The organism is Streptomyces sp. NPDC127197 (assembly GCF_042672405.1).
GTDB classification, from domain to species: domain Bacteria; phylum Actinomycetota; class Actinomycetes; order Streptomycetales; family Streptomycetaceae; genus Streptomyces; species Streptomyces flavusporus.
Genome location: NZ_JBHXVG010000014.1, coordinates 168,798 through 213,404, shown reverse-complemented (window position 1 = coordinate 213,404; position 44,607 = coordinate 168,798). Strand labels below are relative to the sequence as shown.

At 71.3% G+C, this 44,607-nt stretch carries 29 protein-coding genes and 1 pseudogene (1 of these 30 cut by a window edge); 14 read left to right on the top strand and 16 right to left on the bottom strand.

Going from position 1 to position 44,607, the window contains the following annotated elements; genetic code table 11:
* Positions 1–138: 138 nt before the first annotated feature.
* Positions 139–1,605 carry a non-reducing end alpha-L-arabinofuranosidase family hydrolase gene (locus ACFVJQ_RS23165; RefSeq protein ID WP_385508753.1) on the bottom strand — a complete coding sequence of 489 codons (1,467 nt, stop codon included), beginning with the start codon at positions 1,603–1,605 and terminating at the stop codon, positions 139–141.
* Between the two features lie 901 nt (positions 1,606–2,506).
* On the opposite strand from ACFVJQ_RS23165, the gene ACFVJQ_RS23160 reads away from it, so the two are divergent.
* Positions 2,507–3,937, top strand: a complete 1,431-nt coding sequence (locus ACFVJQ_RS23160) for an endo-1,4-beta-xylanase (protein WP_385786369.1) — start codon at positions 2,507–2,509, stop codon at positions 3,935–3,937.
* Between the two features lie 31 nt (positions 3,938–3,968).
* The gene (locus ACFVJQ_RS23155; RefSeq protein ID WP_385786366.1) at positions 3,969–5,339 is read left to right on the top strand and encodes an RICIN domain-containing protein; all 1,371 of its coding nucleotides are present in this window, start codon (positions 3,969–3,971) and stop codon (positions 5,337–5,339) included.
* A gap of 381 nt (positions 5,340–5,720) precedes the next feature.
* Here the strand turns inward: ACFVJQ_RS23155 and ACFVJQ_RS23150 are convergent.
* Positions 5,721–6,143 (bottom strand): annotated as a pseudogene (locus ACFVJQ_RS23150) (carbamoyltransferase N-terminal domain-containing protein); the annotation flags it as partial.
* 22 nt (positions 6,144–6,165) lie between these two features.
* On the opposite strand from ACFVJQ_RS23150, the gene ACFVJQ_RS23145 reads away from it, so the two are divergent.
* Positions 6,166–6,300, top strand: coding sequence for a hypothetical protein (locus tag ACFVJQ_RS23145; RefSeq protein ID WP_385508751.1), 135 nt, complete (start codon positions 6,166–6,168; stop codon positions 6,298–6,300).
* A complete protein-coding gene (locus tag ACFVJQ_RS23140) occupies positions 6,297–6,587 on the top strand; it encodes a hypothetical protein (RefSeq protein ID WP_385786363.1) in 291 nt (96 codons plus the stop codon). The genes ACFVJQ_RS23145 and ACFVJQ_RS23140 overlap by 4 nt, the downstream gene beginning before the upstream one ends.
* Before the next feature lie 22 nt (positions 6,588–6,609).
* Here the strand turns inward: ACFVJQ_RS23140 and ACFVJQ_RS23135 are convergent, their stop codons facing one another.
* Positions 6,610–7,800: an NAD(P)/FAD-dependent oxidoreductase gene (locus ACFVJQ_RS23135; RefSeq protein WP_385508749.1), complete on the bottom strand. Its 1,191-nt coding sequence runs from the start codon at positions 7,798–7,800 to the stop codon at positions 6,610–6,612.
* A gap of 152 nt (positions 7,801–7,952) precedes the next feature.
* On the opposite strand from ACFVJQ_RS23135, the gene ACFVJQ_RS23130 reads away from it, so the two are divergent.
* Positions 7,953–10,880 (top strand): DHA2 family efflux MFS transporter permease subunit, encoded by a 2,928-nt coding sequence (locus ACFVJQ_RS23130; RefSeq protein ID WP_385786360.1) that lies wholly within the window; start codon positions 7,953–7,955, stop codon positions 10,878–10,880.
* Positions 10,881–10,971: 91 nt separating this feature from the next.
* Positions 10,972–12,069, top strand: a complete 1,098-nt coding sequence (locus ACFVJQ_RS23125; RefSeq protein ID WP_385786357.1) for a DNA glycosylase AlkZ-like family protein — start codon at positions 10,972–10,974, stop codon at positions 12,067–12,069.
* Between the two features lie 15 nt (positions 12,070–12,084).
* Here the strand turns inward: ACFVJQ_RS23125 and ACFVJQ_RS23120 are convergent, their stop codons facing one another.
* From ACFVJQ_RS23120 to ACFVJQ_RS23110, 3 genes are read right to left on the bottom strand one after another with little or no spacing between them, the layout of a single operon-like run.
* Positions 12,085–14,553: an amino acid adenylation domain-containing protein gene (locus ACFVJQ_RS23120; RefSeq protein WP_385786354.1), complete on the bottom strand. Its 2,469-nt coding sequence runs from the start codon at positions 14,551–14,553 to the stop codon at positions 12,085–12,087.
* Positions 14,550–15,956 (bottom strand): serine hydroxymethyltransferase, encoded by a 1,407-nt coding sequence (gene glyA, locus ACFVJQ_RS23115; RefSeq protein WP_385786351.1) that lies wholly within the window; start codon positions 15,954–15,956, stop codon positions 14,550–14,552. The genes ACFVJQ_RS23120 and glyA overlap by 4 nt, the downstream gene beginning before the upstream one ends.
* Positions 15,953–17,455 carry a class I adenylate-forming enzyme family protein gene (locus ACFVJQ_RS23110; protein ID WP_385786348.1) on the bottom strand — a complete coding sequence of 501 codons (1,503 nt, stop codon included), beginning with the start codon at positions 17,453–17,455 and terminating at the stop codon, positions 15,953–15,955. Before ACFVJQ_RS23110 ends, glyA begins: the two co-directional genes overlap by 4 nt.
* Positions 17,456–17,750: 295 nt before the next feature.
* Here ACFVJQ_RS23110 and ACFVJQ_RS23105 point away from each other — a divergent pair, with 295 nt between their 5' ends.
* Both ACFVJQ_RS23105 and ACFVJQ_RS23100 read left to right on the top strand, forming a co-directional pair.
* Positions 17,751–19,058 (top strand): acyl carrier protein, encoded by a 1,308-nt coding sequence (locus tag ACFVJQ_RS23105; RefSeq protein WP_385508743.1) that lies wholly within the window; start codon positions 17,751–17,753, stop codon positions 19,056–19,058.
* A 23-nt stretch (positions 19,059–19,081) separates the two neighbouring features.
* The gene (locus ACFVJQ_RS23100; RefSeq protein ID WP_385508742.1) at positions 19,082–19,966 is read left to right on the top strand and encodes a DUF6039 family protein; all 885 of its coding nucleotides are present in this window, start codon (positions 19,082–19,084) and stop codon (positions 19,964–19,966) included.
* A gap of 69 nt (positions 19,967–20,035) precedes the next feature.
* On the opposite strand, the gene ACFVJQ_RS23095 is transcribed toward ACFVJQ_RS23100, so the two are convergent.
* The gene (locus ACFVJQ_RS23095; RefSeq protein WP_385508741.1) at positions 20,036–20,746 is read right to left on the bottom strand and encodes a PIG-L deacetylase family protein; all 711 of its coding nucleotides are present in this window, start codon (positions 20,744–20,746) and stop codon (positions 20,036–20,038) included.
* 178 nt (positions 20,747–20,924) lie between these two features.
* Between ACFVJQ_RS23095 and ACFVJQ_RS23090 the strand changes: the two genes are divergently transcribed.
* From ACFVJQ_RS23090 to ACFVJQ_RS23065, 6 genes are all read left to right on the top strand, one after another.
* Positions 20,925–23,405 (top strand): DUF6039 family protein, encoded by a 2,481-nt coding sequence (locus ACFVJQ_RS23090; RefSeq protein ID WP_385786344.1) that lies wholly within the window; start codon positions 20,925–20,927, stop codon positions 23,403–23,405.
* Between the two features lie 44 nt (positions 23,406–23,449).
* Positions 23,450–23,860 carry a DUF3224 domain-containing protein gene (locus tag ACFVJQ_RS23085; RefSeq protein ID WP_385508739.1) on the top strand — a complete coding sequence of 137 codons (411 nt, stop codon included), beginning with the start codon at positions 23,450–23,452 and terminating at the stop codon, positions 23,858–23,860.
* Between the two features lie 462 nt (positions 23,861–24,322).
* Entirely contained in the window at positions 24,323–25,033 is a 711-nt protein-coding gene (locus tag ACFVJQ_RS23080) for a Crp/Fnr family transcriptional regulator (protein WP_385508738.1), read from the top strand.
* Position 25,034: 1 nt separating this feature from the next.
* The gene (locus tag ACFVJQ_RS23075) at positions 25,035–26,384 is read left to right on the top strand and encodes a cation:proton antiporter (RefSeq protein WP_385786339.1); all 1,350 of its coding nucleotides are present in this window, start codon (positions 25,035–25,037) and stop codon (positions 26,382–26,384) included.
* Complete coding sequence (locus ACFVJQ_RS23070) at positions 26,381–27,613, top strand: hydroxymethylglutaryl-CoA synthase family protein (RefSeq protein ID WP_385786336.1); 1,233 nt, start codon at positions 26,381–26,383, stop codon at positions 27,611–27,613. Before ACFVJQ_RS23075 ends, ACFVJQ_RS23070 begins: the two co-directional genes overlap by 4 nt.
* Before the next feature lie 2 nt (positions 27,614–27,615).
* Positions 27,616–28,428 carry an enoyl-CoA hydratase-related protein gene (locus ACFVJQ_RS23065; RefSeq protein WP_385508735.1) on the top strand — a complete coding sequence of 271 codons (813 nt, stop codon included), beginning with the start codon at positions 27,616–27,618 and terminating at the stop codon, positions 28,426–28,428.
* Positions 28,429–28,476: 48 nt separating this feature from the next.
* Here the strand turns inward: ACFVJQ_RS23065 and ACFVJQ_RS23060 are convergent, their stop codons facing one another.
* From ACFVJQ_RS23060 to ACFVJQ_RS23020, 9 genes are all read right to left on the bottom strand, one after another.
* Positions 28,477–28,860 (bottom strand): DUF3224 domain-containing protein, encoded by a 384-nt coding sequence (locus ACFVJQ_RS23060; RefSeq protein WP_385508734.1) that lies wholly within the window; start codon positions 28,858–28,860, stop codon positions 28,477–28,479.
* Positions 28,861–28,936: 76 nt separating this feature from the next.
* Positions 28,937–29,590, bottom strand: a complete 654-nt coding sequence (locus ACFVJQ_RS23055) for a YbhB/YbcL family Raf kinase inhibitor-like protein (RefSeq protein WP_385508733.1) — start codon at positions 29,588–29,590, stop codon at positions 28,937–28,939.
* Between the two features lie 39 nt (positions 29,591–29,629).
* The gene (locus ACFVJQ_RS23050) at positions 29,630–30,436 is read right to left on the bottom strand and encodes a thioesterase II family protein (RefSeq protein WP_385508732.1); all 807 of its coding nucleotides are present in this window, start codon (positions 30,434–30,436) and stop codon (positions 29,630–29,632) included.
* Positions 30,437–30,449: 13 nt separating this feature from the next.
* Positions 30,450–31,709, bottom strand: coding sequence for a beta-ketoacyl synthase N-terminal-like domain-containing protein (locus ACFVJQ_RS23045; protein WP_385508731.1), 1,260 nt, complete (start codon positions 31,707–31,709; stop codon positions 30,450–30,452).
* Positions 31,706–31,945, bottom strand: coding sequence for a phosphopantetheine-binding protein (locus ACFVJQ_RS23040; RefSeq protein WP_385508730.1), 240 nt, complete (start codon positions 31,943–31,945; stop codon positions 31,706–31,708). Before ACFVJQ_RS23040 ends, ACFVJQ_RS23045 begins: the two co-directional genes overlap by 4 nt.
* A 21-nt stretch (positions 31,946–31,966) precedes the next feature.
* Complete coding sequence (locus ACFVJQ_RS23035; RefSeq protein ID WP_385786331.1) at positions 31,967–33,187, bottom strand: hydroxymethylglutaryl-CoA synthase family protein; 1,221 nt, start codon at positions 33,185–33,187, stop codon at positions 31,967–31,969.
* 1 nt (position 33,188) lies between these two features.
* A complete protein-coding gene (locus ACFVJQ_RS23030; protein ID WP_385786328.1) occupies positions 33,189–33,449 on the bottom strand; it encodes an acyl carrier protein in 261 nt (86 codons plus the stop codon).
* Complete coding sequence (locus ACFVJQ_RS23025; RefSeq protein ID WP_385786326.1) at positions 33,446–34,345, bottom strand: LnmK family bifunctional acyltransferase/decarboxylase; 900 nt, start codon at positions 34,343–34,345, stop codon at positions 33,446–33,448. The genes ACFVJQ_RS23030 and ACFVJQ_RS23025 overlap by 4 nt, the downstream gene beginning before the upstream one ends.
* Positions 34,342–44,607: the 3' end of an SDR family NAD(P)-dependent oxidoreductase gene (locus tag ACFVJQ_RS23020; RefSeq protein ID WP_385786323.1), read on the bottom strand. Its footprint extends 10,815 nt past the window's final position; the window shows 10,266 of its 21,081 coding nt (coding positions 10,816–21,081); its start codon lies beyond the right edge, outside the window; it ends in the stop codon at positions 34,342–34,344. The genes ACFVJQ_RS23025 and ACFVJQ_RS23020 overlap by 4 nt, the downstream gene beginning before the upstream one ends.

Genomic DNA, 44,607 nt, shown 5'->3' with positions numbered 1-44,607 from the left:
GGGGTGTGGTTTGGTGGCCCCCCCCCCCCCCCCGGCGGCCGTTGGGGGGGGGGGGGGGCGCGCCCCCGGGGGGGGGGGGGCCCCCCCCCCCCCCCCCCCACGCCGGCTCCATACCGGAGCCGGACTCGTGTCACGCCGTCAGCGCTGCAGTGTCAGCAGACCCGGACGGTAGGGCAGGAGGCCGTAGTCGCCGCCGGAGTTGGGGCTGCGTCCCTGGTAGAGCAACTGCAGATTGCAGGGGTCGACGGTCATGGTCTGATCGGGGCTGGTGCGGATCAGTTCGCCATGGCTGATGTCGTTGGTCCAGGTGGCGCCACTGTTGGCCTTGCCGGCGAAGGGGTTGCTCTCGGTCGCGGCCTGGGGTGTCCATGAGCCGTTCAGACTGGTGGCCGTGAACGAGCGGAAGTAGCGGCCCTGCGAGCCGATCGCCTCGACGATCATGAGGTAGCGGTTCTGGCCCTGGAGCTTGTAGACCTGCGGGGCTTCGAACAGGTTGTTCGTCGTATCGCTCATGATCACTGTTGAGGTCGTGCCGAAGCTGCCCGGGAAGTTCCCGATCGGCATGCTGGCCCGGTAGATCTTGCCGTTGTCACCGGCGAAGAACAGGTACATGTTCGTCCCGTCAGCGATGAGCGTCTGGTCGATGGGTCCTGTTCCGGAGCCGGTGATGCTTCCGGAGAAGAGCTCCTTCGGTGATGACCAGCCATTCGGGTTGGTGGGGTCGCTCGACGTCCGGTAGGAGAAGGCGGTCCCGCCCCACTGGTAGGCGAGCACCCAGATGTTCTTCGGCGCGAAGTAGAAGAGCGTGGGCGCGACGGTGGAAGCTGACATCGTGTTCTGGCTGGCCGAGGCCATCTCCGACCAATTGGTGAACAGGCCGAAGTTCATCGAACCCCAACTCGTCCCCGTGTCGTGCGTCGTCGCGTAGACGAGCTGCTTGCCGTTGTAGGGGACGACGGTGAAGTCCTTGAGCGAGACCCACCCCGACTTGGGCTGCGCCAGCGCGCCCGTCGATGACCAGCGGTATGTCGACGGAAGATTGCACGTGCCGGGGTTGCCGGCGCCGACCTGGACGAGCTGCCACTGCTGGTTGGTGCCGCCCCAGTCGTCGTACTGGACGATGTTCGCGTTGTCGGCGGTGGAGCCGCCCTGTACTTCGAGGGCCTTGTTGCTGTGGCGGGCGATCAGCCTCACGTAGCCACCCGAGCTGTCGGCCAGCCGCCACTGCTGGTTGGTGGCGTTCAGGTCGGTCCACTGGACGATCGGGCCGCCGTTGGCGGTGGACGCGTTCTGGACGTCCAGCACCTTGCCGGAGTGGCGGGACTTGATGCGGTAGTAACCGCCGCCGGCGTCGACGAACTGCCACTGCTGCTGGTTCTGATCGTTCCTGGTCCACTGGGTGATGCGCGCGCCGTCGTTGGTCGCCAGGTTGTAGACGTCCAGGGCCTTGCCGCTGTTGCGGTTGACCAGCACATACGAGGCGTTGGGGTCTACGGTCGCCGCGCCGGCGGGCTGGGCGCCGAGGAAGGTAGCCACGAGCAGCAAGGGCGCAAGGACGGCGAGTAAGCGTCTTGGACGGATCGGGGACGGGTGGCGAAACCACATCAGAGGGCCTCCTTTGGTGGCGGGGGTGAGGTGACCCCGATGAACCGGCGAGCGGACGTGCCGGGGGACAGGGACAATCTCGAAAGTTTCGAAGAATTCCCGGATGCTTCGACGCCACAAGCTAGGAATGTGGGGCCCTCTGGTCAAGGCCTGTCACCGATCTGTCCACAATCGGCGCCTCCCCCTTTGGGCTTGACAAGCTGTCGCGCCGACCGGAACCACTCCGGAGTTTGCGGATACAGCTCGCCAGTCCAAGGCGTCCGCGGAGGTGAGAAGCCGAGCAAGCAGCGTCCGCACACTCGTCCCGGCCCCGGCCCTACGGCATCCGCCGACGGCGGCGCCGGGGGTTCGCCTTCCGGCTCGCCGGGGTTCCGGAAAGTCTCGGGCGAGGAACCGAAACTTCTTCTGCGGGGAGTATTGACGATGCATCGTCAATACCTCAATCATCCCTGTCTGGGGAACCGGCCATGGTTCGAGATGTCGAACCATGTCGGCCCTGAGCAATCTGTGCTGCACGGCAGATCCACGCACAGCTGCACGACGGATCCGCGCACCAAAGCACCTGCGCCACCCCGTTTCGTTCCGGTGAGGTTCGCACCAGCGCATCCTGGCTCTTCGCGCAGTTGGAGAGGTACGCGACGCCGCGTGGCGGTCCCCCGGCTGAGCCGCGATGGAGTACCCCCATGCCTGTGTCGAAACACCGCCGCCGCCCGCCGTACGTCACCCGACGGCCGACCGGGTGCCGTCCGTGCCGGTTGGGATCGTCCCGGTCCCATGACCGCGGTGTCCGGTGATTCCGTGCTGCCCGGGTTCCGGCCCGCCCCGTCCGTCTACCGAGTGGGAGCGGACGCATTCCCCTGCACTTCAGTCCTTCCGTGATTTCTACCTTGGAGGCACAGTCATGGGCTCGTATGCCTTTCCCAGACCCGTTGTCCGCCGGAAGATCCGCGGCCTGCTGTTGGCGCTGGTCGTCGGCGTCCTCGGTACGGTCGCCGCACTGGTCGCGCCGCCGACCGCACACGCCGCCGAGAACACGCTCGGCGCCGCGGCGGCGCAGAGCGGCCGCTACTTCGGCACCGCCATCGCCTCGGGCAGGCTGGGCGACTCGGCGTACACGACGATCGCGGGCCGTGAGTTCAACTCGGTGACAGCCGAGAACGAGATGAAGATCGACGCCACCGAACCGCAGCGGGGCCAGTTCAACTTCATCGCCGGTGACCGCGTCTACAACTGGGCGGTGCAGAACGGCAAGCAGGTGCGCGGCCACACCCTGGCCTGGCACTCCCAGCAGCCCGGCTGGATGCAGAGCCTCAGCGGCAGCACGCTGCGCCAGGCGATGATCGACCACATCAACGGCGTGATGGCCCACTACAAGGGCAAGATCGCCCAGTGGGACGTCGTGAACGAGGCCTTCGCCGACGGCAGTTCGGGAGCCCGGCGCGACTCCAACCTGCAACGCACCGGCAACGACTGGATCGAGGTCGCCTTCCGCACCGCGCGCGCCGCCGACCCGGCCGCCAAGCTCTGCTACAACGACTACAACGTCGAGAACTGGACCTCGGCCAAAACCCAGGCCATGTACGCCATGGTCCGAGATTTCAAGCAGCGCGGCGTGCCGATCGACTGTGTCGGCTTCCAGTCGCACTTCAACAGCGGCAGCCCCTACAACAGCAACTTCCGCACCACCCTGCAGAACTTCGCCGCCCTCGGCGTCGACGTGGCCATCACCGAACTCGACATCCAGGGTGCCCCGGCCACGACCTACGCCAACGTGATCAACGACTGCCTGGCCGTCCCGCGCTGCCTCGGCATCACCGTCTGGGGTGTGCGCGACACCGACTCCTGGCGACCGGAGCACACGCCGCTGCTGTTCAACGGCGACGGCAGCAAGAAGCCCGCCTACACCGCCGTCCTCAACGCACTCAACGGCGGCTCCCCTACGCCCCCTTCGGATTCCGGACCGATCAAGGGCGTCGGGTCGGGCCGCTGCCTGGACGTGCCCGGCACCAGTACCACCGACGGCACCCAGCTCCACCTGTGGGACTGCCACAACGGCACCAACCAGCAGTGGACGTACACCGCCGCCGGCGAGCTCAGGGTCTACGGCAACAAGTGCCTGGACGCCGCCGGCACCGGCAACGGCACCAAAGTCCAGATCTACAGCTGCTGGGGCGGCGACAACCAGAAATGGCGCCTCAACTCCGACGGATCCATCGTCGGCGTCCAGTCCGGCCTCTGCCTCGACGCCGTCGCAGGCGGCACCGCCAACGGCACCCTGATCCAGCTCTACTCCTGCTCGAACGGCAGCAACCAACGCTGGACCCGCACCTGATGGGACCTGCCACAGACGAAAGGGTGAATCGATGAAGACCTACGGTGCGGCTTCCCCCGCCCCTCCACGAAGGCATCGCTGGTGGTCCCGGGTCGCCGCCGTGGTGGCGGCGACCCTCGCGATCGGCATGCTCGCCGCGGTGAATCCGGCGCCCGCCGAGGCGGCGACGGTGGACACGAATGCCTGGTATGTCCTGGTCAATCGCAACAGCGGCAAGGCGCTGGACGTCTCTGGCGCGTCCACCGCCGACGGCGCGCGGGTCAGCCAGTGGACGCGCAACGACGGAGCCCATCAGCAGTGGCAGTTCGTGGACTCCGGCGGCGGCTTCTACCGCCTCAAGGCCCGGCATTCGGGCAAGGTTCTCGACGTGGCCGGTGCCTCGACCGCAGACGGTGCCGCGATCCAGCAGTGGGCCGACCACAACGGGGCCAACCAGCAGTTCCGCCTGGCCGACTCCGACGCGGGCCACGTCCGGCTGATCAACCGCACCAGCAGCAAGGCGGTGGAGGTGCAGGGCGCCTCCACCGCCGACGGCGGCAACGTCGTCCAGTACACCGACTGGGGCGGCGCCAACCAGCAATGGCAGATGATCAAGCTGTCGTCCGGTGGCGGCGGCGGATGCGGCAGCGCCCCGACTCTGGCGAGCGGTACGCACACGATTCAGAGCGGCGGTAAGAGCCGCAGCTTCATCCTCAGGGTTCCCGCCAACTACGACAACAGCCACCCCTACCGGCTGATCTTCGCGTTCCACTGGCGGGGCGGAACCGCCGGCGACGTCGCCTCGGGCGGCACGAGCGGGAACGCCTGGTCCTACTACGGCCAACAGGAACAGTCGAACAACGGCGCGATCCTCGTCGCCCCCCAGGGCCTCGGCAACGGCTGGGCCAATTCGGGCGGTGAGGACATCACCTTCGTCGACGACATGATCCGGCGAATCGAGGGCGGCCTCTGTGTCAACCCGGCACAGCGTTTCGCCACGGGATTCAGCTGGGGCGGCGGTATGAGCTACGCACTCGCATGCAGCCGGGCGAACGTCTTCAGGGCCGTCGCGGTCATCTCCGGCGCCCAGATCAGCGGGTGCAGCGGCGGCACCCAGCCCATCGCCTACTTCGGAATCCACGGCGTCAGCGACTCCGTCCTCAACATCGCGCAAGGACGGTCCCTGCGCGACAGATTCGTCAGCAACAACGGCTGCACCCCCCAGAGCCCGCGCGAGCCCGCGCCGGGCAGCCGAACGCACATCACCACCACCTACTCGGGCTGCCGTGCCGGATACCCGGTCCAATGGGCCGCGTTCGACGGAGGCCACATACCCGGTCCGGTCGACGGCTCCCCCGGCGAAAGCGGCGTCGCCACCTGGACCAAAGCAGAGATCTGGAGGTTCTTCGCACAGTTCCAGTGACACGCCCGCACCACGGAGTGGAGCCAGGACAATCCCGGCTCCACTCCGTCGACGGCTATCCCAGATTGAAGGACGGAGAGGCCTTTTCGGGAGAGCTCCCACGCCTTCGGACTGGTCACGGCCGGCGAACAGGCCGTGGGAGAGGTGGCGTTCGAAGAACACGCCCTCGCGGAGGGAGGTCTCGCCCGCCCGGCTCACGGCCTCGCAGGCCGCCACGGCCGCGGGTTTGCTGAACGAGGGCGACGGTGGCGGTGATCTCGGCGGCCTCCTCCAGGAGATGGTCGGCGGGCCACGCCGGCTGCGGCTGGCGGTGTGCAGGGCGATGGCGGCCCCGAGCGCGGTGCCGGCGTCGCCGGGGGCCGGCGGGACGAAGACCTCGTCGAAGATGCCGTCGTCGATGATCCGGCCGATGCTCACGCAGTTCGTGGCGACTCCGCCGCCGACGCACAGACGGCGCGATCCAGTGATCATCCGTGCCCGGCGGGCCAGGTGCAGCATCACCTGTTCGGTGCGCTCCTGGAGCGCGGCGGCCAGATCCCGGTGGACGTGCAAAAGCGGCTCGCTCGGGTGGCGCTCGGGGCACGTCTCGGCAATGAAGCGGCGGGAGGTCCTCGGGTAGCCCGAGGTCAGCACCCGTGGCGGGAAGTAGGCGGGGTCGACCACGAAGCCCGTGGGTGTGGTGCGCACGGCCCGGGCGAAGAGGTGCCGGAACCGCTCCGGGTCGCCGAGGGCGGCGAGCGCCATCACGGTGCCTTCCTCGTCACCGCGTCGCCACCCGAGGTGCTCGGTGACCGCGCCGTACACGTAGCCCAGGGAGGCGGGGTCGTTGATTGCCTCCAGGGTGCGGGTGGAGGGGTGGAGCGCGTCGTGCCCGCGGGCGATGGCCGTGGTCGCCTCGACGGTCGTGGCGGGATCGGCCGTGCTGGCGCTCGCGGGAACCGACCGGGACGCCGACGATTGATCCGGGCGTATGCAACCGGCAACGGGACACTGCGCGGCCTCGGCAAGGTGCTGGCCGCCAACGTCTACGGCTGGTGGCTGCGTGTCAACGTCATCCACGACGTCACCGCCGACACGATCGCGATCTACATCGACGGGAACCTGGTGGCCACCGGCAACGGCCCGAACGGCGACCACTGCTTCAAGTACGGGGTGTACGGCACACTCAGGGCGGCGAGCGCCTACACGCAGTGGCGGAACGTGAAGTTCTTCCGGATGCAGCCCCGTGACCGCCCGAAGTGGAACTGATCCTTCTCAGACGCCCCCGCCCTCAGCCGGCCCCGAGCAGCGCCAGTAGTTCGGGGGTGTAGAGCTCGGACACCGGGCTGAGGCCGGCCACCGTGTTGAAGTACCGGCGTACATGGTCCGGGCTGGAGGACACCGCCTTCAGGAGCATCCGGCGCTTGTCCCGTGCCGAGGCCTCCGCCACCAGCAGGGTCGCCTGGTAGTTCTCCATGAACATCTGGTCCCGCTCCTCGGCGAACCGCTTCAGCGCCAGGTCGAGGCCCGCCTCCGAACCCAGCGTGTCACCCACGCGGTCGACCAGGAGCTGAGCCTGGGCGAAGGCGTCGCCGATGCCGCGGGCGGTGAGCGAGTCCTTGTGGTGCCCGGCGTCACCGATCAGCGCCCAGCCTGGACCGCACGGCTGACGGAAGAAGTTCTGCTGGTCCCCCGTGCCATAGAGGCGATCCACCTGCTCGGCGCCCTCCAGCTTGGCGTACAGCTCGGGCGCGTTGTCGCGGATGTTCTCCAGATACGCCTCCTGGGCGCGGACCTTCACCTCGGCGAACCGCTGCTGCGGGTAGTAGGCGGAGATCAGCACCGCATCGTTCGTGGGGACCGCGGAGACCCATCCGCTGGGGCCCTCGTACAGCTCGAAGTGGGTCTTCGGGCCCTTCCAGAACGTGTAGTAGGCGCAGGTCAGCCGCGGGTGCTCGGTCGTCTTCGAGGCGCCCACCAGGCCGGCCACGGTGGAGCGCATTCCGTCGGCGCCCACCACCAGCCGCGCCCGCTCCACGATCTGCGGTCCCCCGCCCGTCGACAGGCTGACCCCGCGTACCCTGCCGCCCTCCTCGACGAGGCCGACCACCCCGCAGTTGTCGCGGAACTCCACACCCGCGGCGACCGCGGCCTCGACCAGGATCGGGTCGAGCACATTGCGGCGCGGCGCGTACGCCGCGGTGATCCCGTCCACCGCGTCGGCGCACCCCTCCACCCGTATGTCGTCGCCCAGTTGATAGACGACGTGGTCGAGCGGCGGGCACCCCGATGCCTTGACGGCGTCGAGCAGACCCCAGTTCTGCAGCAGGCGCAGACCGGGCTGCTGGATGTACAGGGTGGACAGCTTGTCGGCGGGGAACTTCGCCTGTTCGACCAGGAGCACCCGGTACCCGGCGCGCGCGAACAGCATCGCCGCCGGCGCACCCGCGCAGCGCCCACCCACCACGATCACGTCAAACATGCCGTCACCCCAACGTCTTGGCGCCACAGAGTCGGAAAGGGACGGTAGAGGCAATCGACGTCGTGTTCTGCTCACGAGTGAGCGGCTCCGCGATTCCACAGCCGGGAAGGTGGAGCCGCACGTACTCGACCCCACCCGAAGGGTGACAGCACATGGCAGTGAACCAAACGGCCCGAGCGGCGCAGGCCAAACGGGCCGGACGGCGCACGGGACTTGCACTGACCGTGATCGCCGTCTCACAGTTGATGGTCGTCCTTGACGCCACCATCGTCGACGTCGCGCTGCCGAGCATGCAGCGCGGTCTCGACATATCGACCGGCGCGCTTTCCTGGGTGGTCAACGCCTACGTGCTGGCCTTCGGCGGATTCCTGCTGCTGGGCGGTCGCGCCGGCGACCTCCTCGGGCGGCGCAGGGTCTTCCTCGCGGGCGTCGGCCTGTTCACCGCCGCCTCGCTGCTCGGCGCCCTGGCCCAGTCGGCGGCGATGCTGCTCGCGGCCCGGGCGTTGCAGGGTGTCGGCGCCGCCGTCGTCGCCCCGACGGTGCTCGCCCTGATCACCACCAACTTCCGTCAGGGCAGTCAACGCAACCGCGCCTTCGGCGTGTTCAGCGGCATGTCGTCGGCCGGAGCCATCGTCGGACTGCTCGCCGGCGGCGTGCTCACCGAGTGGCTGTCCTGGCGCTGGGTGCTGGCGGTCAACGTGCCGGTCGGGATCGCGCTGGCCGTCCTCGCGCTGCTGTCCCTCGAGGAGACCCCGCGCCGCCGCGGCCGCTTCGACCTGGCCGGCGCCGTCCTGTCCTCGGCGGGCATGGCCGCCCTGGTGCACGGCCTCAGCAACGGCCACCAGGACGGCTGGAGCGCCCCGCAGACCCTGGCCGGCTTCGCCGCCGCCCTCGTCCTGCTCTCCGTGTTCGTCCTCGTCGAGGCCCGGGCAGAGCAACCCATCGTCCCCCTGCGCATGTTCGCCGACCGCAACCGCTCCGGCGTCTACGTCGTCGCGTTCGCGCTCACCGGCGCGTTCATGGGCATGTTCTTCTTCCTGACCCTGTTCATGCAGGTCGTCCTCGGCTACAGCCCGCTGCGCGCGGGCCTGGCCTTCCTGCCGGTGATGATCTGCATCCTGGTCAGCGCGAGGGTCACCGCACAGAACCTGGTGGCCCGTTACGGCAAGAAGAAGCCGCTGGTCGCCGGTGTCGCGCTGAACACGGCGGCACTCCTGTGGCTCGCGCAGCTCTCCGCCGACAGCAGCTACGCGGGCGGACTGCTCGGCCCCCTGATCGTCTTCGGCATCGGCAACGGACTGATGTTCGTCCCCATGACCATGATCGCCGTCTCCGGGGTCGAGGATCACGAGGCGGGCTCCGCCTCCAGCCTGTTCGACGCCATGACCCAGATCGGCGGTTCGGCCGGACTCGCCGTCCTCGTCGCCGTGTTCGGCTCCGCCGCCGGCCACGACGGGCCCGGCTCCGCGGCCGCACTGACCGAGGGGATCGGTACCGCCTTCACGGGCGGAGCCGTGCTCGGCCTGGGAGCGCTGCTGGTCGCCGTACTGCTGGTCCGGCCCGTCACGCCCAAGCAGCGGTTCGCCCCCGAGATCCTCGGCATCCTCGCCGAGCGGCAGCCCGAGCGGGTCCCGATCACCATGGAGGGCGGTACCTTCGTCGACTACGCCGAGTGGGACCGGCGGTCCAACGCCGTCGCCCACGGCCTGATCGGCAGGGGCGTGCGCAAGGGCGACCGGGTCGCGCTCTACTTCGACGGCGTCGACTGGTCGGGCTACGCCATCGCTTACTTCGGCGTCCTCAAGGCGGGCGCCACAGCCACCCACCTCAACGGCAGCCTGGACCAGGGCGAGTTGGCGCGCAGGCTCGGCCACGCCGAGGCGGTCGGGCTGATCCACAGCGCCGACCAGGCCGCTCCCGCGCTCCCGGCGGGCGCCACGCCCGGCTGGCTGGCGACGGTCCCCGAGCTGGACCAGGGTGACCACACGCCGGTGGACGTGACGCTCGCCGCCGACGACATCGCCGACATCCTCTACACCTCGGGCACCACCGGCCCGGCCAAGCCGCTCACCAATCCGCACGGCAACCTCAGCTTCGGGCGCGGGCCCGGCGCGGTACTGCAGGAGACCTTCACCAGCTCGGCGCCGATCCTCACGCCCATGCCGCTCGGCACCGTGTTCAGCGCCGGAACCGTCGGCATCTTCGCGCTGACCACGACGGCCCCGATCCTCGTCTGCCCGGCCGACGACGTCGAGCTGATGGGGGAGTTGATCGAGCGCCACCGGGTGGGTTCGGTGATGCTGACCCCGTGGAACGCCATGCGCATCGTGGACACCGGCGTCGGTGAACGCCACGACCTCAGCAGCGTGATCACCATCGGCATCGCCTCGGCGCAGCTGCCCGCCAGGTACGCCAGGCAACTGCTGGAACTGATGCCCGAGGCGGAGATCATGACCGCGTACGGCGGCGGCTCCGAGGCGGTGCCCGCGAGCATCGGCACCGACTACGACCCCGACCGCCCCACACGCGTCGGCCGGCCGAGGCCGGGAACCAGGCTGCGGCTGCTCGACGAGGACGGCGCACCCGTGCGCAGGGGCCAGGTCGGCGAGGTGTGGCTGCACACCCGGGCTCCCAAGCGGCTCCACCTGGATCCGGCGCTCAACGCGCGTACGCATGTGGATGGTTGGACCCGCACCGGCGACCTGGCCTACCTCGGCCCCAGGAAGGAGGTCTACTTCTTCGACCGCGGCAACGACGCCATCAGGGTGGCGGGCAGGCTGGTCTCCTCGATCGAGGTCGAGAACGCGCTCTACGAGCATCCGGCGGTGCACGAGGCCGCCGCGATCGCGGTGGCGGACGCCGAGCACGGCCAGGCGGTCGTCGCCGTGGTGTGCGTCCCGGATCCGGTGGTCGACGGCGAGCAACTGCGCTCCTTCGCTGCCGGCCGTCTCGCCCCGCACCAGGTGCCGCGGACCGTCCACGTGGTCGACGAGCTCCCCCGGGGCCCGATGGGCAAGGTCCTCAAACGGCAGCTCAGGGCCCGCTTCGCGGCGGACGTGCCGGACGTCCGCACGGCATAGGGCCGGCACGCCACGCCCGCGTCCCGATCACCCGGCGGGCGGCGGGCGCCGTGGGTAGGGTGCTCGGGACGTGTGAGAACAGGGGGCCGTTGTGAGCAGCACACACCGCAACGACGTGAGCCGGGAGCAGGTACTGGCCTACCGGGTCGCGGCGCATGGATTCGGCCGCTCGTCCACCACGCCCGAGGTGCTGGTCCTCGGGGCGCAGGACACGCCGCACGGCGCGGCCCGCACTGCGCTTGCCGCGCGCGGCGCCTCCGCTGACGGGATGGAGTCCGTGTGGTCGTTCCGGGGCGCTCCCCATCTGCACCGTCGGGAGGAGCTCGCCGCTCTCGCCGCGGCCCTCTGGCCGGTCGACGACACTGACGCCACCGCCCGGATCAACACGTCCGCCATCAAGGACGGGGCGAAGCTCGGTCTCGAAGCGTTCCGCGCCACTGCGGAGGCGTTCCGTACGGCGGTGACCGCGCCGATGGCCAAGGGCGAGGTCAGCACCGCGGTCAGCGCGTCCGTGCCGGAGTCGTTGACGTACTGGTGCGCACCGTGCGGAGCGCAGCACATCTCGGGGCTGCTCTTCCAGCAGGCCGGGCTGCCCGGGGCCGTGCGGGTCGGCACGGCCGGGTCCGGGACGGTGCTGGAACCGCTGGAGCCGCGTTTGCCGATGCCGTCCGAGGCGTCCGGGACCGCCGGGCTGATCCGCGCGTATCTGCGTTTCCTGGGACCCGCCACCCCCGCCGAGGTGGCGAAACACCTCGGCACCAAGCCGACCGTCGTCAAGTCGGTGTGGCCGGATGAGCTGGAGGAGGTGCGGATCGAGGGGCGGAAGGCCTGGCTGCCCGCCGCCGACCTCGACGCGCTGCTCGCGGCGCGGAAGCAGGACCTCGTCCGGCTGCTCCCGCCGGGCGATCCCTTCCTCCAGGCACGCGATCGTGCCCTGCTCGTCCCCGACAAGAGCCGCGAGAAGGAGATCTGGCGTCCTCTCGGTGCCCCCGGCGCCCTGTTGGTCGGTGCGGAACTCGCCGGGACCTGGCGGGCCAAGGCCGCCGGCCGCAGGCTTGATGTGACCGTCACCCCCTTCGCGCTGCTCGCCCCCGCCGTCCGCAAGACCCTGGAGGCCGAGGCCGAGGCCGTGGCTTCGGCCCGGGGTGCCGCCGACGTCCGGCTGCTGTTCGCAGACGACGCGTCGTAGGGCCGGTCGCCCGGATCATTCCGGTAGGCCCTGGGTCCCGTCGCCTTCGGCGGCCAGGGTGCGCAGCCGTGCCGCGAGCTTGCGCACGGTGGGGTGGCCGAAGAACTCGGCCACCGGCAGGTGCGGGTCGATCAGCTGCACGATGCGCATCGCGGCGAGGGAGTCCCCGCCAACGGCGAAGAAGTCGTCGTCCGGGCCGGGCGGTCCGGCCTCGAGGATCCGCTGCCAGGCGTCCGCGACCCGCCGCTCCCACACGTCACCGGCCTGTCCGCCGTCCGCGTCCGCCGCCCGGGGCGCCGGCAGGGAGGCGCGGTCCACCTTGCCGTTGGGCGTCAGGGGAAGGGCGTCGAGCAGGACGAACGCCGCGGGGACCATCGCCGCCGGCAACAGGGAGGCGGTGTGGTGCCGCAACTCCCCTGCCGTCACCCGGTGTCCGGGACGGCGGACCGCGTGGGCGACGAGGCGCCTGTCGTCCCCGGTGGCGCCCTGCGCGGCCACCACACATGCCTTGACCGCGGGATGCCGCGCCACGGCGGCTTCCACCTCGCCCGTCTCGATGCGCACCCCGCGGATCTTCACCTGGAAGTCGACGCGCCCGAGGAGTTCCAGCCGCCCGCCCGCGTCGTACCGGGCCAAGTCGCCCGTGCGATAAAGGCGTTCCCTGACGACGGGGCCGTACGACCACGTGAAGAACCGGTCCGCGGTCAGCTGCTCGTCACCGATGTAGCCGCGGGCCAGCCCGTCGCCCGCCAGATGGAGTTCGCCGACCACGCCCGCCGGCACCGGGCGGCGCGCGGCGTCGAGAACGTAGGTGCGCTGATTGGCCATCGGGCGGCCGTACGGGATGCTCGTCCATTCGGGATCGACGTGGGTCACCTCGTGCACCGTCGAGTGGATCGACGCCTCCGTGGCTCCGCCCAGGCTGATGAAGCGCAGGCTCGGAGCGAGCGCCCGGACGCGGGCCGGCAGCGTGAGCGGGATCCAGTCGCCCCCGCACAGGGACAGCCGCAGCGAGGTCAGATCGGCGCCGGTTCGCTCCGCGTGGGCCACGAGCAGCTCGTACAGGGACGGGGCCGAGTTCCACACGGTGACGCGGTGCTCGCGGATCAGGCGCGCCCAGTGCGAGGCGTCCTTCTCCCATGAGCGCGCCGGTACGACGACGGTGCCGCCGGCCATGGTCATGCCGAGGAACTCGTAGACAGACATGTCGAAGCCGGGGGAGGAGAGGGCGAGGACCCGGTCGCCGGGGCCGACGTGGAAACGCGTGTTGATGTCGACCAGGTTGTTCAGGACGCCGGCGTGGCGCAGCGCGATGCCCTTGGGCCGCCCGGTCGAGCCCGAGGTGTAGATGACGTAGCACAGGTCGTCCGGCGCAACCGTGACGTCCGGTGGCGCTGCGGGCCGGCCGGCGATCTCGGCCGCGTCGCCGTCCAGGCGGACCGTGCGCACCGACGGCAGCCCGAGGCGATCGGTGAGGCCGTCGCGGGTGACGACGAGCCGGCAGTCGGCGTCGGTGAGCATCGCCGCGAGGCGGGCCGCCGGGTACGCCGGGTCGAGCGGAACGTAGGTGCCGCCCGCCTTCATCACGGCGAGGGCAGACACCAGGGACTCCGCCGACCGCTCCAGACACAGCCCGACCAGCGTCTCGTGCCGCACGCCCAACTGCCACAGATGGTGAGCGAGCCGGTTCGCGGCGGTGTCGACGTCGGCGTAGGTGAGGCGCCGGTCGCCGTCCACGACGGCCACCGCGTCCGGCATCTCGGCTGCCCGGCGGGCGAAGGCGCCGTGGATCGTGCCGTCGTGGAGTGCCAGGTCGGTCCGCGTGTCGTTCCATGCGAGCAATGTCGTGCGCAGCTCGGCCGGCGACTGTGGTTCGAGGTCCCGCACCGCACGCGCGGGGTCGGCCACCGCGCCCTCGAGCAGCGTCCGGTAATGGCCCGTCAGACGCCGCACCGTCGCTTCGTCGAAGAGTTCGGCGTCGTACTCGGCGTCGAGTTCGACGGCGTCGTCCCGCGGTACGACGCGCAGGCACAGCTCGCCGTACGGTGCGGTCTCGCGGGGCGTGCCGAGCGCGAACCCGACCGGCGCGTCGCCGTCGGCCGAGCCGCCCGCCGGTTCCTTCAGCTGCCGGTCGGCCTGGCGGAGCAGCTCCGCGAAGGACGTGTCAGCGGAGGCGTCGAAGCCGACGACGCGCGACCCACCCCGCGTCAACGCCCCGAAGGCCACGCGGGCCTGGCCCGAGTAGCGCGCCATCAAAGCGGCGAAGGCCGCGAGCAGCACGGCCTCGACGCCGGGCGCCGAACCGTCCGCGACGGCACGCCGCCCAGGGCCGAGGCGCGTGAGTGGCACCGACTCCCGTGTGCGGGCTCGCAGTCGGCGGCGGCCGGGACGGGCGGGGCGGCGCCGGCGGTCGGTGGGCAGCCGGACCAGCCCCTGCTCGCCGTCCGTCGCGGGTGGACTCCAGGTCCGGGAAGCCGTGCTCACAAGGACACCTCCGAGCCGGTGCGCAGGGCGGGGGCGGGGTAGCCGGGCAGGGGGAAGCGGGCACACAGCTGTCGTACCTCGTCGCGCACGGAGCGCCGGATGTGCGGGTCGAGCGCGTGCGTGGTGTCGTCGACGCTGATCACGCCCGTGAGCACCCGGTCGATCAGCTCGACGCACCGGGCCATCTCGGCGGGGCCCATGCCGCGCTGGGCAAGGACGTTGGTGCCCAGCCGCAGCCCGCTGGTCACCAGGGCCGGCCGGGTGTCCCCGGGGATCGTGTTGCGGTTGGCCAGAATGCCGCACTCCTCGAGCGCGCGCTCGGCGACCAGGCCGCTGAGGCCGGCCGGCCGCAGATCGAGGACGACCATGTGGTTGTCGGTGCCGCCGGTCAGCACCTCGCGGCCGCGCCGGATCAGGCCCTCGGCGAGGGCCTCGGCGTTCTCCACGACGAGGCGGGCGGTCCAGCGCGCGGACTCGGTGCGCAGCATGCCGAGCGCCCTGGCCTTGGCGGCGATCGCCGCCGGGTTCGGGGTGCCCTGCGAGCGGGGGAAGACGGCCCGGCGCATCAGCTCGGCGAGGGTGGTCCGTCCGTCCGGGCCGGTCGCCCTGTGCTCGGCACCGATCAGGATGAGCCCGCCGCGGGGGCCGCCGAGCTGCTTGTAGGTGCTGGTGGTCGTGACATGGGCGAGATCGACGGGGCTCGGGTGTTCTCCCGCGGCCACGAGTCCCGCGATGTGCGAGATGTCCGCGACGAGATAGGCGCCCACGTCGTCCGCGACCGCCCGGAACCGGGCGAAGTCGATCCGGCGCGGATAGGCGCTGGCGCCGGCAACGACGACGCCGGGCCGGTGTGCGCGGGCCAGCCGCAGCACCTCGGCGTAGTCGATCCTGCCGTGGTCGTCGAGGCCGTACGGCACGGCCCGGAACCAGTGACCGGTGACGGAGGCGGCCGAGCCGTGCGTGAGATGGCCGCCGGAGTCCAGTCCCAGGCCGAGCAGGACGCCGCCGGGCGGCAGCAGGCTGGTCAGCACGCTCAGATTGGCGCTGGAGCAGGAGTGCGGCTGTACGTTGGCGTACCGCGCACCGAAGGCCGCGCGGGCCCGCTCCTCCGCGAGGCGTTCGACCTCGTCGAAGGCACCGGAGCCGGGGTGGTAGCGCGCCCCTGGATACCCCTCGGCGGTGACGTTGCCCAGGACGGCGCCCGCCGCCGCGAGCACCGAGGGGTCGGCGACGCTGGACGAGGCCACCATGGCCAGGGTCGAGGACTGCTGGGCGAGTTCACGGTCGAGCAGGGCGGCCAGGGCCGGATCGGCCTCCTCCAGGACCCGGGAGCCCTCGTCGAGCAGTGTCCTGTGCGGGGAGGGCGGGACGGCGCCGGCGGCCAGGTTGACCACCGGGCTCACCCGGCCTCTGCGACGAGCCGATCCCGCAGAACGTGCTTGAGCACCTTTCCGTTGGCGCTGCGCGGCATCGAGTCGACCAGCTGCCAGCGGGTGGGTATCTGCTCGGGGGAGAGCAAACTGGCCACGAAGTCCGGCAGTTCGTCCAGGTACCGGGGGTCCGAGAGGCCAACTGCCGCCGCCACCTCCTGGTCCCCGTCCCCCTTGGGGATGCCGAAGACGGCCGCCTGCCGGACCGCCGGATGCTCGTAGAGGGCGGCCTCCACCTCGATCGTGGAGACCAGCTTGCCGCCGGTGGTGATGGCCACGTTGCGCCGGTCGAAGAAGAAGAGGAGCCCGGTCTCGTCGACCCGGCCGAGGTCGCCGGTCCGGGTCCAGCGGTCGGCGTGCACCTTGGCGTTGAGCTCGGGGTTGTCGAAGTAGTAGCGCTTGGGCGCGGGGCTGCGCAGCCAGATCTCGCCGAGCTCGCCGGCCGGGACCTCGTCGCCGTTCTCGTCGGCGATGCGCAGCTCGGTGCCGCGCAGCGGGCGGCCGGTGGCCATCGGCACGGCGGGATCGAAGGTGTGGCCGATCGAGGCCGGCACCGCCTCGGAGGCCGCGTAGGACATGTTGAGTCGCGCGTTCGGCATCGCCTCCAGGAGCTTGCGGGCGATGGCGGGCGGCAGCGCCGTCGACGCGTTGGCGACGGTCTCCACACAGCTCAGGTCGTAGCGCTCGGTCGCGCCGCTGTACACCAGCTGCATGGCCAGCCACGGCGTGATCATGATCGAGCCGATGCTGAACTTCTCGATCAGCTGCGCCATCCGCTCGGGTGCGTCGATGGGGCAGATGACGAGTGTCGACGGGGTGTGGATGGAGAAGTTGACGGTGGTGGCGCTCGCCGTGGTGCCCAGGGGCATGGGCGTCAGCAGCGGTTCGGGGTCGCCGAAGAGATGGAAGCCCTCCGGGCCGCGGCCGTAGGTGAGGTTGCCGTGCGGTGAGGCGGATCCCTTCGCGGGTCCTGTGGTGCCGGAGGTGAAGAGGATGTCGGCGATGTCCGTGACCGACACCGGGATGCGCGGATCGCTGGTGTCGGAGGCGGCGATGGTGGTGACGGTCCCGGTCAGCCCCGTGAAGGCGGCGGGCGGCACCACGTTCTCGCCGTGCAGGATGCCCACCGCGGAGCACCGGTTCATCCGCGCCATGATCTCCTCGGTGCCCACGCTCCGGTTGAGGTGGGTGGCTGTCGCCCCGGACTTCAGGACCCCCAGATAGGCAACCGCGTAGTTGATCCAGTCCAAGCCGTGGAAGACCAGCCCCACGACCTGCCCCCGGCCGACCCCGGCGTCGCGCAGCCCGCGGGCCACGGCGTTGGAGCGGCGGTCCCACTCGCCGTAGGTGATGACGGGGCCGTCGTCGATGTTGAGCGCGATCCGGTCGGGCTGGAGTTCCGCACGTCGTCGCAGCAGGTCATGGGCTGTGTAGCCGGTGGTGATCTCCGGCGTGTAGGTGCGCTCGGCCATCGGGGCTCCTTGTCCACGCCGGCGATCGGTCGCCGGCGAACTGACGGTCCGGTCGGGGCGTGACGGGCGGTACCCGGCCGCCTCCGACGCTACGAACGACGGCGGGTGTGCGATGCCCAGGATTGAGCGAACCCGCGCAGTCGGCGCGGTCGCGGGGCGAGTGGCGCGCGAGGGCGAGGAGATCCACCGCGGTCGGCCCAGACGCACAGAGACGCTCACAACAGAGCAGACGGGAGAGTGCGCGGCGGAAAGTCTGGGAGCGGTGGTCCGTTCGCGAGCGCGTGAGGAGGAGAGCATGGGAGCACCCGCCGCGTGGAGTGTCCTGCGCCGGAGCGAGCATGGTGAGCTGGTCCTGGCCTGTGACTTCTCCGCCGCCGGCCGTCCCATAGCGACGTTCTCCGAGTTCGCCGAGCTGCTGACGGCCGACTGCGACCTGTGGGAGACGGCGCCGCCGTCGCCGCGGGAGACCGTCGGGATGACGGGTGCGGACCAGGTCGCCCGCTGGGCGCGGGACGTACGCGGCTCGGGCCGCGAGGTGCGAGCGGTCCTGGGGTTCTGCACCGGTGCCCTGTACGCTGCGGCGCTGGCCGAGGAGATCGCCGGCTGGCAGCGGCGGCCACGGCTGATCCTGCTCGATCCCGAGCCGGCCAGGGCCCGGATGATGCTCGACTTCTACGAGTCGCTGGTCACCGTCAGATTCGCCTCGCTGCTGTCCCCGGACGAGGCGGCGGACGCCGTGCGACGGGGCCGGGAGCTTGTCACCGCCGACGAGTTGCGGCGTGGCCGGGACTCTGACAGCGGCGACGGGTTGCGGCGAGGCCGGGAGTCCGACGACGGCGACAAGTTGCGGCGTGGCCGGGACTCCGACACCGGCGACGAATTGCCGCGTGGCCGGGAGCTCGGCCCCGTCAACGAGTTGGGGCAGGGCGGAGAACTCGTCACCGGTGACGACGCCGGACTGCTGCGGTACGCACACCGGTTCGCCGCGCTGGTCCGGGACGTGGTGGAACCCGCGTTCGCCCGGGTCGGGCTGGGCGGCGAACGCACCGCCGAGTTCACCGGACTGTCCACGTCCTACCTGTACTGGATCGCCGCCGCCGAGTCCTGCCCGATCCGGCGGCCGTGGGCATCGGCGACCGCCGTGAACGGGGCCACACCGGACGCGGGCCTCTACACCTTCCCCCCGGCGGACCGGGCCGGGCTGGTGGAGCGCGCGATCCACCTCGATGTGTCCCACACCGATCTGCTGCGCAGCGTCGAGACCGCGCGTGTCGTCGACGACCTGCTGCGCCGAGAAGAGAAGGAAGGAGCAGACGTGGACGACCCCGGCACCGGGCAGCCGGACGAGTTGATCGCTCAACTCGTCTCCCTGTGGCGAGAACTCCTCGACGGCAAGGGCGAGGACGGCGCCGCCGAGATCGGCCCGGACACCAACTTCTTCGTGCGGGGAGGCCACTCCCTGCTGGGCATCACCCTGCTCGCGCGGGTGGAGGAGAGCACGGGCCGCAAGCTGCGCCTCGCGGATCTCTTCAAGTGCCCCACCCCCGCCCGCCTGGCCGAGCGCATACGGGCGTCGGACTCCCCCGTCGTCACCTCCCCCTGACCCCCAGCGAAAGGAACGCGACCATGACCTCCGTGGCCGAAGGAGCGCCCGCGCAGCGGTTCCGTCCCGCGCATCTGCAGAGCAGCGTGCCGCTGGACAAGGTGCTGCACTCCGCGAACGCCGGCTTCCTGGTGCACCGCAGCGGGCTGATCACCTACGAACACCGTGCGGAGGGGCTGCAGTTCGCCCACGAACTGGTGGAGCTGATCAACCCCGGCGACGTGGGCCACGTCTCCGTCTTCCTCTACGAGGAGCTGTTCGGGGCGTACAACCGGCTCCACTGGATCCTGCACATGAAGCACCCCAACGACTACGGGCGGCTGCTCGACAAGGTCGACCACGACAAGAAGTGGCGTGAGGTCACCGACCTCGACCGGCTGCCCACCAAGGGCGGTGGCGGCTGGGAGCGGATCTTCGTGGAGAGCAGCATCTCCGAGACGGTGATCTGCCCGCAGCACGGCCTCGGCCACGGCGACCACGAGCACTCCGACACCTTCCAGCCCGCGGCGAGGTTCCAGACGACCCTGCCGGCAGAACAGTTGCTGCACTCGGCCAACTCCGCGCTCACCGTGCACCGGGTGGTGCAGGCGCGGTACGCGTTCCGCGACGAGGCGCGGGTCTTCCTCTACGAGTGGGCGAACGCCGTCAACGAGGCCCTCCCCGGCTCGGCGACGGCGTTCCTCTTCGAGGAGATGTGGGGCCGCCAGGACCGGCTGCACACCCTGATCCACCTCTCCTCGATGGACGCCTACGTCCGCCTCACCGAGCTGGCCGAGAAGGATCCCGGCGTGCGTGCGCTGCTGTCCCGCCAGTGGATCCCCGGCTTCAAGGGCGGCGGTACCTGGGAGCGGCTCTTCGTCGACGGCACCATGAGCGAGACGCTGCTGGCACCGCGGCACCGGGACTGAAACACACGACGGTCCGGGGCCGGTGAAGCGACGGCTTCACCGGCCCCGGACCATGTCGGCGCATAGGGCCTAGCGCGTGATGACCTCCAGGGCGATGGTGGGGCGGTTGTCGAAGCGTTCCCCCATGGTGTTGGCGATCGAGGTGAACGGACCCCGGATGTCCTTGATCCCGATGCCGTTCAGATAGGCCGCGTGGGCCTCGATGGAGGCGATGGCCACGTCGAGCGTGTCGGTGATGTCCACGGCATGGGTCGGCTGCGGCGACTGCGCGATCGCGATGTGCTTCACCCCGCCCCACGGCTCCAGCTCCGGGTCGGGGAAGATCCAGCGGTTGCCGGCGTCGGCGACCGCGTCGAACAGCGCCTGCCCGGTGTGCCGGTGATCGGCCGAGTTCCGCTTGCCGCCGGGGAAGGTGTCGTGGTGGTTGAAGCCGACGACCAGTTCCGGCCGGTGGCGGCGGATCGCATGGGCGATGTCGCGGCGCAGGCCGACGCCGTACTCGATGACACCGTCCTGGTAGTCGAGGAACTCGACCTCGCCGACGCCGACGAGCTTGGCGCTGGCACGCTGCTCGGCCTCCCGTACCTCAGCGGCCCGCGCGGGCTCCATACCGTCGATGCCGGCCTCGCCACGGGTCAGCAGCAGATAGGCCACGTCCTTGCCTTCGGCCGTCCAGGCGGCGATCGCCCCGGCCGCACCGAACTCCACATCGTCGGGGTGGGCCACGACCGCGAGCGCACGGGTCCAGTCGGTCACCATCGGCTGTAGCTGGTCTGCCATCTCTCCATCCCTTCAGAGGGTCGGCCCCACATGCTCCGCCCGCGGCGCCGGACACGTCTGCTCACTGTTGGGCAGGCCGGGACGATTCCTTCGCTTGTGTACAGAGGTGTCGGCTCCTCCTGCGGAAGTGCTCAGTTGTGAGCTGTAGGCCTTCGTTCCGGCGCCCTAGCTTTCGGACATGTCGACCGACCCTCCTGACCGAGACGGATCCGAACCGGAACGCATCGAGACGGTGCACGGCCTGCTGCGTCAGCGGGCCGAGCGGGAGCCCGAGCAGATCGCCATCAATGTCGCGGGCACGACGACGCTCTCCTTCGGGGCGTGGGAGGAACGTTCCAACGCGGCGGCGCGGGCCCTGCTCGACTGCGGTGTCCGGCGCGGCACCCGGGTCGCCCTGTTCTTCACCGGCCAGGACTGGGTCGACTACGCCGTCGCCTATCTCGGCGTGCTCAAGGCCGGCGGCACCGGTGTGCACCTCGCCGCAGGCCTCCACCCCGACGAGGCGCGCAGGCGCTGGACCGAGACCCGGGCGGCCGTTCTGGTGCACGGCACCGACGTGGCACCACCGGCCGGATTCGAGGGCTGGGTGCGCGCGGTGTCGCAACTCGACGGCGACACCGCCCCGGTCGACGTGCCCGTCGGCGCGGACGACCTGGCGGACATCCTCTACACCTCGGGCACGACCGGCCCGGCGAAGGCCTACACCAACCCGCACAGCACGCTGACGCACGGCCGCCGGCCGGCCGGGCTCAGGCGGCTCGACGGCTCGGCGCCGCTGCTCGCGCCCATGCCGATGGGGACGCCGTCCAGCGCGATGAGCGCCTCGCTGATGCCCCTGAACTCACCGTCCATGGTGATCCTCTGCGATCCCGACGACATCGAGGGCATGGGCGCCCTGATCGCCCGGTACCGCGTCGCGACGGTGCTGCTGACCCCCTGGACGGGGCTGCGGATGGTCACGAGCCGGCTCGCCGAGCGGCACGACCTGAGCAGTGTGACGACACTGGCGCTCGCGTCGGCGGCGCTGCCGGCGTCCACGGCCACCGCGCTGCGGGCGATGATGCCGGACGTCGCCATCAACACCGCATACGCCCAGGGCGAGGCGGTGCCCGCGGTGATCCTCGGGTCCTACGACCCCGCGCGGCCGACGGCGCTCGGCCGTCCGGCGCCGGGTACCGAACTGCGCGTCGCCCGTCCCGACGGCGAGCCCGTGCCCGACGGCGAGATCGGCGAGATCTGGCTGCGTGCGCAGGCCGCGAGGCGCCGCTATCTCGACGAGGCCCTCAACGCCGAGCTGCGCCAGGGAGGTTGGATCCGCACCCGCGACCTGGGCTATGTCGGCGGCGACGGCGACCTCTACCTCTTCGACCGGATGGTGGACGTCATCCACGCCGGGGAGCGGCCGGTCTCCTCGATCGAGGTGGAGGGCGCGCTCTACGACCATCCCGCGGTGCGCGAGGCGGCCGTGCTCGGCGCACCCGGCCCGGACGGCGGTGAGCGCGTCGAGGCCGTGCTCGTACTGGACGCCCCGGAGCAGGCGGACGACGTACTGGCCTCGCTCCGGGAGCGGCTGAGCGCCCATCAGCTCCCCTCGGTCGTGCACCTGGTCGAGGCCCTGCCCCGCGGGGTGACCGGCAAAGTCCTCAAGCACCGGCTGCGCGAGTGGCTGTCGATTCCACCGAAAGATCCGACCCTGAAGGGCAGGAACCCTGTCATGAGTCAAGAGTCCACGCAGTTCAGCCTGCCGGTGGCGCACCGCCAGACCTCGGTGGCGCTGTCCGAGCTCCTCCACTCCGGGAACTCGGGCGTCGTGGTGGAACGGGTGGGGCAGTTGCGCGCCGAGTTCCGCTCCGAAGGCCGCAAGTTCGCCCGGGAGCTCGCCGAGTACATCAACACCAAGTACGTGGGCACCGCCAGCGTCTTCCTCTACGAGGAGACCTTCGGCACCGAGGACCGGCTGCACTGGCTGATCCACCTGGAGTCATTCGACGCCTACGAGAAGCTGATCGCCATGGGCAGCCAGGACGAGGGCTGGCGGGACGTCATCATGCGCAACCGCATTCCCGAGGAGCGGGGTGGCGGCTCATGGGAACGCATGTTCATCGACGGCAGCCTCCAGGAGGTCGTGCTCATCCCGCAGAGTTTCGGCATGTACGGCACGGCCGAGGAGAAGCCCGACACCGTGGTCGCCGTGGAGGGCGCGAACGTCGAGCGCTTCGTGGTGCCGACGGCCGCCCACCAGAGCAGCCAGCCCGACGACGAGGTGCTGAACTCCGCCAACTGCGGACTGCTGATGCACCGCACCGGGGAGCTGAACTACGCATTCCGTGCCGAGGGGCGGCAGTTCGCACGGGCCCTCGCCGAGGGATGGAACAAGAGCCTCGCCGGCCACGCGACGATCTATCTCTACGAGGAGGCATTCGGTCTGTCCGACCGGATCCACTGGTTCATTCATCTGCGTTCCATCACCGACTATTACCACTTGATGGGTTTGCGGGCCCGGGTCGACTCCGCCGCTCGTATGCTCTTCACGAAGCAGTGGATCCCGGACGAGAAGGGTGGTGGCGGCTGGGAGCGGATGTTCGTCCAGAGCACCCTGCAAGACATGGCTCTGACCCCTCAGCACTGGGGTATGTACGCCACTCGGACCCCCAAGTAACTGGCCAGCACAGAAATTCGCCACTCGATGATGAGGAGCACACGATGAGCACCACGGCCGCCGGCACCTTCGAACTCGTCTGGGACGAACAGCCGCCCTACCTCACGGATGAGGGCACCACGCTGTCCAAGGTCGTCGTCACCAAGACCTTCACCGGTGACCTCGAAGGCACGAGCGTCACCGAGTTGATCAAGGCCATGACCAGTGAACCGACGTCCGCGGGCTATGTGGCGATCGAGCGCTTCACCGGCACCGTGCACGGACACAAGGGCAGCTTCATCCTCCAGCACAGCGCGATCTCCACGCGCGGGGAGGGCGACCTGAGCATCGTCGTGGTACCCGACTCCGGTACCGGCGAGCTGAGCACCATCAGCGGCAAGCTCAATGTCGTCCCCACGGACGGCAAGCACAACTACACCTTCGAGTACGACCTGAACACGGACGCGTCGTCCTGACGTCCGAGGGCCGGGGCGGCGACCTCCGCCCCGGCCCCGGTCCGATCATCCACCGGCAAGCCAACCGACAGTTTTCGGCCGTACAACTGCCCGGAATTCACATGGCACGTAGGTGCTTCATCACTGGAAACCATCGGATTCCGGCCATAGTTTGAACGCCGGCGCTGCACACGCGTGAGCCGCACTCCGCGTTATGTGTGTCGCTGCCGACAACGGGGGCGTAATTCTTCATCCAAGGCTTGTCGCGGCTTTGTGCCCGGCGCCGGATGAATCATCAGCATATCGCCGTACACCTCCTTCGACGGTCGGCACATCAGTGGGCGCTGAGCAGCTGAACATTCCGGATGCAACTCGTCCGGACAGAACCGAAACGAGGGGGAAAGTGAACGGTTCCAGTTACAGCCAACGGCAGTGCACCAGTAGGGCCGGTCGGACCCGCACCGCGGAAGGGGGCCGCTGTCGATGATCCTCCCCCTTACCTCGGCACGGCTCGGCGAGATGCTCGCTCAGCTCATCCGCGCCCAGGCCCTGACCGTCACTACCGTCAAAGTCGCCCGCCGCGAGATCGTGTACGGATGTCTCGAACGCGACCGCAGCATCTACCTGATCGAACGGGGGCAGGTGAAGGCGATCGTGCCGTCCCGCGAGGGCAAGGAATGCCTGCTCGACATCTACTCCGTGGGCGAGGTCTTCGGCGAGCTCTGCCTGGTCGGGGAGGGCAGGACCGAGATGGTGTCGGCGATGACCCCGGTCGTGCTGTACCGCATACCGGCGGCCCAGGTCGTCGCGGCGATGGAGGACGCGGGGCTGCGCGACGAGATGGTGCGCCACATGGCGAGCCGCCTCTTCGAGCGTCAGCAGCTCATCGCCGGCCTGGTGACGGAGGACAGCGAGTACCGTCTCGCGGCCGTCCTGCTCCACCTGGGCCAGAAGCTCGGCCGGCGCGAGGAGCACCTGCTGCGGATACAGGAGAAGATCACCCAGGAGGAGCTGTCCGCGATGGTCGGCACCACCCGCTCCCGGGTGGGCTACTTCCTCAAGCGGTTCCGCAACGCGGGCCTGGTCAACCGGGGCCGGGACTGCTTCATGGCGATCCACGAGCCCCGGCTGCAGAACTTCATAGCCGAGGGCTATCAGCCCCGGCAGGTCTCCTCCCAGCGGACGGCTGCCTGAGATGCGCGTGCTCGCGTACGGGACGGCACCACCGCTCGACGCCCATCACGTCCAGCTCTTCCTGCTCCAGCTCGGCGTCCTGCTGTTGCTGGCGCTGTGCATGGGCCGGCTCGCCGTCCGGTGTGGCCTTCCGGCCGTCGTCGGCGAGCTGACCACCGGCATCCTGCTCGGGCCGTCCGTCTTCGGCGCCGTGGCCCCGGAACTCGCCGAACGGCTGCTGCCCGCACAGGCCGATCAGGCCCATCTGCTGGACGCGGTCGCCCAGTTGGCGGTGGTGATGTTCGTCGGCGTCGCAGGCGCCCATATGGACCTGGGCATGCTGCGGCGCAGACGCGGTGTGATCGTCAAGGTCAGCCTGGGCGGCCTGCTGATCCCGATGATCCTGGGCGTCGCCGCCGGTTTCCTGGTGCCGCGGGCGCTGCTCGGCGACTCGGCGGAGCGTCCCGTCTTCGCGCTGTTCCTCGGGGTCGCGCTGAGCGTCAGTGCGATCCCGGTGATCGCCAAGACGCTCTCCGACATGCGGCTGATGCACCGCAACGTGGGCCAGCTGACGCTGGCCTCCGCGGCGGTCAGCGACGCGGTGGGATGGTTTCTGCTCTCCCTGGTCTCCACCATGGCGATCGGCACCCTCGACGCGGCCGAGGCCGCCCTCGCCGTGCTGTCGCTCGCAGGTTTCGTGGTGGCCATGCTGTTCGTGGGTCGCCCCCTGGTCCGCTGGGTGATGCAACGGGTCAACCGGGCCGGCGACCCCGGCCCGGCGGCCGCCGTCGCGGCGATCGTCATCCTGCTCGGTGCCTCGGCCGGCCAGGCGCTCGAACTGGAGGCGGTGTTCGGCGCGTTCGTGGCCGGCCTGCTCGTCGCCTCGACGGTCGACCGGCGGCTGCTCGCCCCCCTGCACAGCGTCACACTCGCCGTCTTCGCGCCCCTGTTCCTGGCCACGGCCGGACTGCGGATCGATCTGACCGCCCTCGCCGACCCGGCCGTCCTGCTCGCCGGGATCGCGGTGCTGCTCCTTGCCACCCTCGGCAAGTTCGCCGGCGCCTATCTCGGAGCGCGGGCCGGACGGCTCAGCCGCTGGGAGGGGATCGCCATCGGCGCCGGGCTCAACGCCCGCGGCGCGGTGGAGATCGTCGTGGCCTCGGTGGGCCTGCGGCTGGAGATCCTCACCACCGCCGCGTACACCGTCGTGGTGCTGATCGCCGTGGCCACCTCGGTGATGGCGCCGCCGCTGCTGCGGTGGGCCACCGGCCGGATCGAGCAGAGCGCGGACGAACTGCTCCGCGAGGCCGAGACGGCCCCCGCGGTGCTGTCGGCCGCGCGGCCCGACGAGAAGGAGGGACAGGCCGGATGAGCGTGGGCATCGAGGCGATCAACGCCTACGTAGGGCGCGCCTGCCTGGGAGTGCGGGAACTGTTCGAGGCCCGGGGCCTGGACGCCCGCCGCATGGCCAACCTGATGATGGAGCGCAAGTCCGTCAACCTGCCGTGCGAGGACCCGGTCACCAACGCGGTCAACGCCGCCCGTCCGCTCGTACAGGCCCTGTCGCCGGCCGAGCGGGAGAAGATCGAACTGGTGGTCGTCGGCACGGAGTCCGGGCTCGACTTCGGCAAACCCATCAGCACCTATGTGCAGGACCATCTCGGCCTCGGCAGACGCTGCCGGTCGTTCGAGGTCAAACACGCCTGCTACGGAGGCACCGCGGCACTGCAGACGGCCGCGGCCGTCATCGCAGCCAGCCCGGTTCCCGGCGCCAGGGCGCTGGTCATCGCCGCCGACGCCTCCAGCGTCGCCGCCCGCGCGACCTATTGGGAGCCCTCACAGGGCGCCGGCGCGGTGGCCATGCTGGTCGGGAACGACCCGCAGGTCCTCGCCCTCGACCTGGGCGCCAACGGCTACCACAGCTTCGAGGTCATGGACACCCTGCGGCCACGGCCGGACCTGGAAGCCGGCGACTCCGACCTGTCGCTGATGGCGTACATGGAGTGCCTGGTGCACAGCTTCCGCGCCTACCGCGAACGCGTGCCCGCTGCGGAGCTGACGACCAGCTTCGACCATCTCGTCTTCCACACGCCGTTCGCGGGCATGGTCAAGGGCGCCTACCGCAGGCTGCGCAGAGCGGAGAGCCCCGCCGCGCCGGCCGAGATCGACGCCGACTTCGCGACCCGCGTCGAGCCGTGCCTGCGCTACGCCGTCCAGGTCGGCAACATCTACTCGGCCTCCCTCTACCTGGCGCTGTGCTCGCTCGTCGACCACGTGCCCTTGGACGCCCCGAAGCGGCTGGGCCTGTTCTCCTACGGGTCGGGCTGCGCCTCGGAGTTCTACAGCGGGGTCGTCACACCGGCCGGCCGACGGCGGTCGGCCGAGCGGGGCATCGCCGCCGCGATCGCCGACCGGTACCCGCTGTCCCTCCCCGAGTACGAGCTCATCAGCGACCTCAGCCTGCACCGCATGGCCGGGGTGCGCGACCACGCGTACGACACCTCCGCCTACGTCGACGTGTACGAAAGGCAGTTCGCCGGCCGCGGACTGCTGGTGCTCGACAAGGTCGTCGACTTCCACCGCCGCTACCGCTGGAGCTGATCATGGAATACCGGGCACTGGAGATCAGCCGACGCCCCGCGGCGCTGCGCGTCCTGCTCAACCGGCCCGAGCAGGGCAACGGCATCAACGCCACGCTGCTGCGGGAAATGCACGCCGTTCTCGACACGGCCGAGAGCGACCCCACCCTGCGGATGGTGGTGCTGGAGGCCGCCGGGCCGGTGTTCTGCTCCGGGATGGACTTCGCCGACGTGGCCGGCGGCGAGGAGACGGGAGCGCGGGACGGCGAGCAGGCGGCCGAGGGCGGCCGGGCGTTCTACGGGCTGCTGCGCCGGTTCACCACGACCCGGCGGATCATCGTCTCCGTCGTGGACGGCCGGGTCACCGGCGGCGGCGTCGGACTCGTCGCCGCAGGGGACTTCGTGTACGCCAGCGAGCGGAGCAGCTTCGCGCTGCCGGAGGCGCTATGGGGTCTGCTGCCGTGCTCCGTGGCACCGTTCCTGATCCGCCGCGTGGGCTTCCAGCCGGCGTACGCGATGACGCTGAGTACCCTGCCCGTCATGGCCGGACGAGCGGCCGGGACCGGCCTGGTGGACGAGGTCACCGATGACCCGGAGCCGTTGCTGCGTCGGCTCGCCTCGCGCCTGACGAAGATCGACGACGGCGTCATCGGCGACGGCAAGCGGTACTTCGGGCGGCTGTGGCCGGCGGTGGAGGAGTCGGAGGAGACCGCGGTGGAGGAGTTCGCCCGGCTGATGGCGTCACCGGCGGTGCGGGACCGTATCGCCGGCTTCGCCCGGCACCGGCGCATGCCGTGGGAGGCCCCTCGGGTGACCGCCGACCGTCTCCGGGCATGAGGGAGGGGCCGGCGCACTCGCACCGGCCCCTCTTTGATGTGTCGTCCGTCAGGTGAGGGAGAACTCCAGGGTGTAGTCGGCGTTGCGGTAGCCGCCCGTGCCGGACAGACCGGCCAGTTCGCCCGAACCGGATCCGGGGACGACCTCCCAGGTGACCTCCACACCGCTCTCCGCGTAGGTGCCGTAGGTCTGGAGCACGAAGGAGCCGGACCGGCCGGTCAGCTTGCCCTCGAAGCGCTGGGTGCCGACGAACCGCGTCAGCCCCTCCGTGACGTAGACGAGCAGCCAGTCCGCGCGGCCGCTGCCCTCCAGGTCGCCGGTGAAGGCGGCCTGGCAGTGCGCGGCGGCCTGCTTGCTCTGGCCGGCGCCCTCGGCGACCACCGACTCGACCCAGTCGGAGACGTCCAGGGTGCCCTTTGCGATCGTGGTCATTGCACAGCCTTTCGGGGTTCCGGTGGCGGACGGGCTGTTCCGCCACCACGTACGGATGGACGACGGCCCGCCCGGGTCAGCGGCCGAACACGACCGTCCGGTACCCCGCGGCGAGGGCGTGCGACTGCATGACGACGTTGACGGCCGCCATGGGGAGGTCCTTGGGCACCTTGATGTCCTCGACGTCGAGGGCCACCACGGTGAAGACGTAGCGGTGCGGGCGGTCACCGGCCGGCGGGCAGGCGCCGCCGTACCCGGTGGTGCCGAAGTCGGTCCGGCCGAGGACGGACGGTGCGGGCAGACCCGGGTCGCCCGGGGTGCCGGCACCCTTGGGCAGCGACTGGGTGGTGGCGGGGATGTTCCAGGCCGACCAGTGCCAGAAGCCGCTGGAGGTCTTCGCGTCCACGTCGAACATGGAGATGAGATAGCTCTTGGTGCCGGTGGGGGCACCCTTCCACTTGATCGCGGGCGACTTGTTCTTGCCGACGCCGGCGCACTCGAACCAGTCGAGCATCTCCTCTTCCGAGAAGGTCTCTCCGGGCGGGATGTCCGGCAGCTGCACGGTCAGGCGCGGGAGGTCGGTGGGGAGGGCCGGACGCTGGGCCACGGTGACCGGTTTGTGCCCACCGCCGCCGGTGGCTTCCGCGGCGGGGCTGACGACGGCGAATGCGGTGGCGAGGGCGGCGGTGCCCGCGACCGCCGCGGTGGTGAGCGATCGTCTCAGTCGCACGTGAAGTCCTTCCCGTAACGGTTCGTTGCGCCAGCAGGCTCACACGGCGGGCGGCTCGGCACTGCCCAAGATTGAGCAGGGCAGGGCGCGGGCCAGATCCTGGCCGAGGGCGCCGAGCACGTCGTTGCCGCCGTCCTTGAGGTAGAAGTGGCCACCGGAGAAGACTCGCATCGTGAACTCGGCCGAGGTCTCCTCGCCCCACGCGAGCAGCTCGGGCGGGTCCACCTCGGTGTCGTCGGCGCCCATGTAGGCGGCGACGGGACAGCGCAGCAAAGGGCCGGGCAGCGGGCGGTAGGACTCGTTCAGCTCGAAGTCGGCGCGCAGCGTCGGCAGCAGCAGGTCGAGCAGCTGGCGTTCCCCCAGCACCTCGGGCGGTGTGCCGCCCAGCACACCGAGGGCGCTGAGGAACTCGGCGTCCGGCAGCGTGGAGTATCCCTGCCGCGCGGTGGGCAGCCGCGGCGCCCGCCGGCCGGACACCACGACAAGCCCGGGACCCGGGTGCGGTCCTCCGGTGAAGCGCCGGGCCGTCTCGTAGGCGAGGATCGAGCCGAGGCTGTGCCCCAAGAAGGCGTACGGGCGGTCGAGATACGGCTCGAGGGCCTCGCACAACGGGTCCAGCAGCTGCTCGACCCTCCGGTACGGCAGTTCGCGTACCCGCGCTTCCCGGCCCGGCAGGACGACGCAGCGCACGTCGATGCCCGGGGCCAGCGCCAGCCGCCACGGCCGGTAGGCGGTGGAGCCGCCACCGGCGTGCGCGAAGCAGAACAGCCGGACCGCGGCGGAGTCCGTGCCGACCCCCGCGTCACCGGCCAGCCAGCGGGACGCCACCGTCGGATGTGTCTTCACCGTTCTCCCCGTCTCACTGGTGCTCCGGCCGGCCGAACACCACGCTGGTGTTGAAGCCGCCGAAACCGAAGCCGTTGGACATGGCGCGGCCGATGCCGGCCGGCTCGGACCGGGCCCCGACCAGCCGCCCGCCCTCGCCGATCGGCGTGACCAGGTTGGCGTTGGGATGGACGAAGCCGTGCCGCAGCTGTACGAGGGTGGCGACCGCCTCCACCACGCCCGCCGCGCACAGGCAGTGGCCGACCAGCCCCTTGGTCGAGTTGACGCGGGGACCGCCGGAGCCGAACACGGCCCGCAGCGCCTCCAGTTCCACCTCGTCGCCGAGCGCGGACCCGGTGCCGTGCGCGTTGACGTAGTCGATCCGCTCCGGCGAGAGGCGCGCGTGCCGCAGTGCCCGCAGCATCACGTCGGCCTCGTCGGCGGGGTTCGGATCGGCGAGTCCGTTGCCGGACAGCCGCATGGCGTAGCCCTCCAGCCGGGCCCAGGGGACGGCGCCGCGCCGGGCGGCGCAGGCGGCGGACTCCAGGACCAGGCAGGCCGCCCCCTGGCCGGGGACGAAGCCCTCTCGGTCGGCGTCGAACGGCCTGCCGGCCCGCTCCGGCGGGGTGCCCCGGCCTCCGGCCATCGCGCCCAGGTTGTAGAACGCCTGCCGCTCCATGTCCGACAGGTCGGTGAGTGCCCCGAGCACCAGACAGACGTCGACCGCGCCGGCGGCGACCAGCCGGGCCGCGTTGACGATGGCGACGTTCCCGCTGGCCGACGCCCCGCCGACGGTGTACCCCTCGCCGGTGATGCCCAGCAGCTGACTGACCGTGCCGACGTGGTCGGTGTCCATGAACTGCAGCGGGTAACGGGCGGGCAGATGCACCGGGCTGCTGGTGTAGCGGGGCCGCACTTCCTCCGCGTACCGGCCGCCCAGGTTGTGCCCCGCGACCACCAGCCCCAGCCGCTCGCCCGGGACCTGTGCCCGGTCGAGACCCGCACGCTCCCACCCCTCCAGGGCGACCGCCACGGAGGCCTGCACCGGCAGCGGCGAGCGGCCCGCGATCCGGGCCGCCGACCGGCGCAGCGGTTCCGCGCGATCCGCGACTGCCGTCCGCAGGTCGAAGTCCGGCAGGTCCGCGCAGAGCAGCGGCCGCAGGTGGCTGTGGCTGCCGTCGACGCTGCGCAGGCCGATGCCCGAGGTACCGGCGCGCAGCGAGCGGGTGAAGGAGTCGACGTCCGCCGCCGTCGAACACAGCACCCCCGCACCGGTGATCAGGACTTCGGTCACGGCGTGTGCCTGCGCAGCAGCCGGGCGAGGGAGCCGATGTCGTGCACGTCCGTGAACTCCGTGACGGAGAGGCTGATGCCCAGCGCGTCCATGGCCATGGTGACCACGTCGACCCGGTCGATGCTGTTGGCACCGAGGTCGGTGAGGGAGACGTCCTCCGTCACCAGGTCCGGGTCGACCTCGGGCAGAACCACCCGGACGCTGCTGCGGATCGCGCTCAGGACCGCGTCACTCATGGTCGTCTCTCCTTTCGGCGGTCATCGCCACTCATACATCCGGTGGTAGTCCTTGGTCCGGGTGTGGACCAGCAGCGCCCGGTCCTTCGGCAGATACGTCTCGTAGGCGTCGACGTCTACCGTCCGGTTCTCCACCGGCACCAAGGTGCGCAGGTTCTCCGGCAGCAGCCCGGCGTAGTCTCCGAAGGTCAACTCCCGCCGCCGCGACAGCTGTCCGCCGATGTCCATCGCCCGCACCGCACGGGCGGAGTCCGGGCCGGCCACCCCGCTGAAGAACTCCGCGGAGCAGCCGGAGCCGTAGGAGTAGAGACCGATCCGGACGTCCTCGTCGATCGCGGCCGTGGACAGCAGGCTGGCGAGGGCCAGATACACCGATCCGGAGCACAGGTTGCCGACCCGCGCCGGGAACTCCAGCGAGGGCTGCACCCGCCGGTCGAAGTCCTCGTCCGCCTGCCGTGCGCTCGCCCCGGCCTCGCGCATGAGCTTGCGGTGGGCGGCGCGGACCAGCCCGCTGAACGGAGTGTGCATCGCCAGCAGGCCGAAGGTGGTGCGCAGATCGGCGTCCTCGACCCGCAGCCGGTAGTCGGCGAAGCTGTGGGTGAGGCAGTCCAGGTAGGCGAAGAGGGAGCGGTCGACGTCCGCGATGTCGAACTCGGGGGTGGGCCTGGCCGAGTCGAGGGTCTCGTAGCTGTGCAGACCGAACGCGCCGAGGTCCAGCTCCAGCACGGTCGGCCGGTCGCCGAGCAGGACCGCGGCGGCGCCGTGGCCGGTGGCGGGCTCGGCGTATCCGGCCCGCTCGTCGACGAGGGCCACATCGGTGGCGACGACCAGGGCCTTGGCGCCGGGCGAGAGACCCGAGGCGAGATAGCCGGCGGCGAGCTGGAGCACTCCAGTCGCCGCGTAGCAGGCCTGCTTGGCCTCGAAGACACGGCAGCCGCGGCCGAGTCCCAGGTACTCGTGGACGTAGGAGGCGACCGACTTGCTGAGGTCGAGGCCCGACTCGGTGGAGGTGACGACGAGTTCGACGGCGTCCCGGTCGGCCTGGTCCAGCGCGTCGACGAGCGGTTTGGCCGCGTTGACGGCGTTGGTCACCGGGTCCTCGAAGGGCAGCCCGATGGAGCGCTGGTGCATCGCCAGATTGGCCAGCCGCTCCGGATCGAGTCCCCGGCCGGCGAACAGCTCCGGCACGGGGATCTGAGCGAGCCCCGCGTACACGTTGAGCGCTTCGATGCCGTAGCCCATGTCACACCTCCCCGGTGTGGAGGAGGAAGTCGATCAGGGCGTCGATGTCCGGCAGGTCACTGAAACCGGACATCGGCTCGTCGAGGCCGAGCCGGTCCATGATCCCGAGGATGATCTCGACCCGGTCGACCGAGTCGGCGCCGAGGTCCTTGAGATGTTTGTCCCCCGTGACCTTCTCCGGGGACACATCCGGCAGGATCCGGCCGACCACCTCTCGTACCACCGCGGTCATCCGCTCCCGGGCGCCGGTTGGCGTGGTCATCGGTCCTTCTCTCCCTCCAGTTGGAGCGAACACACGGCCAGGAGCCGGCCGGCGGTCCGGTCGCGCAGCACCACGTCGACCGCCTCACGGCCGTCCGGGCGCCGCCAGTGCCGCACCTCCGCGTCGAGCGGCTGCCCCGCGTCGGCGTTGCCGAGACAGCACAGCTGCTGGTCCTGGACGACGCGGTCGAGGAAGGACCGGTCGTCGCGACCCAGGGACCGCCACAGCCGCAGCAGCGCGAAGTCGACGATGGAGAAGTAGGAGGCGAAGTAGAGCAGTCCGGCGCCGTTGAGGTCCCTGGACGGGTCGACCTCGTAGCCGACGCTCAGCTCCGACTCCAGCAGATCGCCGTCGTGGTCGAGGAAGGTCAGCGCCCGCCGGGCCCGGTCGTAGGCGTGCCGGGGCGAGTACCGGGCGGGCAGCTCCGGCAGGTGCCGGTGCCGGAAGTCCGGCGGCGAGGCGCGGACGAGACCGGAGTTGGTGCCCGGGGTGCCGCGCGCGACCCAGCGGTTGAAGTTCTCCACATACAGGCAGTCCGGGTCGGCGAAGGCGTAGAAGTCCTCGGGTTCGAGCGGCCGCGCCGCCCGCTCGGCAGAGCGGGTGATCCGGTGCAGCGTGAGCACCGACTCGCTGCCGAAGCCGAACAGCCGGGTGGTGATGTGCAGTTCGTCGCCGAAGGCGGGGGTGCGCAGATGGAACCGGCGGCTGCCGCGGATCCGGTAGTAGAAGAAGGACAGATAGGTGGGGGCGCCCGAGGCGTCCCGGGCGCGCAGCACGTCCGTGTCGCAGGCCTCGGCGACCGCGTCCCAGGTCCAGTCGCCGATCTGGCCCGCGAACAGCGAATTGTGGCCGCACATGCCCGGGCGGATCAGCTCTGTACGGCGGATCGTGGTCATCCCCGGCTCCCCGTCCGCCGGTCGCCGCCCGGCTCGTGTTCGGCGAGGAACGGCAGCAGCAGCCGATGCACGTCCTCGGGGTGGGTGAGACACGGGAAGTGGCCGGCGTCGGCGAGTTCGTGGTACCGGGAGTCCGGGATGGCGCCGTGCAGCAGATGGACGGCCTTCACCGGGATCACGGTGTCGTGCCTGCCGCGCAGCACGAGGGTGGGCACGGCGATCTCCGGCAGCCGGGCGAAGAGCGTCGGCTGGGCGGCGAACACATCGAGGTAACTGAGCCCGGTCTGCGGGTCCATGCTCTCGCAGCGCAGCAGCAGCTCCTCCACCCCGGCCCGGCCGCCCGGGGGCAGTCCGTCGTGGGCCGCCATGCGGTCGAAGTCCTCGGCCGCCACGATGGACAGCCGGTTGACCTCGCTGTTGCGGTTGCCGACCTTGTAGGAGCTGCCCACGAGGGTCAGCGACGCGGTGCTCTCCGGGTGGGCCAGCGCGTAGCTCTGCGCCACCAGACCGCCGAACGACGCGCCCAGCACATGCGCCTCGCCGGTGACCCCGAGCCGGTCGAGCACCGTCCGGTACAGGGACGCGATGCCGTCGAGCGTCAGGTCGGCGCGGACCGTGGTGGCGCCGACACCCGGGTGGTGCACGGTGATCATCCGGTACCGGCCGGCGAGCTGCGCGAACTGGTGGGCGAACACCCCCGCGCCGATGTTGAACGGGGTCATCAGGAGCAGCACCGGACCGGTGCCGGCGGTGAAGACCTCCACCTCGCCCTCCGGCAGGGTGAGCAGCCGGCGCTCGGTGCCGGGTGCGTGCTCGGCCAGCACGGCCGCGTTGTCGTCCCGGGCCCGATGGCCCTCGCGCATGGCGCCCTCGATGTCCTGGGGCAGCGCGGCGGCCGGATGGAACCTCGGCGGGGCGTCCGCCAGCCGCGGCCCGCCGACCGGCAGCAGGTCCGGCACCGGGGCGTCGTCCCGCCACAGCGCGGCCAGCCGAGCGGCCACGTCCGCGGCTCGTTCGCCGCCGAATCCGAGCGGTATCGCGAGCCGGATCCGCCCAGGGTCACCGAGATGCGGCGCGGCACGCACCCCGGTACCCCGGTAGATCCAGGCCAGAGCGGACTCGACCGGGTGCTGAAGGCCCGCGAAGCGCTCCATACGGTCCACGTCCAGCAGGACGCAGTGGCCGCCGACCGGCTCGGCGACCGGCACCCCGGCCTCCCTGAGCCCGCTCCACACCGTCCTGACCGCGGCCATCCGCTCCTCGACCAGCTCCGCCACCTCGTCCTGCTCGGCGAGCGCCCGGGCGAGCAGCCGGCGCGTGGCGAGCCCGGTTTCGGCTCCGCGTACGGCGATTCGCTCGCGAAGCCGGCCGGCCAGCGCGGGCAGCCCCGTGACCAGCAGACCGCCGCAGGAGACGCCGAAGTCCTTGGACAGGCTCAGGGACGCGACGGATGCCGAGGCGAGCAGGGCCTCCGCGGCCTTCCAGAGATCGGCACCCCGCCACGCCTCCTCCTCGGCCACGACGAACGCGGCGTTCTCCAGGACGCGGGTGGCGTCGAGCACCAGCGGCACTCCATGGGCGTCCGCCACGGCGCGCACGGCACGCAGTCCCGCCACCGACACCGGCAGGCCGCCGGCCGCGTTGCCGCTCAACTCGACGGCAACGAAGGCCACATCGTCGCCCTCCGCGGCCAGCAGCGCCCGCAGGGCCGCCGGATCGACGTCACCCGGAAAGGGGGAGCGGCTCGTGTCCGGGATCCGCCGCGGGGTGAAGCCGGCGTCGGTGAGGCTCAGCAACCAGGTCGGGAACAGCCCGTTGTGCGGGACCGTGCCCCGCGGCCCCGGCCAGGACTGGCACAGCACGGCCTCGGCCGCCCGGCCCGAGGCCGTGGGCAGCGCGTGGTCGAAGGGGATCCAGCCGGGCAGACGGAAGTCGTCCGGGGCCTGCCCGCGTTCGATGCGCTCGTGCAGGGTGCGGGCGCGCGCGAGGACGAACGGGTCGTCGAGTTCCGCCCAGGAGTCGGTGACCAGGTCGTACGTCACCTCCTCCCGGCGCAGCGCGAGCGGGTTGTAGCCGGCCTCGGCCAGACGCGCGGCCCGCTCGGCCGTGCCCGGCGCGGCGGCAGCGGCGGTCTGCGACGTGGAGCGGGGCGATCGGGGGACAGGACTCGCCACCGGCGTCCCGGCCGCTGCGGGAATCTTCGGTGCGTCGGCCGGCACATCGCCCGGTCCGTGAACCATGCCGGGCACCTCGGCGGCGATGTCCGGGTTGGCGATCATCAGGATCACCTCGGACACCGGCGTGGGTGGCCGGTCCGCGCGCTGGCACAGGTAGATGGGCCGGTTGACGGGCCGGAACTTGTTCTTGAAGCGGAAGTTGCCCTCGCCGAACATGCCGATGGAGCGCAACTCGGCGAGCCCGCGCTCGACCTCCGGCGCGGAGTTCGGCGAGTCGGCCAGCTTGACGCCGAAGCTGGCGCCGAAGCTGAACAGCTCCGCACCCTCCTCGCGCAGGCGGTGCAGAATGTCGACGATCGCGTACTCGAGGCCGCCCCGGGGAGCGTCGACGGGGTAGAACTCCAGGTCGAGGAGGTAACCGGGCTCGGACGGGATCTTGGTGACGATCACCGCGCTGGCCAGTTCGCCGTTGACCCGGGTGAGGAACATCCGGTGCCGGGAGGCCAGCCGACCGCGCTCCAACTCCTCCCGTACGACGGCCACATACGGGTTGACCATCTGCTTCTGGTCGCCCCAGCGGATGATCATGTCGACGATCTCGCGGTCCGTGGCGGGGTCGGTGCCGACAGCGTACTCCTCGGTGGCGACCCGGCCGGCCCGCTCGAACCGGGCGACGAGGTTGCGCAGCCTGCTCATCCGGCCTCCGGAGAGGGTGAAGCCGGCCAGGTCCTCCAGCCGCTGGACGGCACCGAACGGGGTGGCGGTGATCGGGGTGCCGCCGGCCTCGGCGAGCGGGATCAGCGACAGGAAGCTGGGGCGCAGGCCATGCCGGTCGGCGTAGCCGAGCCACTCGGCGGCGAGCGGCGCGAACTCCTCTTCGGGGCCGGCGTAGCTCCAGGCGAACAGGTCCCCGTCGCGCCGGGAGAAGTTGAAGTAGGCGCGGCGGCTCGACCCGACGAAGGCCAGCGGCGCGATGTCGCGGCCCGCCAGCCCGCCCTCCTTCGCATGGGCGCGGTCGATCCCGGCGAGCAGGGCGGCCAGTTCGGGCAGGGCGTCGAGCTGTCGTTTGCGTACGATCACGGGTCGGCCCGAGCCGGGTACCGCTGAGGTGGGCGCGGGCGCCGGTGGGAGTGCTGCGGGCTGGGCGTCCGGAGCGGGGGCGAGGACGACGGGCGCGTCCGGGGCGGGGCTGTGGGCCAGAGCCTCGCCGAGAAGCCGGGACGTGCGTTCGGCGCCGTAGGACTCCGTGAGGTGGGCGGCGAGGAGGGGGAGTGTCGGGTGGTCGAAGAGCAACGTCTTGCGCAGTGACCCGAACCGGCGCTCCAGCGCGCTGATGGTACGCAGCATGTCGAACGAGGTGAGCCCGCTCCGGGTGAAGTCGCGCCGCCGGTCGAGGGAGTGGCCGGTGATCTGCTCGACGAGTGCGGCGAGCGCGTCCTCGGCGCCGAGGGGGTTCTGCGGGTTGTCTGCGGTGCCCTCGGATCGGGAAGAGGGAGTGGGGGCCGCGCGCGAGGTGCGCTCGGTGCGGGCGGTCTTGAGGGGTGCGGGCTCAATGGGCGCGGGTTCGACGTGCGCGGCCTCGATGTGCCGGGCCTCCAAGGGCGTGGCCTCGATGTGTGCCGCATCGGTGCGCTGGGCTGCGGTGGTCGCGGCTTCGGTGCGCCGGGCTTCGATGTGCGCGCTGAGGAGCTCTGCGCTGTCGTGCTCGTAGAGGTCGGCGGCCTGCAGTTCCACGCCGTGCGTCGCGGTCAGCCGGCGGGCCAGGTCCATGCGGTAGATGGAGTCGAGCCCCAGCTCGCCGAACTGCTCTGTGGAAGGGATCTCGTCGGGAGCCATGCCGAGGATGTCCGCGATCTGCACGGCGATCTCCCGGGCGACGCGGGCCTCGTTGCCGCCCCGGCGCGTGGCCGGCACGGATCCGTTACGCGCGGACGGGAGTGCCGAACCGGATGCCACCGTCCTCGGCTCGGCCTCCGCCCCGGCGGGAACGGTCGCCGTCGCGAGGGCGGGTACCCCGGGCGTGGACGACGCGGCACCGACCGGCGGTGGGCCGACCGGGCGCAGGGCGAGCTTCTGGCCCCGGCGGCGGGGTCGGCCGGTTTCCTCGGGCACGTCTGATTCCCTCCTCGGCGGTGGGCCGCCCAGAACGGCGGCGCGGTCGTCGAACCAGTGCCGGCGGCCGTCGAACGGCGCACCGGGCAGCGGTGTCCGGCCGGGCTCGTGGCCTCGCCAGAGTTCGGCCCACGGCACCTCGGCACCGCCGACCCAGCGCGCCGCGAGCTCGGTGAGCGGCAGCCCGGCGGAGGCCGGCGCGGCGTCCGCCGCAGCCTTCCCGACTGGGGAACCCGACGTCCCGTCGGCCACGGCCCGCAGCAGCCCGACCGCTTCCGGGACCGAACCGGCGACCATCGCCGCCCGGTGCCGGAACGGGGTCCGGCCCGTCTGGAGGGTGTAGGCGACCTTTGCCACGTCAGGCTCCGGTGCCCGCTCCAGGGCGGCCGCCAGCTCCGCCGCGTACGCCCGCAACGCCCGCTCGGACGGGGCGGAGAGGACGAGCAGCCGCGGTTCGGCGACGCCGGTCGCCGTCGTCGTACGGGTCGGGCGCGGGCGGGATGCCAGCACGACGTGCGCGTTGGTGCCGCCGAACCCGAAGGAGCTGACCCCGGCGATCCGGTCGCCGGTCCACGGCCGGGCACGGTCGTTGATGTGGAACGGGCTTCCGTCGAGGCGCAGATGTGGGTTCGGGTCCGTGAAGTGGATGCTCGGCGGCAGCACTTCGTGCTCCATCGCGAGCACCGTCTTGAGCAGTCCGGCGATGCCGGCCGCGGCCTCCAGATGCCCGATGTTGGTCTTCACCGAACCGAGGGCCACGTGCGGCGCGGCCGGGGCGGGCAGGCCCTGCTCCTCGTACAGCGCCGCGAACGCCTTCTTGAGGCCCTCGACCTCCACGGGGTCCCCGAGCCGGGTCCCGGTGCCATGCGCCTCGATCGCGCTGACGTCCCGTGGGTCCACGCCCGCGTCGCGGTAGGCGCGGATCAGGACCTGCGCCTGGGCCTCCGGGTTCGGCGCGGTCAGGGAGGCGGCACGGCCGCCGTGGTTGACGGCCGTGCCCCGCACGACCGCGTAGACATGGTCGCCGTCCGCCTCCGCCGCGGAGAGGGGCTTCAGTACGACCGCGCCCACTCCCTCGCCGCGTACATATCCGTCGGCGCCGCGGTCGAACGTCTTGCAGGCACCGTCAGGGCTGAGCATCCCGGACTGTTGGAACGCGGTGAACAGGCCAGGGCTGAGCAGGACGTTGACGCCGCCGGCCACGGCGAGCGCGCAGTCGCCGGAGGCGATGGCCCGCACGGCGCGGTGCAGCGCGACCAGGGAGCTTGAGCAGGCGGTGTCGACCGCCTCGCTGGGCCCCCTGAGGTCGAGCACGTGCGAGACCCGGTTGGCCAGGACGGAGTGGGCGATTCCGCTGGCGGTGTGGGCCTGCACCGGTATGTCGTGCATCCGCAGCAGATCGGCGTAGTCGGTGGTGGACACCCCTACGAAGAGCCCGGTGTCCGAGCCCGCGAGCGACTCGGGCCGGTGGCCGCTGTCCTCGATCGCCCGCCACACCGTCTGCAGGAACAGCCGCTGCTGAGGGTCCATCAGGGCCGCTTCGGCCGGGGAGATCCTGAACCGCTCGGCGTCGAAGGCGCCGACATCGTCGATGAACCCGCCGCGTATGCCCGCGGTGTCCGGGTGTGCGTGCAGCTCCAGCCGGTCGGCCGGGGCCGGGCCGATCAGATCCTCACCCGCCTCCAGCCGCCGCCAGAATCCCGGCAGGTCCGTGGCGCCGGGAAGGGTGCCGGCGATGCCGACGACGGCCACGGCATCGGGCGGGGCGGCCACGGTGTCCGGCACTATGACGTCCGGTACTGCCGGTGCCGCGACCGCGGCCCCATGGTTGTCGACCAGATAGTGGGCGAACGCCTCCAGGCTGGCGCATTCGAAGAGCACCACGGGCAGCAGGTCGAGCCCGTACTCCTGGTTGACCTCGCTGATGAGTTCGGTCAGCGCGATGGAGTCGAAGCCGGCGTCCATCAGGTCGTCGTCGAGCCCGACCTCGCTCTCGTCCACGAGGAGAAAGCCGGCGGCGGTCCGCCGCAACATGCCGCGCACCTCGGCGAGTTCCGGCACCCCGCCCTCCGCGGACGGCAGCGCGGGGGCGGCGAGGGTCTCGGTCACCAGAAGGGACGGCTCACCGGCCGCCAGGGCACGCCGCAGAGCTTCCAGGCCGGTCTCGGTCGGCATCGGGACCATCTGCCAGCGGCGCGCGAACAACGTACGAGTGGCGTCGTCCACCGTCATGCCGCCGTCCGCCCAGAGCGGCCAGCCGATGGACACCGTACGGCCGGTGCGCTCGCCGCGCCGCCGCAGTTCCTCCCGCTCGACGGCGAAGGCGTCCAGGAAGGCGTTGGCCGTGGCGTAGTCCGTCTGGCCGGGGTTGCCGGTCTCGCCGACCACGGAGGAGAACAGCACGAAGAAGTCCAGCCCCTGGCCTGCGGTCGCCTCGTCGAGCAGCCGGGTACCGGTCACCTTCGGCGCGAGGACCGCGTTCCACTCGTCGCGTGTCTTGCGCACGGCGAGCGCATCGCGCGTGACTCCGGCGGTGTGTACGACGCCGTCGAGGCTCCCGGCGGCCGTGACGAGGCGTCGTATGTCCTCCGCGTGGGTCACGTCCGCTCGGTGGAACGTGACGGTGCTGCCTGCGCGGTTGAGTGCCGCGATCCGGGCGGAGGCCGCGGGGCCGGGCTCGGAGCGCCCGGCCAGGACGAGCCGTACCGGACACCCGGCGGCCAGGTACTCGGCGACGTGCAGTGCCAACGCGCCCGCACCGCCGGTGATCAGATACGTACCACCCGGCCGGACCACCGGTCCCGTGGGGGCGGGCGGCGGGGTGAACTCGACGAGCCGCTTCACCTGACGCTTCCCGTCCCGGTGACGGACCTCCGGATCGGTGGCGGCGAGCTCCGCGAGCAGCAGCGCGGCACGGGTGTCCGCGTCCGTGGGCGCGGTGAACTCGACGCGGGAGCCGGTGAATCCGCTGTGCTCCAGGGCCAGCGTGCGGATCGCACCCGCCGCGGCGACCTGCTCGGGATCGGTGCGGAGGTGGGTGTGGACGGCCCGCAGCACCGCGCCCGGCCGCTCGCGCAGAAGGTCCGCCACGAGCCGTACGAAGGCGTGGACGTCGCCCGAGTGCACGACGGCGTCGGGCAGCACGGACGGCGTCTCGCCGGGCCGGATCGCGCGGCATGCCGTCGCCGAGCCCTCCAGCGCACGGCTGAACGCGTCGGCCAGTTCCGGCTCTTCGGTGACCACCAGCAGAAGTCCCGGAGGGGCCGGGTCCGTAGCGGTGGGCGGGAGGGGCGCGGAGTCCCAGACGGGCTTCCGGTAGACGGTGCGGGTCGCGGCCACGGCGGGGCCGGTCTGTCCCGGGGTGTCCGGTCCTGCCGCGTCGGGGGCTGTCGCTCGGGCGGAGGGGGGAACCGGTGACGTCGTCGCTTCCGTTGCCGTATGAGCCTGGCCCGCCGGATCCGCCGACATGGCCGTCGATGCCGGTGAACCCGACCTCGTGACCGACTCGCCCGGCTCCGGGCCGAGTTGGAGCCAGTGGCGGGTCCGCTCGAAGGGATACGGGGGCAGCGCCGCCCGGCGCGGGCGTGGATGCGGCCACCGTGCGTCCCAGTCGACGGGGGCGCCGCGCACCCAGGCCGCGGCCAGGCCGGCGGCGTCGGTCTCGGCGATGTCGCCGCCGGACGCCGTACCGATCATGGTCCCCTCGGGTACGGAGCCCGAGGCCACCGCGGCCAGCCGGCCGGCCAGTTCGGCACGGCTCCGGGCCCGTACGGCCAGGCGCTCGGCGAACTCACGCCGGCCCACCTGGCTGGTGAAGCACACCGCGTCGAGCGTCTCCTCGCGCCCCGCCCCGTCGAGGTACTCGGCGACCAGCCCGGCGTACCGCAGCAGTTGGCGCCCGGTGCGCGCGGAGAGCACGAAGAGCTGCTCCCCGGAGCGCGGCTCGGGCCGCTGTCGCGTGTCGCGGTACTCCTCCAGGACGAGGTGGACGTTGGCGCCGCCCGCGCCGAAGGAGCTGACACCGGCGCGCCGCGGTGCGGTGCCCACGTTCGGCCAAGAGGACAGCTCCCTGGGCAGCGTGAAGCGGTCGGGGTCGAGGTCGATCTTCGGATTGACCTCGGTCAGGCCGGCGACGGGTGCGATCCGGCCGTGACGGAGTTGGAGCAGCACCTTGGTGAGCCCGGCGATTCCCGCCGCGCCTTCCAGATGCCCGACGTTCGCCTTGACCGAGCCGATCGCGCACCGCACACCGCCGTCGGTGGCCGCGCCGAGCGCCCGGCTCAGTCCCGCCACCTCGATCGGGTCACCCAGCTCGGTCCCGGTGCCGTGCGCCTCGACGTAGCCGAGGGTGGCCGGGTCCACGCCCGCCCGGCGCACCGCCTCAGCGATCAACGAGGCCTGCGCCTGCGGGTTCGGCACGGTGTATCCGCCGGTCTTCCCACCGGCGTTGGTGAAGCCGGACTTGATGACGCCCCAGATCTCGTCGCCGTCCGCGACGGCCTCGCGCAGCGGTTTGAGCAGCACCGCGCCGACTCCTTCGCCCGGTACGAAACCGTCGGCCCCGGCGTCGAAGACCTTGCAACGGCCGTCGGCGGAGAGCATGTTCATCGAGCAGAGCGACACGTGGTGGGCCGGATGCAGGATCAGGTTGACGCCGCCCGCGACGGCCGTACGGCACTCGCCGCGCCGGATGCTCTCGCAGGCCAGGTGGACCGCGAGCAGCGACGACGAGCAGGCCGAGTCGACCGCGAAACTGGGGCCGTCGAGGTCGAGGGTGTAGGAGACCCGGTTGGCGATCGACCAGTACGCCGAGTGCGCGCCGGCGAGCCGTCCCGCGGCCCACCCGGTGGCCGCGAGCTGGCCGTACGAGCCGTACATCGTGCCGACGAACACACCGGTGGAGCGTTCCCGGGTGGTCGCGCCGAGCCTGCCCGCGCGGTCCAGCAGGTTCCAGACGGTCTCCAGGAAGAGCCGCTCCTGCGGATCGATGGCGGCCGCGTCCCGGGGGAGTATGCCGAAGAACGACGGGTCGAACCGGTCGATGCCGTCGAGGAAACCGCCCCAGCGGCTGTACGACCGCTGCGGCCGGCCCTTGTGCGGATCGAACCAGGTGCGCCAGTCCCAGCGGTCCGCCGGTATTTCGGTGATCCCGCTGCGGCCGTCGGCCAGCAGCTCCCAGAAGGCGTCCACGTCGGGTGCGCCGGGGTAGCGGCCGGCCACGCCGATCACGGCGATGTCCTCGTCGCGGTGACCGGGGTCGAGCCGGTGCGGGCGGCGGGGCTCGCGCCCATGACCGGGCTCGGCCTGGAGCTTGCGTTCAGGCTGGGGCTCGGCTTCGGGCTCGGTGGCCGTGAAGCGTTCCGGGTACGTCTCGGCGAAGTGGGCTGCGAGGTCGGCGATGGTCAGGTACTCGAACAGCAGCGTGGCCGGCAGCGGGCCCAGGTCCTGCTCGAAGCGGGCCAGGATGTCCAGGCTGACCAGGGAGTCGACCCCGTAGTTCTCGAAGGTCACCAGGTCGTCCAGGTCCTTCTCGGCGAACCGGAGCACTTCCGCGAAGACCCCGCGCACGTAGCCGCGGACGCGGTCCACGTCACGCCCGGCCCCATCCGCCGTGGCGACGAACAGGCACTGCTCCAACTCCTCGACGGCGGTGCCCGGGAAGCCGCGCACGCGTGTGGAGCCGAAGCCCGCCCGTTCCAGGAGGCCGAGCCAGCCGGCCGTCCCGATCAGCGGGGCGTGCGGCAGCCGGTCCCCGGCGTCCTCGTACCGCCACCAGCCCGGTGTGAGCCCGAAGGTGAGCGTGAGGAAGTGCGCGGGCCGAGTCACCTCGTTGACCAGCAGACTGCCGCCCGGCGCGAGCATTCCCCGCAGGTGCCCGAGCGTGCGGTCCATCCTCGCGGTGGCGTGCAGCACGTTGGTGGCCAGCACCAGGTCGGCACAGTGCGGCCCGAATCCCTGGTCCGCAGGGTCCCG

Excerpts from the sequence above, each read along its gene's own strand:
- ACFVJQ_RS23100 (WP_385508742.1), top strand. The coding sequence starts at position 19,082 with ATGACCTCCGTGGCCGAAGGAGCGCCCGCGCAGCGGTTCCGTCCCGCG.
- ACFVJQ_RS23160 (WP_385786369.1), top strand. The coding sequence starts at position 2,507 with ATGGGCTCGTATGCCTTTCCCAGACCCGTTGTCCGCCGGAAGATCCGC.
- ACFVJQ_RS23075 (WP_385786339.1), top strand. The coding sequence starts at position 25,035 with ATGCGCGTGCTCGCGTACGGGACGGCACCACCGCTCGACGCCCATCAC.
- ACFVJQ_RS23105 (WP_385508743.1), top strand. The coding sequence starts at position 17,751 with ATGGGAGCACCCGCCGCGTGGAGTGTCCTGCGCCGGAGCGAGCATGGT.
- ACFVJQ_RS23110 (WP_385786348.1), bottom strand. The coding sequence starts at position 17,455 with ATGGCCGAGCGCACCTACACGCCGGAGATCACCACCGGCTACACAGCC.
- ACFVJQ_RS23025 (WP_385786326.1), bottom strand. The coding sequence starts at position 34,345 with ATGACCACGATCCGCCGTACAGAGCTGATCCGCCCGGGCATGTGCGGC.
- ACFVJQ_RS23080 (WP_385508738.1), top strand. The coding sequence starts at position 24,323 with ATGATCCTCCCCCTTACCTCGGCACGGCTCGGCGAGATGCTCGCTCAG.
- ACFVJQ_RS23090 (WP_385786344.1), top strand. The coding sequence starts at position 20,925 with ATGTCGACCGACCCTCCTGACCGAGACGGATCCGAACCGGAACGCATC.
- ACFVJQ_RS23060 (WP_385508734.1), bottom strand. The coding sequence starts at position 28,860 with ATGACCACGATCGCAAAGGGCACCCTGGACGTCTCCGACTGGGTCGAG.
- ACFVJQ_RS23040 (WP_385508730.1), bottom strand. The coding sequence starts at position 31,945 with ATGAGTGACGCGGTCCTGAGCGCGATCCGCAGCAGCGTCCGGGTGGTT.
- ACFVJQ_RS23065 (WP_385508735.1), top strand. The coding sequence starts at position 27,616 with ATGGAATACCGGGCACTGGAGATCAGCCGACGCCCCGCGGCGCTGCGC.
- ACFVJQ_RS23095 (WP_385508741.1), bottom strand. The coding sequence starts at position 20,746 with ATGGCAGACCAGCTACAGCCGATGGTGACCGACTGGACCCGTGCGCTC.
- ACFVJQ_RS23085 (WP_385508739.1), top strand. The coding sequence starts at position 23,450 with ATGAGCACCACGGCCGCCGGCACCTTCGAACTCGTCTGGGACGAACAG.
- ACFVJQ_RS23155 (WP_385786366.1), top strand. The coding sequence starts at position 3,969 with ATGAAGACCTACGGTGCGGCTTCCCCCGCCCCTCCACGAAGGCATCGC.
- ACFVJQ_RS23070 (WP_385786336.1), top strand. The coding sequence starts at position 26,381 with ATGAGCGTGGGCATCGAGGCGATCAACGCCTACGTAGGGCGCGCCTGC.
- ACFVJQ_RS23035 (WP_385786331.1), bottom strand. The coding sequence starts at position 33,187 with ATGGGCTACGGCATCGAAGCGCTCAACGTGTACGCGGGGCTCGCTCAG.
- ACFVJQ_RS23135 (WP_385508749.1), bottom strand. The coding sequence starts at position 7,800 with ATGTTTGACGTGATCGTGGTGGGTGGGCGCTGCGCGGGTGCGCCGGCG.
- ACFVJQ_RS23165 (WP_385508753.1), bottom strand. The coding sequence starts at position 1,605 with ATGTGGTTTCGCCACCCGTCCCCGATCCGTCCAAGACGCTTACTCGCC.
- ACFVJQ_RS23030 (WP_385786328.1), bottom strand. The coding sequence starts at position 33,449 with ATGACCACGCCAACCGGCGCCCGGGAGCGGATGACCGCGGTGGTACGA.
- ACFVJQ_RS23130 (WP_385786360.1), top strand. The coding sequence starts at position 7,953 with ATGGCAGTGAACCAAACGGCCCGAGCGGCGCAGGCCAAACGGGCCGGA.